Source organism: Luteimonas terrae (genome assembly GCF_031457535.1).
Classification (GTDB): Bacteria; Pseudomonadota; Gammaproteobacteria; order Xanthomonadales; family Xanthomonadaceae; genus Luteimonas; species Luteimonas terrae_A.
In genome coordinates this window covers 1-57,671 of the sequence record NZ_JAVDWO010000017.1, presented here as the reverse complement: position 1 = coordinate 57,671, position 57,671 = coordinate 1, and the positions used below count along the sequence as shown (strand labels likewise).

Annotated in this window: 49 protein-coding genes and 2 pseudogenes (1 of these 51 running past the window's edge); 27 read left to right on the top strand and 24 right to left on the bottom strand. The window is 67.9% G+C overall.

Features of this window, described 5'->3' with window-relative positions:
• Positions 1-551: the 3' portion of a hypothetical protein gene (locus J2W68_RS16725; RefSeq protein ID WP_310238199.1), read on the top strand. 313 nt of this gene lie to the left of the window's left edge; the window shows 551 of its 864 coding nt (coding positions 314-864); its start codon lies off the left edge, out of view; its stop codon occupies positions 549-551.
• Positions 552-574: 23 nt separating this feature from the next.
• Positions 575-1,249 carry a hypothetical protein gene (locus tag J2W68_RS16720; protein WP_310238196.1) on the top strand — a complete coding sequence of 225 codons (675 nt, stop codon included), beginning with the start codon at positions 575-577 and terminating at the stop codon, positions 1,247-1,249.
• A 76-nt stretch (positions 1,250-1,325) separates the two neighbouring features.
• On the opposite strand, the gene J2W68_RS16715 is transcribed toward J2W68_RS16720, so the two are convergent.
• Positions 1,326-3,161 carry a putative bifunctional diguanylate cyclase/phosphodiesterase gene (locus tag J2W68_RS16715; protein WP_310238193.1) on the bottom strand — a complete coding sequence of 612 codons (1,836 nt, stop codon included), beginning with the start codon at positions 3,159-3,161 and terminating at the stop codon, positions 1,326-1,328.
• A gap of 394 nt (positions 3,162-3,555) precedes the next feature.
• A complete protein-coding gene (locus J2W68_RS16710) occupies positions 3,556-6,372 on the bottom strand; it encodes a WG repeat-containing protein (protein ID WP_310238191.1) in 2,817 nt (938 codons plus the stop codon).
• Between the two features lie 214 nt (positions 6,373-6,586).
• Between J2W68_RS16710 and J2W68_RS16705 the strand changes: the two genes are divergently transcribed.
• Positions 6,587-6,958, top strand: coding sequence for a YajD family HNH nuclease (locus J2W68_RS16705; protein ID WP_310238189.1), 372 nt, complete (start codon positions 6,587-6,589; stop codon positions 6,956-6,958).
• A 362-nt stretch (positions 6,959-7,320) separates the two neighbouring features.
• On the top strand, positions 7,321-7,890 hold the full coding sequence (locus J2W68_RS16700) for a hypothetical protein (RefSeq protein ID WP_310238187.1): 570 nt from the start codon (positions 7,321-7,323) through the stop codon (positions 7,888-7,890).
• Between the two features lie 162 nt (positions 7,891-8,052).
• Here the strand turns inward: J2W68_RS16700 and J2W68_RS16695 are convergent, their stop codons facing one another.
• Complete coding sequence (locus J2W68_RS16695; RefSeq protein ID WP_310238184.1) at positions 8,053-9,090, bottom strand: hypothetical protein; 1,038 nt, start codon at positions 9,088-9,090, stop codon at positions 8,053-8,055.
• A gap of 209 nt (positions 9,091-9,299) precedes the next feature.
• Here J2W68_RS16695 and J2W68_RS16690 point away from each other — a divergent pair, with 209 nt between their 5' ends.
• Entirely contained in the window at positions 9,300-10,274 is a 975-nt protein-coding gene (locus tag J2W68_RS16690) for a DUF4344 domain-containing metallopeptidase (RefSeq protein WP_310238181.1), read from the top strand.
• A gap of 222 nt (positions 10,275-10,496) precedes the next feature.
• Entirely contained in the window at positions 10,497-14,264 is a 3,768-nt protein-coding gene (locus tag J2W68_RS16685) for an amino acid adenylation domain-containing protein (protein ID WP_310238179.1), read from the top strand.
• A 125-nt stretch (positions 14,265-14,389) separates the two neighbouring features.
• Here the strand turns inward: J2W68_RS16685 and J2W68_RS18040 are convergent.
• Positions 14,390-14,962: pseudogene (locus tag J2W68_RS18040) on the bottom strand (LysR substrate-binding domain-containing protein); the annotation flags it as partial.
• A gap of 270 nt (positions 14,963-15,232) precedes the next feature.
• Between J2W68_RS18040 and J2W68_RS16680 the strand changes: the two are divergent.
• Positions 15,233-17,365, top strand: a complete 2,133-nt coding sequence (locus tag J2W68_RS16680) for a prolyl oligopeptidase family serine peptidase (protein WP_310238177.1) — start codon at positions 15,233-15,235, stop codon at positions 17,363-17,365.
• A gap of 188 nt (positions 17,366-17,553) precedes the next feature.
• Here J2W68_RS16680 and J2W68_RS16675 read toward each other — a convergent pair whose 3' ends face one another.
• Positions 17,554-18,171 (bottom strand): YiiX family permuted papain-like enzyme, encoded by a 618-nt coding sequence (locus tag J2W68_RS16675; protein WP_310238174.1) that lies wholly within the window; start codon positions 18,169-18,171, stop codon positions 17,554-17,556.
• Positions 18,172-18,405: 234 nt separating this feature from the next.
• On the opposite strand from J2W68_RS16675, the gene J2W68_RS16670 reads away from it, so the two are divergent.
• The 4 genes from J2W68_RS16670 (at position 18,406) to motB (ending at position 21,590) form a co-directional block, all read left to right on the top strand.
• Positions 18,406-18,996, top strand: a complete 591-nt coding sequence (locus J2W68_RS16670) for an NADPH-dependent FMN reductase (RefSeq protein ID WP_310238171.1) — start codon at positions 18,406-18,408, stop codon at positions 18,994-18,996.
• Positions 18,997-19,224: 228 nt separating this feature from the next.
• Positions 19,225-19,668, top strand: coding sequence for a hypothetical protein (locus J2W68_RS16665; protein ID WP_310238168.1), 444 nt, complete (start codon positions 19,225-19,227; stop codon positions 19,666-19,668).
• Between the two features lie 141 nt (positions 19,669-19,809).
• A complete protein-coding gene (gene motA / locus J2W68_RS16660; RefSeq protein ID WP_310238165.1) occupies positions 19,810-20,670 on the top strand; it encodes a flagellar motor stator protein MotA in 861 nt (286 codons plus the stop codon).
• 11 nt (positions 20,671-20,681) lie between these two features.
• Positions 20,682-21,590 (top strand): flagellar motor protein MotB, encoded by a 909-nt coding sequence (gene motB, locus J2W68_RS16655; RefSeq protein WP_310238162.1) that lies wholly within the window; start codon positions 20,682-20,684, stop codon positions 21,588-21,590.
• A gap of 248 nt (positions 21,591-21,838) precedes the next feature.
• On the opposite strand, the gene J2W68_RS16650 is transcribed toward motB, so the two are convergent.
• Positions 21,839-22,264, bottom strand: coding sequence for an FKBP-type peptidyl-prolyl cis-trans isomerase (locus J2W68_RS16650; protein WP_310238159.1), 426 nt, complete (start codon positions 22,262-22,264; stop codon positions 21,839-21,841).
• 104 nt (positions 22,265-22,368) lie between these two features.
• Between J2W68_RS16650 and J2W68_RS16645 the strand changes: the two genes are divergently transcribed.
• The 6 genes from J2W68_RS16645 to J2W68_RS16620 all read left to right on the top strand — a co-directional run bounded on the left by J2W68_RS16645 (position 22,369) and on the right by J2W68_RS16620 (position 31,681).
• A complete protein-coding gene (locus J2W68_RS16645) occupies positions 22,369-23,496 on the top strand; it encodes a Gfo/Idh/MocA family protein (protein WP_310238157.1) in 1,128 nt (375 codons plus the stop codon).
• An 851-nt stretch (positions 23,497-24,347) separates the two neighbouring features.
• Positions 24,348-27,458 (top strand): TonB-dependent receptor, encoded by a 3,111-nt coding sequence (locus J2W68_RS16640; protein ID WP_430539765.1) that lies wholly within the window; start codon positions 24,348-24,350, stop codon positions 27,456-27,458.
• Positions 27,459-27,631: 173 nt separating this feature from the next.
• A complete protein-coding gene (locus J2W68_RS16635; RefSeq protein WP_310238152.1) occupies positions 27,632-28,387 on the top strand; it encodes a SapC family protein in 756 nt (251 codons plus the stop codon).
• A gap of 13 nt (positions 28,388-28,400) precedes the next feature.
• A complete protein-coding gene (locus tag J2W68_RS16630) occupies positions 28,401-29,402 on the top strand; it encodes a cupin-like domain-containing protein (protein WP_310238149.1) in 1,002 nt (333 codons plus the stop codon).
• Positions 29,403-29,422: 20 nt separating this feature from the next.
• Positions 29,423-30,952 carry a tryptophan halogenase family protein gene (locus J2W68_RS16625; protein WP_310238146.1) on the top strand — a complete coding sequence of 510 codons (1,530 nt, stop codon included), beginning with the start codon at positions 29,423-29,425 and terminating at the stop codon, positions 30,950-30,952.
• Between the two features lie 24 nt (positions 30,953-30,976).
• Positions 30,977-31,681, top strand: a complete 705-nt coding sequence (locus tag J2W68_RS16620; RefSeq protein WP_310238143.1) for a DUF6445 family protein — start codon at positions 30,977-30,979, stop codon at positions 31,679-31,681.
• Positions 31,682-31,894: 213 nt separating this feature from the next.
• On the opposite strand, the gene J2W68_RS16615 is transcribed toward J2W68_RS16620, so the two are convergent.
• The gene (locus tag J2W68_RS16615; RefSeq protein ID WP_310238140.1) at positions 31,895-32,209 is read right to left on the bottom strand and encodes an HPF/RaiA family ribosome-associated protein; all 315 of its coding nucleotides are present in this window, start codon (positions 32,207-32,209) and stop codon (positions 31,895-31,897) included.
• 387 nt (positions 32,210-32,596) lie between these two features.
• On the opposite strand from J2W68_RS16615, the gene J2W68_RS16610 reads away from it, so the two are divergent.
• Both J2W68_RS16610 and J2W68_RS16605 read left to right on the top strand, forming a co-directional pair.
• Positions 32,597-33,205, top strand: coding sequence for a LysE family translocator (locus J2W68_RS16610; protein WP_310238138.1), 609 nt, complete (start codon positions 32,597-32,599; stop codon positions 33,203-33,205).
• A 255-nt stretch (positions 33,206-33,460) separates the two neighbouring features.
• On the top strand, positions 33,461-34,279 hold the full coding sequence (locus J2W68_RS16605) for a DUF5694 domain-containing protein (RefSeq protein ID WP_310238134.1): 819 nt from the start codon (positions 33,461-33,463) through the stop codon (positions 34,277-34,279).
• Between the two features lie 7 nt (positions 34,280-34,286).
• Here the strand turns inward: J2W68_RS16605 and J2W68_RS16600 are convergent, their stop codons facing one another.
• Entirely contained in the window at positions 34,287-35,318 is a 1,032-nt protein-coding gene (locus tag J2W68_RS16600; protein WP_310238131.1) for a LysR family transcriptional regulator, read from the bottom strand.
• Positions 35,319-35,418: 100 nt separating this feature from the next.
• Here J2W68_RS16600 and J2W68_RS16595 point away from each other — a divergent pair, with 100 nt between their 5' ends.
• Positions 35,419-36,639, top strand: a complete 1,221-nt coding sequence (locus J2W68_RS16595; RefSeq protein WP_310238129.1) for an MFS transporter — start codon at positions 35,419-35,421, stop codon at positions 36,637-36,639.
• Between the two features lie 57 nt (positions 36,640-36,696).
• Here J2W68_RS16595 and J2W68_RS16590 read toward each other — a convergent pair whose 3' ends face one another.
• Positions 36,697-37,560, bottom strand: a complete 864-nt coding sequence (locus tag J2W68_RS16590; protein ID WP_310238126.1) for a sensor domain-containing diguanylate cyclase — start codon at positions 37,558-37,560, stop codon at positions 36,697-36,699.
• 364 nt (positions 37,561-37,924) lie between these two features.
• On the opposite strand from J2W68_RS16590, the gene J2W68_RS16585 reads away from it, so the two are divergent.
• The gene (locus J2W68_RS16585) at positions 37,925-38,125 is read left to right on the top strand and encodes a hypothetical protein (protein WP_310149051.1); all 201 of its coding nucleotides are present in this window, start codon (positions 37,925-37,927) and stop codon (positions 38,123-38,125) included.
• A gap of 5 nt (positions 38,126-38,130) precedes the next feature.
• Positions 38,131-39,432 carry a PQQ-dependent sugar dehydrogenase gene (locus J2W68_RS16580; RefSeq protein WP_310238123.1) on the top strand — a complete coding sequence of 434 codons (1,302 nt, stop codon included), beginning with the start codon at positions 38,131-38,133 and terminating at the stop codon, positions 39,430-39,432.
• A gap of 168 nt (positions 39,433-39,600) precedes the next feature.
• Here J2W68_RS16580 and J2W68_RS16575 read toward each other — a convergent pair whose 3' ends face one another.
• From J2W68_RS16575 to J2W68_RS16535, 9 genes are all read right to left on the bottom strand, one after another.
• Positions 39,601-40,449: an ion transporter gene (locus J2W68_RS16575; protein WP_310238120.1), complete on the bottom strand. Its 849-nt coding sequence runs from the start codon at positions 40,447-40,449 to the stop codon at positions 39,601-39,603.
• A 251-nt stretch (positions 40,450-40,700) separates the two neighbouring features.
• Positions 40,701-41,591: a CHAD domain-containing protein gene (locus J2W68_RS16570; protein ID WP_310238118.1), complete on the bottom strand. Its 891-nt coding sequence runs from the start codon at positions 41,589-41,591 to the stop codon at positions 40,701-40,703.
• A gap of 81 nt (positions 41,592-41,672) precedes the next feature.
• Positions 41,673-41,957, bottom strand: a complete 285-nt coding sequence (locus J2W68_RS16565; protein ID WP_310238115.1) for a hypothetical protein — start codon at positions 41,955-41,957, stop codon at positions 41,673-41,675.
• Positions 41,954-43,270 carry a TFIIB-type zinc ribbon-containing protein gene (locus J2W68_RS16560; RefSeq protein WP_310238112.1) on the bottom strand — a complete coding sequence of 439 codons (1,317 nt, stop codon included), beginning with the start codon at positions 43,268-43,270 and terminating at the stop codon, positions 41,954-41,956. Before J2W68_RS16560 ends, J2W68_RS16565 begins: the two co-directional genes overlap by 4 nt.
• A 16-nt stretch (positions 43,271-43,286) precedes the next feature.
• Positions 43,287-44,438: an SPFH domain-containing protein gene (locus J2W68_RS16555; protein ID WP_310238109.1), complete on the bottom strand. Its 1,152-nt coding sequence runs from the start codon at positions 44,436-44,438 to the stop codon at positions 43,287-43,289.
• Positions 44,439-44,589: 151 nt separating this feature from the next.
• A complete protein-coding gene (locus tag J2W68_RS16550; RefSeq protein ID WP_310149072.1) occupies positions 44,590-44,937 on the bottom strand; it encodes a DUF3325 domain-containing protein in 348 nt (115 codons plus the stop codon).
• Positions 44,930-46,618, bottom strand: coding sequence for a PepSY-associated TM helix domain-containing protein (locus tag J2W68_RS16545; protein WP_310238107.1), 1,689 nt, complete (start codon positions 46,616-46,618; stop codon positions 44,930-44,932). The genes J2W68_RS16550 and J2W68_RS16545 overlap by 8 nt, the downstream gene beginning before the upstream one ends.
• Positions 46,618-46,929: an iron uptake protein gene (locus J2W68_RS16540; RefSeq protein ID WP_310238104.1), complete on the bottom strand. Its 312-nt coding sequence runs from the start codon at positions 46,927-46,929 to the stop codon at positions 46,618-46,620. Before J2W68_RS16540 ends, J2W68_RS16545 begins: the two co-directional genes overlap by 1 nt.
• A gap of 38 nt (positions 46,930-46,967) precedes the next feature.
• Positions 46,968-49,130, bottom strand: a complete 2,163-nt coding sequence (locus J2W68_RS16535) for a TonB-dependent siderophore receptor (protein WP_310238101.1) — start codon at positions 49,128-49,130, stop codon at positions 46,968-46,970.
• A 541-nt stretch (positions 49,131-49,671) separates the two neighbouring features.
• On the opposite strand from J2W68_RS16535, the gene J2W68_RS16530 reads away from it, so the two are divergent.
• Entirely contained in the window at positions 49,672-50,232 is a 561-nt protein-coding gene (locus J2W68_RS16530; protein ID WP_310238099.1) for a lipocalin family protein, read from the top strand.
• Between the two features lie 173 nt (positions 50,233-50,405).
• On the opposite strand, the gene J2W68_RS16525 is transcribed toward J2W68_RS16530, so the two are convergent.
• On the bottom strand, positions 50,406-50,747 hold the full coding sequence (locus J2W68_RS16525) for a nuclear transport factor 2 family protein (protein WP_310238096.1): 342 nt from the start codon (positions 50,745-50,747) through the stop codon (positions 50,406-50,408).
• A gap of 188 nt (positions 50,748-50,935) precedes the next feature.
• Positions 50,936-51,658, bottom strand: coding sequence for an rRNA pseudouridine synthase (locus J2W68_RS16520; RefSeq protein ID WP_310238093.1), 723 nt, complete (start codon positions 51,656-51,658; stop codon positions 50,936-50,938).
• 196 nt (positions 51,659-51,854) lie between these two features.
• On the opposite strand from J2W68_RS16520, the gene J2W68_RS16515 reads away from it, so the two are divergent.
• From J2W68_RS16515 to J2W68_RS16500, 4 genes and pseudogenes are all read left to right on the top strand, one after another.
• Positions 51,855-52,325, top strand: a complete 471-nt coding sequence (locus J2W68_RS16515) for a DUF1456 family protein (RefSeq protein ID WP_310238090.1) — start codon at positions 51,855-51,857, stop codon at positions 52,323-52,325.
• Positions 52,326-52,701: 376 nt separating this feature from the next.
• Positions 52,702-53,474, top strand: a pseudogene (locus tag J2W68_RS16510) (SDR family oxidoreductase).
• Between the two features lie 7 nt (positions 53,475-53,481).
• A complete protein-coding gene (locus J2W68_RS16505) occupies positions 53,482-53,730 on the top strand; it encodes a hypothetical protein (protein WP_310238089.1) in 249 nt (82 codons plus the stop codon).
• 96 nt (positions 53,731-53,826) lie between these two features.
• Entirely contained in the window at positions 53,827-54,741 is a 915-nt protein-coding gene (locus tag J2W68_RS16500) for a LysR family transcriptional regulator (RefSeq protein ID WP_310238087.1), read from the top strand.
• A gap of 71 nt (positions 54,742-54,812) precedes the next feature.
• On the opposite strand, the gene trmY is transcribed toward J2W68_RS16500, so the two are convergent.
• The 4 genes from trmY to J2W68_RS16480 all read right to left on the bottom strand — a co-directional run bounded on the left by trmY (position 54,813) and on the right by J2W68_RS16480 (position 57,361).
• Positions 54,813-55,406 carry a tRNA (pseudouridine(54)-N(1))-methyltransferase TrmY gene (trmY, locus tag J2W68_RS16495; RefSeq protein WP_310238084.1) on the bottom strand — a complete coding sequence of 198 codons (594 nt, stop codon included), beginning with the start codon at positions 55,404-55,406 and terminating at the stop codon, positions 54,813-54,815.
• Between the two features lie 191 nt (positions 55,407-55,597).
• Positions 55,598-55,750, bottom strand: a complete 153-nt coding sequence (locus J2W68_RS16490) for a hypothetical protein (RefSeq protein WP_310238082.1) — start codon at positions 55,748-55,750, stop codon at positions 55,598-55,600.
• A 131-nt stretch (positions 55,751-55,881) separates the two neighbouring features.
• Positions 55,882-56,709 (bottom strand): plasmid replication/partition related protein, encoded by an 828-nt coding sequence (locus J2W68_RS16485; RefSeq protein ID WP_310238079.1) that lies wholly within the window; start codon positions 56,707-56,709, stop codon positions 55,882-55,884.
• 169 nt (positions 56,710-56,878) lie between these two features.
• Positions 56,879-57,361: a DUF4126 family protein gene (locus J2W68_RS16480; RefSeq protein WP_310238076.1), complete on the bottom strand. Its 483-nt coding sequence runs from the start codon at positions 57,359-57,361 to the stop codon at positions 56,879-56,881.
• Positions 57,362-57,671: the final 310 nt, after the last annotated feature.

Sequence of the window (57,671 nt, the reverse complement as noted above, 5' to 3'; positions counted from 1 at the left end):
AGCGGGACGTCCGGCTCGAGCGCGTGACCCGGTTCTCCAGTGACGCGCGTGATGCGTATGACGGCGAGCTCCTACAGGGCAACGCCGACAAGCGCTTCTATTTCCGGGTGCACGCGCGCAAGCCGCAGGGCGAGCACAGCGGCCGGGTGGGCACGATCACCGTGCTCGACCGCGACAGCGGCGCGCCGGTGCAGGTGCTGGATGGACTGGATCTGTTTTTCTACGGCACCGATACCCTGGAGCTGGTCGACTTCAACGGAGACGGCACCCTCGACTTCTCGGTGATGCCGCGGCGTGCCGACGACCCGTCGCGTGCCGCCGAGCACCGGCACTACTACCGCTATCGGGAGGAGGCCGGTGGCTACGGCCGCGAGCCGCAGCTCGAAGTGCTGGCCGCGCAAGGCTTCCTGAAGTTCGGCTCCGGCGGCAGCGTGAGCCTACGACCGCAGGACAGCATCGATTACCGCGCCGGCACCATCCAGTGGCAGCACTACCGGTTCGTCACGCCCGATACGCTCGAGCTCGTGAGCCATAGCGAGGAGCGGTTCTGATGGGACGTTTGCGCAGATGGCATATGTGGCTGGCCGGCCTGGTGCTGCTGGCCGCGTCGCCCCTCTCGCTGGCCGGGCATTCGGTGTACACCGGCCGGATCGGCGGCAACCCCATCACCTTCGTGGTCGAAAGCCGCAATTCGGTGAAGCGGGCGATCTATTTCTACGACCGCCATCGCACGCCGATCCAGCTGAAACCGGCCTTCCTGTACCGCCCGTACGAGTTCGGCATGGACGAGCTGGACACGGTTGGGCTGCCGTCGGCGCGTCTGCGCTTCGACTACGCGATTTTCACTCGCTGGACGCCACGGCTCACCGGCACCTGGATCGACTACCGCAGCGGCAGGTCGCTGCCGTTCGAACTGGAACTGCTGGTCTACCTCGATTCCGACGGCGCCTGGCCCGCGGGCACGCACCCGCTGCTGCAGGCGGCATCGAGCGACCGTTTCTACTTCCAGGTTCCGATCGACCGCGACGGGGCGGCGGTGCGCACCATCGAGGTGATGGACAAGTCCAACGGCGCACGCTGGCAGACGCTGGAGCTGGCGGAGCCGGGCTGCAATCGCGGCACGGCAACGGTGCAGGTGGTGGTCGAGCGCGGGCTCACCCAGCTTCGGACAGCGCAATCGGCCTACTGCAACGCGGCGGTGTTTCAGTGGAACGCGGCGGAAGAACGCTTCGAGGATGTGCTGCGGTAGACGACGCCACACGCCACCTCTGGATCCGCCTTGTGGCGAGGGCGCGCCACGGTCGCCGGATATCCGGCGCGCGGACCTAAGCCGAGACGGTCTGCAGCAGCGCTGCCGCGCTCATCGGGCGGCCGGTGAAATAGCCCTGCACCTCGTCGCACTCCCAGGCGCGCAGGAGATCGAGGGTGGCCTGGGTCTCCACGCCTTCCGCCACCACGCGCAGGCCGAGGTCGTGCGCGATCCCGATCATCGCGCGGGCCAGCGGGCGTGCGTCGACGTCGCTGTCGGAACCGAGATCGCCGATGAAGCTGCGGTCCAGTTTCACCGCACGCGCCGGCAGTTTGCGCAGGTAGTCGAAATTGCTGTAACCGGTGCCGAAGTCGTCGATGGCGACGGTCACGCCCATGTCGCGCAGGCCTTCGAGCTGCGCCAGCACGTGCTCGACGTTGCGCATCAGTGCGGTCTCGGTGAGCTCAAGCTCGAGCCCGTCGGCCGGCAGCCCGCGTCGCGCGAGATGCGCTGCCAGCCGCGGCAGGAAGTCGGTCTCCTCGAGGTTACGCGCCGACACGTTGATCGACACCGCGATCGACGCGCCTTGCGCCCGCCAGGCCACCTGCTGGTCGAGGGCCGCGCCGAGCACCCATTCCGTCATGGGTCGTGCCAGCGCGGTCTGCTCGACCAGCGGGACGAATTCCGCGGGCGAGACATCTCCGAGTGCGGGATGACGCCAGCGCAACAGCGCCTCGGCGCCGGTGCAGCGGCCGGCGCGCAGGTCGATGCGCGGCTGGTAGACCAGCGACAGGGCGCCGGGCTGCGCCAGCGCGTTGGCGAAATCCGCCAGCAGGGTGAGCCTGCGGCGGTTGGCGGCGTCGCTGGCCGGGCTGTAGACCGCGGAGTCGAGGCCCATGGTGCGCGCATCGTTGGCCGCGCTGATCCCGGTGCGCAGCGCATCATCGGCCGCGGCGGCGCCCGCAGTGAAGGGCGACACCCCGAAGACCGGCAGCATCTGTACGGGAATGCCATGGCTGGCCACGGGCACGGCTAGGGCGGCGGACAGAGCTGCCATCACATTGGCCCACGGGCCGGCGTCGGCTTCATCGACCAGCACCGCATAGGACACGACACCGACGTGATAGGCAATGCAGCCGGCGCCCCGCCGGTCCTTCAGAATCCGGCTGCTGGCCTGCACCAGATCGTCGATGCAGTGCATGCCCATCACGCTGACCAGCTCCTGCAGGCGGGCGGGGTCGAGCAGGCTGACCAGGAGCAGGACGCGTGGCACACCAGGCCGGACACGCGCCAGGTCGGCCAGATCGTCGGCGAACTGGTTGCGGTTGGGTAGGCCGCTGAGTGGATCGCGCCGGCCGTAGTCGCGCTCGAGTTCGACTTGCGCCATCACCATGGCGGCGAAATCGCGCAGCGAGGCCAGGTCGTCCGCGCTGGCCTCGCGCGGTGTCCGGTCGAGCACGCACATCGCGCCCAGGGCGTGGCCGTCGCGGGTGATCAGCGGCGCGCCGGCGTAGAAGCGGACGCCCGAGCGTGCCAGCACGCCGTCGCGGAACCGCGGGTCCAGCTGCAGGTCGGGGACGACCAGCACCTGGGCGCTCGCGGTGACTTCGGCGCACGGGGCCTTGTCGCGCGGGATCTCGCGTCCCGCGGTGCCGACATGCGATTTGAACCACTGGCGGTGCGCATCGGTCAGCGACACCGCGGCGATCGGCGTGTCGAACAGCCTGCTGGCCATGCGCGTAATGCGGTCGAAGCTGTCGCTCTCGGGCGTGTCCAGCAGGGCCAGGTCGCGCAGGGCGGCCAGGCGCGTCACTTCCGCCGCCTCGCCGACAGCGTCTCTCAAACAGGGCGGTGCGTCAGCGGCCGGCACGAGACCGGCAGCGAAGGGCTGGAGCACGAGGCAGGTATCCATGTCGGCCCCACCCACCGTGGGCGGCGAGCGGGACGTGCGGGAGGTGTACTTCGCTATCGGCCGGCGGGCGACCAGCTTGACCGGGGAAACTGGCGAGGGGAGGCGGGTGTTCATCCGCCGGACTGACAAGCTGTAGCGCACCGATTTCGAGGCCGAGCGCCTGCTTGTGGCGCTTCCAGAAACGTCCGGCTCTCCAGAGTAGACGGCGCCCTTCGTCGGCGGCGCCAAGGCGCGCACGCGGCCACAGCCGATCCGCCGACGGCAGCACGGGCGGACCGTCCCGTCAGCGTGCGCGGAGCCACCGGATTGCCGGGGCGCCACACGCCCTCCGCCTGCCGGCGACGTCCTCTAGCGCTGACGTCACCGGTCCCCGGTGCGGACCCGCGTGACGGACTTACTGCGCTGGATGCTCGATCACCTCGTCGCCCCGATGCAGGCGCACTCGCCAGTCCTGGACTTCGACGTGGTCGAAGGTGCCGTCCAGCACGCGGCTGCCCTCCATGTCGAGCACTTCCCACCTGCCGTCGTGATCGGCGCGCGCGGTGGCGAACGGTGCGGCGCCGGGCGTCCGGAAATGCAGGGTCATGTCCGACCATCGGCGGGCGTCCTGCGCAGCCCCGGTGCGGTCGATCACCCGCCACCGGCCGTCCTTGCTCGCGAACATGCGCCCGCCGAAGCTCTGCGACAGCGCGTCCCAGTCGGCCGCCAGAACGCGGGTGCCGGTGGCGTCCCACGCACCCCAGGTGCCGCGCGGTGCCTGCGCGGTGATCAGACCTTCGCGCATGCTGTACACCTGCCGGAACAGCACCGGCAGCACCAGTTCCAGATCCGGCCCCGCCATGCCCATGCGCGGCGGCGTGCCGTCGTCGGCCACGACGGCATAGCCGCCCTCGGTGGGCACGAAGACCGCGTTCAGACCTTCGGGCGTGCGCGGCGCGAGGTCGAGATCGAGGAACGATCTGCGTCCCGCCAGGTCGGTGACGCTGAGCAGGTCTTCCGAGCGGTTGAACCAGACGCGCGCGTACCTTGCTTCGGAGCGCAACGCACCGTCGAGGCCATGCAGGCGATAGCCGCCCTCGGGCGTCTCGCGTACGGCCACCAGGTCAGGCCCGGCCCGACGGATATCGTCTGCAGGGCCGATCAGCATGCGCCCCTGTCCGTCATGCAGCGCATGTCCGGCTGCGCCGCGGGTGAGGAAGCGATCGCGGTCGCGGATGTTGTCGATGCGGTCCACGCCATCCTCCAGCGCCACCAGGAACCTGGCCGCCTCGGGATCGTAGAGCGCATGGGCCTTGTCCCGGCCCAGGCGCAGCAGGCGGCCACCTTCGAACTCGCGGATGAAGTCGAACTGGTGCGGGAGCAGGGCGCGGCCGTCCGTGGTGTACACGCCCCGGCGGCCGTCGCGCTCCGCCACGAGTGTGCCGGCGGCTGCGCGTATCGATTCGAACTCGACCGGCAGGGTTTCGCGGCCCTCCGCGTCGACGTAGCCGTAGCGTTGTCCTTGACGCACGACGAAACCGGGCACGCCGCGCGCGGTATCGACCGACTCGTAGCGCGGCTCCACCAGGATGCGGCCATCCGCGGCCACCATGCCGCGCCCGTCGGGGCCACGCACGCGCAGCGTCTCCGACGACCGGCCCAGGACCTGGGTGTAGGCGGAGAACTGGTCGAGCAGGGCGCGCGGCACCTGCGCGGTGCGCGTGCGCGCCAGATCGAAGCCCGACAGGGCCGCCGCCGCCGTGAGGCAGCGGGCGTAGTCGCTGGTATCGGTCTGTCGCAGGATCAGCGAGAACCGCCGCCCGCGGGCGCCCAGATCGACCGGCATCACCGCGTGCGCGCGGCAGCCTTCGGGGTAGAACGCCAGGCCGGTGCCGGGCTCGAGGGTGCGGTCGACGAAGCGCTCCAGCACGTCGGCAGGCCTGCCTTCCGCGAGGTCGATCGACATGCGCAGCGGAAGCGTGCCGTCGGTCTGCAACGCGAGAGTGGGTGCGCGCCACTCGGTCGTGCTGTCGGCGCGGACGCGACGTGCATCGAGCAGCAGTCGGGGCTCGACCAGTTCCGCCAGCGCCGTGTCCACGGCGGTATCGAAGGCATCGGCCGGGCGCAGGTGTGCAAGTGGGGCAGCGTCCGGAGTCCGCAAGGGCGACAGCCGGTCCACCGGCGCCTCCAGGCTCCGCCACATCGCCAGCACCGTCGGCAGCTGGTCCGGCTTGAGGTCCGCGACCAGCAGATAGCGCTGGCCGTCGCGCACGGTGCTGGCCACTACGTGCGTGCCGCCGAACATGTCGCGGCCAACCTGGATGCCGTCATCCAGCGTCAGTGCGATCGTGGCGCGCGTGTCGAAACGTGCCTGTCTACGTGCCAGCAGCGCCTGGGCACTGGCGTCGTCGTCACCGGCCACGATGTTCACCTCGTCCGGAATGCCCGACACCCAGTAGTCACCGTGGTGGCCGTGGAACCGCGCCTGCGCCGGCAGTGCGAACGACACCTCGCCACCGGGCAACGACTGGCGCACGTCCAGCGTGACGCGCTGACGGGCCGCCGCCTCCAGTTGGGCGCGTGCATCGTCGTGCTGTGCACGCTGCTCCAGACGTGCGCGCTCACGCGCCTGCGCCACCTGCATGAATTCGGCACTGTCGCGCTCGACCCGGCGCCAGGTCAGTCGATGTGTCTGGAACACGGGAATATGCAGGGCGATCCGCGTTGCATCGATCACTTCGACCACCATGGACTCCGCGCTGCTGTCGTCGGGCACGAGGCGACTGAAGTTGGCGGCGAAGGTCGCGGACTGCGGCGCGTCATCGTCTGCGCGAGTGATCGTGGCGGTGCCGGCTTCGGCGTCCACCTCCATCCAGCCGGCCCGAGCCCCGGCCTCGAGCTCCGCCTCGAAGTCGCGGGTGATCATGTGGACGAGGTCACCCAGCACGCCGACTGCGGCTTCGGCGAGCGTGTCAGTGTCGTCGGGTGGCTGCGGTGCCGGCGGCGTATCGGCGCCCATGCGCGCCGCGTCTTCGAGCGTTTCGAACCGATCGAGGATGTAGACGCCGCTGCGCGGCACCGCGGTGGTCTGGGTGACGCCGGGCGCATCGACGGACTGGCTCGAAGGCGATGCGTGCGTGGTCGTGCTGATGGGTGTGGCGCTGGCGATGCCTGCGAGAAGCGGCGCGGTGGCCAGAGTGATCCATGTGGCTGCGAACAAGCGCGTGTGCATGTGACCTCGGCGCGATGAAACCACCCATGGTCGCAAATCGACACCGCTGCACTCAACCCGACGCATCGGCGGCGCCCGTTCTCACACGTCATGTCGCGACGGCCAGTGCATGGATGAACGCCCGACATTGCAAGTCCGACCCGGTCTGGGGAACCTGTTCGTGCGAGTGCTCCCGCGTCCGCAGCGGCTCCGATCTTCCGGCTAGACTTCGACCATGAGCAGCCCCGACCAGACCAAACTCGACCGCATCGTCGCCGAGGCCCGGCGCAGCGCCGAGCAGCGCAACAACGGATATCGCGAGCGTGCACTGAAGATGTACCCGTGGATCTGCGGCCGCTGTGCGCGCGAGTTCACCCGCGTCAACCTGCGGGAACTGACGGTGCATCACCGCAACCACAACCACGACGACAACCCGGCCGACGGCAGCAACTGGGAGTTGCTGTGCGTGTATTGCCATGACAACGAGCACTCCCGCCAGCTCGATCACACCGGCGTCAGCGCGCGGGATGCGGAGGACGCGCCTGCCGCGGCCACGTCCAATCCATTTGCGGATCTGAAGGCGCGGCTCGAGAAAACGCGTGCCTGACTGCAAGCACGCGGATAGGAACTGGCGTTTCAGTCGAGAACCGACCTTGCCAAGGTCTACATCCAAGGCAAGCCGGGGACCTGTGCTGGCTGGCTGAGACAGACTTCGATCCCGCAATGGAAGCGCAAAGGAACATGCACATGACGAACTGGTCTCTACTCGCCCGCACGACGGGCGTCTTCGTTCTCGCCGTTACGTGTGCCGCGTGCAGTGGCGATGCTGCGCCGGACGCATCATCTGGTTCCGGGAACGCGGACTTAGCGGTGACCGACACATCGGCTACGCCGGCGGCGCCGATCGCGCCTGAAGGGCCGCGCGGTCCCGCGTCCTGCGGTGCGCTCTCGCTGGTCGAGGGAACCACCATGTCCGGCAATGATCTGGGCGACTGCATGGTCGACTACCTGGCGTTCGCCGGTTCCGGCGCGAGCCAGATGACCTCTGAGACCGCCTCGTCGCGCATGGTGTGGCGCATGCGGGACGCGTACGAGGCCTACGCCGAGCTCGACAGTGGGGTGCGAATGGCGGTGACCGGCGGTGCGGCATGGGTCGACTTCGGCGATACGGGCTGGGTGAAAGTCGACCGCACGACGCCGGGCATGGAGGTCGGCTTCGGCATCGTCGAGGCGTGGCGTGAGATGACGGCGCCGGAAATGATGCGCGGGATGATCGCGGCAGCACCGGTGTGGGAGGTAGGACCGACGCGTGACGTCGAACTTCCGGACGGCACGTCCCGCAACCTGGCCAAGGTGAGTGCCGCGGCGCCGTTCAACTGGGGCGGTGCGACGCTCTACGCCATGACGTTCTGGATGGAAGAACCCGGCAGGATGATCCTGCAGGAGGCCACGGCCGGCGCTGCCGGATTCACCGCGACCAGCACCACCCACTACACACAGTGGGGCGGCGAGGTCGACATTCCCGATCCGGCTTCGTAGAAGAAGACAGATTTTCCGCGGACCAACCAAGCCACGACGTCTGCGTCGCTGCGCCTGCTTCGATGGTCGAGGTCCGGACTTGATGCCTGCGAAGTCGTGCGTGCGGGTGTTGGCGCGCTGCGCTGTGGAGCAGCGGGCCTGCCCGTGACGGGTCTCGCACCGTCACTCGCCGGACAGACCGTCGTCGGCCGCTTTCAGGCTGCGCCAGATCGCGAGCGCCATCGGAAGCTCCGTCTCCTTGACGCTGGCGGACATCACGAACCGTCGGCCATCGAGCGGGGTGCTGGCCAGGACGCGATAGGTCGCATAGGGATCGCGCTTGATGCGCGCGCCATCGTCGGTGGTGACGGCGTGCGTCGCGCTGGTGTCCATCGCCTCTTCCAGCGATTCCATCTGGACTGGATCGGGATCGACCAGCAACTCGATCCTGCCGAGCGGTCCAACCACGCGGTAGCCGCCGTCCTGCTGGAGCACGCTGGCATCGGCGGGCAGGGCGATCACGACAGGATTTCCCGGCAGCGTTGCACGCGCGGGCAACGTGCGGGTCTGTGCCGCCAGCGCCTCGAGGTGGGCCTGGTGGCGTGCATCAGATTCGCGGATTCTGGTCGCGGCTTCGTCGCGCAGGCGGCGGATCTCCGCGAGCGCCGCGCTGTCGTCCTCCACGCGGCGCCAGGTCAGACGATACGTCGCGAATGCGCGGATCTGCATCGCGAAGCGTCCGCTGTCGACGTTCTCGATGCGCATCGATTCGGTGTCGTCGCCCTCGGGCACCAGGCAGCTGAAGTCCGGGGTGAAGATCGCGCGGCGCCGAGCCGTGTTGGACGTGCCGACGATAGTGGCGGTGCGTGCGTCGGCATCCACATCCACCCAGCTCAGCCGCGCTTCGGCCTCGAGCTGGGCTTCGATGATGCGGGCAATCGGCTGGCCCAGCATGGACAGCGCGGCCTGCCCGAGTGCAGTGGGCTCCAGCGCATCTTCGGGCGCGAGCGGTGCGGGCATCGGCTGCGCGGTTTCGGAATCGAGGATCTCGAAGCGTTCGAGGATGTAGACGCCACTGGCCGGCCGCGTGGCAGCGGGCGCTGCACGCTGGGCGGCAGCGCAGTGTTCGGCGATGTCACGCGGGGACGGCGCCTGGGCATGGGCCGACAGCAGAGCAGCGGGTGCCAGCAGGGCGAACAGCATTGTGCGAGGTGCGGACACGGAATCTCCTTGGACGAAACACGCCATGGTGACGAGTGCGATGCGGCGATCACAAGTCGCGCTGTCGAATCGATGCGATGGTGCCGGATGCGCGAGCCGAAGAGCGGGCTTCGCAGAACGGCCAGCGTCGACGCGCGCGGTTGTTAGACTTGCGCTGGGCCGATTCCCTCGTAATGCGCGGCCCGTCGTAAACACCATGATGAGGCGCGATGCGTTTCGAAGTCTGGATGACGGTCCTGTTGATGGCTTCGCTGGTGACCCTCTCCGGTTGCGCCAGCGTGTCGGCCCCCGCCGCCGGGGCAATGGGGGACGCGGCGCACCGTCCTTCGGCGCAGCCGGTCCCGCGCGCGCTGGTGCGGTATCGACGTACGTCGGCGGCTGCAGCGGCGACCCTCGCGGCCCCGGCGTTCGAATACGCCTACGACGTGCCTGCATCGCCCGATCTGCAGCCGATCTTCCTGCGGGTGCGCGATGCCGATCTGCTGCGCAGCCTGCCCGAAGTGCAGGCGATCGACGGTATGTTCGTGCTGCCACGGCGATTGCGTTTCGTCACCGCCGAATGCGGCGAGTTCGGCGCGTTCTACCGGCCGGGGACAGGCGAGGTGGTGCTGTGCTACGAGACCCTGCGCACGCTCTACGAGCGTGGCCAGACCCTGCAGCGCAGCCTCGGCCTGGGTGACGACTATCCCCTGCGCTACACGCGCGCCAACCTGCGTTTCATCGTGTTGCACGAAACCGGCCATGCGCTGGTGCATCTTCTGGATCTGCCGGTCACCGGCCGCCAGGAGGACGCGGTGGATCAGCTCGCGGCGATCCTGATGCTGCGCTTCGCCGCCCTGAACGAGACGCCGGACGAGGTGATCGGGAACCTGCGCATGGCGGCGAACTGGATGCTGTCCGACAGCACCGGCGCGTACAACCTGAACGCGTATGCCGACGAACACGCGCTCGGCGAGCAGCGCTACTTCAACCTGCAGTGCCTGATCTACGGCACCGATCCGGCAGCATTCGCCGGCATGGTGGACACCGGTGATCTCACCGCCGCGCGCGCCGCGGGCTGCGAGCGCGAGATGCGTCAGACAGCCCGCGCATGGCTGCGCCTGCTGCTGCCCCACCTCGCGCCGGGCTACGAGGCCTACGAGGAAGAAGCGGCGCGCTACATCGGGCGAACACCGGGACGCTGAGCAGCGCGCCGTCGGCGGACGGCGCCTGGACGCGAGGTGCGCTCGAGCAGGCGCCGCGCGCATCGCGTCGACGGATGCGCCGTGACACGTGCCCCGTTTCGTCGCACGCGTCATTGCACGTTCACCGGATCGCGTACCGGGTACCTAGACTGCTGGGCCGTGTCAGTCTTCGAGGAGTGCGCGATGCATCGATCCGAGCGACATCATGCAGCGGAGGATGCGATGCAGGACGCCCTCCGTCCGAACAATGATCAGCCAGCGCTCGACCCGCGCCAGTTGCATCGCATGCTCGTCGAATGGAACGCCACCGCGTCCCCGTACGACCGCTCCGCGACGGTCTGGAGCCTGGTCGAGGCGCAGCTGCTGGCGCATCCACAGCGCATCGCCGTCATCGACGGGCACACCGAGATCGACGCTGGGCGACTGCTCGCAGAGTCGCAGGCGGTGGCCACGACACTCGCGGCGCGCGGCGTGCAGCCCGGCGCGCTGGTCGGCGTGTGCATGGGTCGCAGCTGGCGACTCGTCGCGACAATGCTGGGTGTCATGCGTGCGGGATGTGCCTATGTGCCGCTGGATCCCGCCTATCCGCGGGAGCGGGTGCGCTACATGCTGGATCATGCGCAGGCCGCTGCGGTCGTCGTCGATGGACAGGCGTCCACGGATCTGTGCGCCGGAGTTCCCGTCGTGGTCGATGTCGACGCTCTCGACGCGCTCGACGCGCGCGCCGGCGCGACGCGTCCGCCGCCATCCCCCGACGACCTGGCGTATGTGATCTACACGTCCGGGTCGACCGGCCATCCGAAGGGCGTCGCCGTCGAACACCGCAACGTCGTCGCGATGGTCCACGCGATGCGCCAGTTGCTGGACGACGAGGAACTGTCCGGCGTGCTGGCGGCCGCGTCGATCTGTTTCGACACCTCGGTGATGGAGATCCTCGGCACGCTGTCGCTGGGCGGCACGGTGGTGCTGGCGGACAACGCGCTGGAACTGCCGGCGTTGCCGGCGGCCGGGCGAGTGCGCACGACGATCATGGTGCCCTCGTCGATGCATCAGCTGCTGGCGGTGGGCGGCCTGCCGCGAAGCGTGCGCTGTGTGGTCTGCGGCGGCGATGTGCTGAAACGTTCGCTGGTGACGCAACTGCATGCGCAGCCGCAACGTCCGCGCGTGCTCAATCTCTACGGGCCGACCGAAGACACGGTCTACTCGACGGCCACCGAAGTATCGGCCGACGTGCAGACGATCACGATCGGCAGGCCGGTGGCGAACGCCCGCGCCTACATCCTTGACGAGACAATGCGGCCTGTGGCCGTGGGCGTGCCCGGGGAACTGCACCTGGCCGGCGATCACCTCGCACGCGGCTATCTGCACGACGAGGCCCGCACGCGCGAGCGCTTCGTCGAACCGGACCCGGGCGGGCCGATCGCGGACGTGCGCCTGTACCGCACCGGCGACCGATGTCGCTGGACCGAGGACGGCGAGATCGAATTTCTCGGTCGCATCGACCAGCAGGTCAAGCTGCGCGGCTTCCGGATCGAACTCGAGGAGATCGAGACGGTGCTGGAGTCGATGCCCGGCGTGGACGCCGCGGCCGCGGCGGTCGTCGACGTCGGCGACGGCAGGCGCCTGCTCGCCGCTTACGTGGACAGTGCGGCGGGCACGGTGAGCGAGGCCGCAGTGCGCGACTACGCGGCGCATCGGATGCCGAAGTACATGGTGCCCCAGGTGGTCGTACATCTCGCCGAGATGCCCCGGCTGGCCAACGGCAAGCTCGACCGGAGCCGGCTTCCGGTGCCCGCGTCGCGTCCACTTCCAGCGTTGGCCGGAACGGCGGACCCACACCCCGAGCGGACCGCGTCTGCCGATGCCGCAGGCGAACTTCAAGGCTTGACGGATCGCCCGGGGGAAGCGCGTCACGCCGCGTTGCTGTCGCTGGTGCGGCGCGAGTTCGCGCGGTTTCTCCGTCTGGATGATCCCGGCCAGGTGCACCCGCACCACACGCTGGATGCGCTCGGCCTCGATTCGCTCGACTCGGTCGAGCTCGGCCATCGACTGTCCACGGTGCTGGGCCGGGCGCTCCCCGCGTCGACACTCGTTGAACATCCGACCGCCGATGCAGTCGCCGCGCATCTGGCCGATGTACTCGGCAGCGGCACCGATGACGCGCGCACCAGCGCCGCGCCTGTAACGGCCGCCGACACGCTGGGCAACTTCCAGATGCAGATCCGCGCCGGGCATCCGCCGTTCCTGGCGGCGCGGGCCGCGGCGTGGTCGGCGACCGACAAGGGTGCGCTGATCATGGCGTTCAAGGGCCTGCTCGCGCGCTCGGGCCGGGAGCCCTACAGCAAGCTCGTCCGCACCGGCAGCGGGCACAAGGGCACGGTCGTCGACGTGCACAGCGGCGAGGCGCACGAGGCGATCATCTGGAGCACCAACCTGTATCTCGGGCTGAACCGGGACCGCGACGTCATCGCCCAGGCCCACGCCGCGCTGGAACGCTTCGGCACCGGCATGGGCACCTCACCGACCGCGTCGGGCATGACCGACCTGCACCTGGATTTCGAAAAGGAGTTCGCCGCGCTGGTGGGCAAGCCGGCCGGCTGCCTGTTCTCGACGGGATTCACCGCCAACCTCGGTGTGATCGCGGGCCTGCTCGGCGACAAGGACGTCGTGGTGATGGACCAGCTCTGCCATGCGTCCATCGTCGACGGCGCGCGTCTCAGCGGCGCCAGGATCCGCACGTTCAAGCACAACGACGCGTCCGATCTTCAAGCCGTGCTGGAGGCCGAAGCCTCGCCGCATCGCACGACGCTGGTGGTGCTCGAAGGCGTCTACAGCATGGGCGAGGGCACCGCGCCGGTGCGCGACATCGTGCAGGTGGCCAAGCGCCACGGCGCGCTGGTGCTGGTGGACGAGGCCCATTCGTTCGGCTTCTACGGCCCGCGCGGTGCCGGCATCTGCGCAGAGCAGGGCGTGACCGACCAGGTCGACTTCATCATGACCACGCTGAGCAAGGCGCTCGGCAGCCTCGGCGGCGTGATCGCCGCCAGCGAGGCGCACGTCGCGCTGCTCAAGACCTCGGCGCGTGCCTATGTGTTCCAGGCGACCACCACGCCGGCCGACATCGCGGCGGCGCTGGCCGCGTTGCGGCGGCTGCGCGAAGACGATGCACTGCGCGCGCGGTTGTGGGACACCACCCGTTACATGCGCGCGCGCTTCACCGAGGCGGGCTACGACCTGGGCACCGGCGACGGCCCGATCGTGACCCCGCATTTTTCCGACAGCGACACCCTGTACGCGATCGCGCGCGGCATGCATGCGCGCGGCGTCCACACGACGGCGGTGACCTATCCGATCGTCGAACGTGGCCGCGGCCGCCTGCGCTTCATCTGTTCGGCCGCGCACGCGCGCGAGGACGTGGACCGGACGCTCGCGACCTTGATCGACGTGCAGCGCGAGGTCGAGCAGGCACGGCGCGTGGCTGCGGATGCGAGCGGTGCACTGATGGATCCGTCGATTCCGGGCACCGGACCATCCGGTGATGGCGAGCGGCGGGACGGCCTGCGCCCATTGGACACGCGCGCGGCGCGCGCGGATCTCGATGCGTGGGGCAGCACGTTCGCGCATGCGCTGGGCGAACGCCTGGCCGAGGCCCAGGGGCCGGTGCCGCGTCTCGCGGTGTCGATCGGCTTGGCCGGACACGACGCACGGCTCGCGCTGCGGATCGATGGGCACACCGTGACGACGGACGCGCTGCCGGCCGGCGACGGCATGCCCGCGTGTTCGCTGGTCCTCGCGGACGATGCTGCGGTCGCCGCACTGTGCGCGTTCGATGTGCAGGGCGTGCTGGATGCATGCATCCGGGGCGGCTGCGCGCTGAGCGGACAGATCGAGCCGTTCGTCTGGTTCGTCGCCCGTCTGGCCGAAACGCAAGGCGTTGCCGCGCCGCGTCCAGCCGCCGCGGGCGTGGGAGCGGGGACGGTGCACGCCTGACGACGGCGTTGGCCATGCCTTCGGCACGGTGCGCCGCGTGCCGTCGACGTGGCCGCTTCGCGTCGCGACGCCCGGTGATCCGCGCGTGCAGCCTGCGTGGTTCGCTGGACCTCGGCTGCTTCGCGGACCACGTCGATGAACGCACGCAGCGGTGCCGGCACCTGCCGGTGACTGGCGAAGTAGAGGCACAGGCCGGGCCAGGGCGGGCTCCAGTCCTCCAGCAGCGGCACCATTCGTCCCGCGTCCAGCGCTGCACGCGCGAACGATTCGGGAACGAAGGCGATGCCGAGGCCGTCGATCGCGGCGGCCAACATCAGGTCGTTGTCGTCGAGACTCAGGGGGCCGGCCACGTCGACGGCATGGTGCGCACCGTGTCGTTCGAACTCCCAGCGGTAGCGCTTGCCGCTGGGCAGGCGCTGCCGGATGCAGCGGTGCGCCAGCAGTGCGTCCGGCCTCTGCGGACGACCCGCGGCGGCGACATAGGCCTGGGACGCGACGGCGAGGAAGCGGACATCGGGGCCGAACGGAACCGCGATCATGTCCTTCGGGACCGCTTCGGCGAGGTGGACGCCGGCATCAAACCATCGACGACTGCGCGTCTTCCCGCGATGTATGTCGCGCGATCGCCAGCGGCGCGTTCGACACCAAGGGCGGTGCCGGGCCCACGGCCACAGCGATGATCGAGGTGGCGGGCGCACAACACCCGCCGCGCCGGATCGCGCTCGGCAGCATTGAGCGCGCGCTTACAGCGCGGATGGACGATCCGCACGCGTCGCCGATGACGTGGCCATCCGGGTCATCGACGAGCGCGTCAGACTGGTGAGCCGGTTCGCTCGGACGACTGATCGCATCGCGCGGTTGTGGCAGGGAGAGCTCAGGCTCGCCGCTGTCTGGCCGCTTCCGTGACCGGATGGCGTTCACTGCTGGGGAGCCTCGCCCCGCGCAACCGCGCCTTTGTGGAGATCCCGATGTCCTGCATCCGCCTGTCCGGCGCCGCGCTGTTCGCCGCCCTGATGCCATTCGCCGTTGCTTCGGCGCAGGCACCCGTTGCAAAAGTGGTTCCGGTGGTCGACGACTACTACGGCACCGCGGTCACCGATCCGTATCGCTGGATGGAGAGCGGCGAGGACCCGGACTGGCTGCCGTGGCTCAAGGCGCAGGGCGCGCATGCGCAGGCGGTGTTCGCGGGGCTGCCGCAGCGGGCGGCGCTGCTGGCCGACGTGGCCGCGCGCTCCGGTGAGCTGACCAGCGTGGGCAGTGCCGAGCTCGCGGGAGGGCGCGTGTTCCACGAAATCCGTGCAGCGGGCGAGCAGGACACCAAGCTGATGGTGCGCGACGTCGATGGCCGCAGCCGCGTGCTGTTCGATCCGCGCACGATGCCGGGCGAGGAAGAGCAGGTGCTCGACCGCTGGATGGCCGCGCCGGACGGCCGTCACGTGCTGCTGCAGACCTCGCTGCGCGGTACCGAACATTCGACGATCCGGGTCATGGACGTCGACGCCGGTCGCCTGCTCGACGTGGCGGTGCCGCATGCGCAGGGGCTGAGCTGGACCGGCGACAGCCGCAGCTTCAGCTATCTCAAGTTCGTCGGCGCGCCCGGCACACCGGCGTATTTCGTGGGCAACGAACCGCGGTTGCATCGGCTGGACGGGAACGGACCTGACCTGGTGCTGGCACGTCGCGGCGAAGCGGGCATCGTGGCCACGCCGGAACAGTTTCTGCTGGTGGTGTTCGACCCGAGCAGCGACACCGCGCTGGCCATCGTGCGCGACGGTCGCAGCGAGGCCGCCGTGTACCGGGCCGATGCCGGGCGTGCGCTGACTGCGACCGGAGCGTGGACGCCGGTCGCCGGCTTCGACGACGTGGTGGTGGACGTCGCCCTGCACGGCGACCGGATGTACCTGCTGTCCAGACGGGACGCGTCCGGCGGCCGCGTGCTGACCACGTCGGCCGCGTCGCCCGACCTGGCCACCGCCCGTGAACGCCCACTGCCCGGTGCACCGGTGATCGAGTCGATGCTGGCGACGCCCGGCGATCTGCTGGTACGCACCCTGGAGGGCGCGGCGTCCGGCGTGTGGCGGGTGCCGGACACAGGCGCGCCGGTGCAGCTGGCGTTGCCGTTTGACGGGCAGGTGGCGTGGCTGCAGGGCGATGCGCGCGACGGCGGCGTGTTGCTGGCGATGACCGGCTGGTTCACGCCGCTGACGGTGTACGCGCTGGACGCAGGCAGCGGCCGGCTCGACGATCTGGCGCTGGTGCCACCGCCGCCCTTCGACACCGGCGTCTACACCGCCCGCAGGGGCACGGCTACCGCGCGCGACGGCGTGGACGTGCCCTATACGCTGGTGATGAAAGGCGATACCCAGCCCGACCGCACCACCCCCGTTCTGCTCGAGGCCTACGGGGCCTACGGGTATCCGGCGTCACCGCGCTTCAGTGCGCGCATGCTCGCGTTCCTCGACCGCGGCGGCGTCTACGCGGTGGCCAACGTGCGCGGCGGCGGCGAGTTCGGCCGCGATTGGCACTACGCGGGCAAGGCCGGCACCAAGGCCACGACCTGGCGCGATGCGATCGATGTGGCGGAAGCGCTGGTGGCTGCGGGCATCGGATCGGCGGACACGATGACACTGCTCGGCACGTCGGCTGGTGGCGTGATGCTGGGCGGCGCGATCAACGAGCGGCCTGACCTGTTTAGTGGCGCCATCGCCAACGTGGGTTTCATGAATCCCATCCGCTACGTGTCCGAGCAGAACTACGCCGACATCGAGGAATGGGGCGGACCGATCAGCGATGCGCAGTCGTTCCGGACCATGTACGCCCTCGACCCCTACCAGCACATCCGCGAGGGCGTCGACTATCCGGCCACGCTTGTGGTGTCGGGCCTCAACGATCCGCGTGCGGCCACGTTCCACAGCGCCAAGTACGCCGCGCGCCTCGCGGCGGCCACGACCAGCGCCGAACCGGTGTTGCTGCGAATCGATTTCGACGCCGGGCATGGCATGGGCTCGAGCCGGAGCCAGCTCGACGAGGTCTGGACCGACATCTATGCCTTCGCGCTTTGGCAGGGCGGCCATCCGGAGTTCCAGCCGCCGGCGCAGTGATCGGCCGTGCGAGGTGCGGGCTCTGCCTCGCCCCAGGAAACTGCGAGTCGGAAGCCGCTTCGTGCTGGGACCCCGCACCACGCACGTGGGGCCGGGGCGGCGGGGTGGATCAACTTCCAGACATCCCGGAATGGACCAGATCGAATGGTCGCGAGTGCGCCGCGGCGGCGGTCCACCCCGTGCACATTTCACGGGAGGCTACTTCTCATACACCGTTTCAAGCAGCGCGCTCTCGAACATGGACTTGGGGAGATCACCGGCTCCTGCGGTGACGGCTGGCCCTCCCAGCGGGCACGGATCGTGGCCTGCACGGCAGGGTGGGACAGGTCGAATTCGCTAACGGTCTGCAGCTTGCCGATCTCGATGCCGAGCGCCCGGTTGTAGATTTTCCAGACCAGCTCGGAGCAGTAGACGTACGCGTCGGACCATTCGAAGCGCAGGTCGTAGGGCCGCCCCTCGAACGCCCGGCCTTCCTCCAGCATGCGGTCGAGCGTCGCCGGCGAGAGCAGTCGATCCGCATCCACGAGACGCTTCACGACGAACCGGCCGCCGTCCCCCCGGCGGGTCCAGTCGGCCAGTGGCGTGAACTTCACCGGCTGCACCGCTTCGTACACCATCGGCGCGCCGTCCAGCAGGAAGACGATCCCCATGTGGCTGTAGGGCGAGTTCGTGGCCTTCTGGATCGCCAGACTCTGCGCAGATCGGGAGGTATGGAAGATGACATCACCCGCCCGCGGGTCGTACTCGGCGTGGGCGGCAGCGCATGCCAGCAGCGCGGGCAATGCGAGGACAAGGAAGCGTCGCATGGTCTTCTCCATTGCGCGGACAGTCGCCTGTCGGGTTACGTGCTGGACCGGCAGTCGCTGCCACGTGGTCCGAGGCGTGATTTTACGGCGCCATGCCGGGCGGCACTTGTAACAGTGGGCACCGACATCGTGTCTCGCGGTCGCGCGTCTTGCTGCATACCTCCACGCGATGCTCGGACAGTGGTGCGATGATCCGGTGGCAGACACGCCGTCACCGCTTCTCAGGGCACCGCAATGGCCGAACGCATCCTGGTTTTCTACGGCTCCTATCGCGCCGACCGCATGGGCATCCGCCTGGCGGACTACTGCGTGCGCGCGCTGCAGGCGCGCGGTATCGACGCGGCACTGATCGACGCCAGGGCGGTGGATCTGCCGATGCTCGACCGCATGTACAAGGAGTACCCGGAAGGCCAGGCGCCCGAGGCGATGGCCGCATTGGCCGACAAGATCCGCGGTGCCGATGGCTTCGTGTTCGTCACCGGCGAATACAACTGGGGCGTGCAGCCTGGGCTGAAGAATCTCACCGACCACTTCCTGGAGGAGTGGTTCTGGCGTCCGGCAGGCGTCGTCAGCTATTCGGCCGGGCGTCTGGCCGGTGCGCGCGCGGGTGTCGCCTGGCACGGCACGTTGTCGGAGATGGGCATGGTGGTGATCTCCAGCACCGTCAACGTCGGGCCGATCGCCGACACGCTGGATGCGCAGGGACATCCAACGGGCAAAGCCGGCGAGTCGCTGGAGAAAAGCTTCGCCCGCTTTGCCGATGACCTGACCTGGTGGACCGAGGCCGCGCGGCTGCAGAAGACGCGCCGCGCGCCACCGTACTGAGGCGGAACGTCATGCCGGATGCACATGTCCGGCGCGATCGCCGCCAGAGGGCAGTGCGCGTGCGGCCGGAGGTTCCGCCCGCCGCGACACCGCAGGCTGCCGGCAACGCCATGGTGCGCCCCGGCGCCCTGGCAGTTCGCGCAGAATGGCGGCCCACTCGTGCCTGGCAATGCACCTGCGCACGTCGCGGCATCGGTCGCGCATCTGTACGCACATAGGAATCGCATCATGTCCATCCGGACGACCCGCATCGCCGTTTCGCGCACGTATCGAGGGTCTGCGCTTGCTGCGACAGCGGCGGCCGTTGCTACGGCCGTCCAGGTGATGTGGTCGTCTCCCGTCGCGCTGTCAGCCGCCGAGTGGCGCACCTCGCCGCTGGCCTATGTGTCGCTGCTGAGCCTGATCGCGTGGGTGTCGACGCTCGCCCTGCTGGCGTTGCTCCCGCGTCGCCTGGGCCCGGGGGTACAGGCCGGGTGGGTGGCGCTGACCATGGCCGGCTACTGGCTGTTGCTGAATTACGTCGATTTTGTCTTGCGCGTGGCGGCGTGGAGCACATTCGAGAGGTCTTCGATCCTGCTGCATGTACTGCGGGCCTCCGCGTTGCCGGTCGCGGTATGCGCGGCCGCGCTCGTCGCGCTGCTGCCGCGCCTGCTGACTCGAAGCAGGCGATAGCGGCCGCCGTCGTCACCAAGGATCGATGGGATATCAGGCGCCCGTACGCGGGCGCTTCAGCGCGCTTTGGTACGCGCGCTCAAGCCGGAAGGCAGGGTGCCGATACTGGTTGGACTGTTCCGCTTTCTGGATTCACCGCTCATGTATCTGATCATCGGCGCTTTTGTGGTCATCGCCAGCATGGTCGGCGGCTTCACGATGGTGGGCGGCAACCTGATGACGCTGTGGCACGTCAACGAGATCGTCGTGATCTGCGGCTGCGCGCTGGGTGCCTATGTGATCGCCACGCCGCCCAAAGTGATGAAGGGCGCGATGCAGACCATGCTCGCGCTGTTCAAGGGCCCCAAGTACAAGCGCGCCGATTATGTCGACCTGCTGAAGCTGATCTACGAAATGCTGATGAAGATGCGCCGCGACGGCACGATGTCGATCGAGGAGCACATCGAAAATCCCGAGAACAGCACGATCTTCCAGAAGTACCCGAAGATCGCCGCCGACCATCACGTGCTGACCTTCATTACCGACTGCATGCGCCTGATGGTGGGCGGCAGCATGAGCCCGCACGAGCTGGAATCGCTGCTCGAGTACGAGCTTGAAACGCACCACCAGGAGGCGCTGGAACCCGCGCATTCTGTGCAGAAAGTTGCCGATGCACTGCCGGGCTTCGGCATCGTCGCGGCCGTGCTTGGCATCATTCTGACGATGTCCATCGTCGGCAGCGCGCCGCCGGCGGAGATCGGCGCGAAGGTCGCGTCCGCACTGGTGGGCACCTTCCTCGGTATTTTCCTGGCCTACGGCTTCGTCGGGCCCATGGCCAGTGCGATGGAGAACCGCGCCCATGAGGAGGGCAAGGCGTTCGAGGTGGTCAAGATGGCGCTGGTGGCCTCGCTGCGCGGCTATCCACCGTCGGTGGCGATCGAGTTCGCGCGCAAGCTGCTGTTCTCCGATGTACGCCCGAGCTTCCAGGACCTGGAAGCCGACCTCAAGACCGCCAAGGGCTGACGGGCCGCACCATGAGCGAGACCCTGCAACCGATCATCATCGTGCGCAAGAAGAGGCGCGCCTCTGGTGGGCATCATGGTGGCGCCTGGAAAGTGGCGTATGCCGACTTCGTCACCGCGATGATGGCGTTCTTCATGGTGATGTGGCTGGTGGCGACGATGCCGCAGGAACAGCTGGGCGGCGTCTCCGAATACTTCAAGAATCCGAGCGCGGTCGCGGGCCGATCCGCGGTGATGACGCCCGGCGCCAATGGCCCCGGCGGCGCGGGCAATGTGCCGATCAAGATGTTCGACCACTTGCGCAATCCGCCCGGCGCCGGACCCGATACCAAGGTGGGCGAGCGCAGCGATGCAGCCGAGCGCGCGCGTGATGCGGCGGACCAGGAGCGGTTGGAGGCACTGCAGCGCGCGCTGGAGAAGGCCGTGGCCAGCAGCCAGGCGCTCGCCCCGTTCAAGGACCAGCTGCTGATCGACATCACGCCCGAAGGCCTGCGGATCCAGATTGTGGACACGCTCAACCGGCCGATGTTCGACCTGGGCTCGCAGAATCTGAAGGACTACACCACCCGCATCCTGATCGAGCTGGCGACCTACCTCAACCAGGTCGAAAACCGCGTGGCGATTTCCGGACATACGGACAACACGCCGTACTCAGGCGCGAGCGACATCAGCAACTGGGAACTGTCCTCCCAGCGCGCCAATGCAGCGCGCCGTGCATTGGTGGCAGGTGGGCTCGAAGAGGCCAAGCTGTCGCGCGTGGTGGGCCTGGCATCCTCCGTCCCGTTCGACAAGACCGATGAAGCCAACCCCATCAACCGCCGCATCAGCATCGTGGTGTTGAACAACGCCGCCGAGCGCAGCGCGGCGCGCAGTGACGACGCGCTGACACCGGTGGCGGATGCCCCGGCGGACGAGCCCTGAGGCCATCACAGCACCTGTCGGCACATGGCGGCGACGCGATGCGATGATCGCCGTCGCGCGCCTGCCGACAGGCACGCGCCGATCGGATCGAAGATGCGCGCGCGGATCCGGTGAAACGGCGATGGCGCGCGGGAGCAGAATCCGGCGCGCGACGCCCACCGCCGGAATGAGGGGCAGGGCGTTGTCACGCGTCGCGGCACGCTGCGGATCGGGACGTCGAGTCCGCAGCGCGCCGCGGGATGCGCGGCTTACTTCCGGATGTCGAGCAACTCCACCTCGAAGACCAGAGAGGCGCCCGGCGGAATCGCATTGCCGGCGCCGTTGGTGCCGTAGCCGAGCCATGCGGGGATGTGCAGTTCCCGCGTGCCACCCGGACGCATGCCGGCCACGCCCTCGTCCCAGCCGCGGATGACACGGCCAGCGCCCAGCTCGAATACGAACGGCTGCCCGCGATCGCGGGAGCTGTCGAACTTCTCGCCACGTTTGTCCGGCGCGTTCTGGTCGTAGAGCCAGCCGGTGTAGTGCACGCTGACCTCGTCACCCGCGCTTGCCGGCGTGCCCGCTCCTGTGGATACGTCGACGCGCTCCAGTTGCGCCACGTCGCCGCCGGTATAGGGCGGTGGACTGCCGCATGCGGCAAGCAGCAGAACGGACAATAGGACAATTTTGCGCAATGGGCGGTGCGTCATGGGCGGGAGCACTTTGGACGGAGCAGACAGGATAGCCCCGGGCAGACACGCTGCTAGGATCAGGCGCTCACCTATTCGACGGAGGCGCCATGGATCCCAACCGCTGGTCGAACGGCATCTCCCGCCGCCGGGTCCTGCAGTCTCTGGCGCTGGTCGGTGCCGCAGTTGCGCTGCCAAAAGCCTTCGCTGCAACGCCGCCTGCACGCCGCCTCGGCGTCGCGCTCGTCGGGTTGGGCGGCTACAGCCGCGATCTGCTCGCGCCCGCGCTGCAGCTCACCCGACACTGCCGGCTTGCCGGGCTGGTCACCGGCTCGCCGGAGAAGGTCCCGGCGTGGCAGGAGAAGTACGGCATCCGTGATGCCAACGTCTACAGCTACGACGACTTCCACCGGATCGCGGACAACCCGGAGATCGACGTCGTTTACGTCGTCACGCCAAACCATCTGCACATGCCGCAGACCCTGATCGCCGCCAATGCAGGCAAGCACGTCTGGTGCGAGAAGCCGATGGCGATGGACGCGCGCGAAGGCGGGGCGATGATCAAGGCCTGCCGCGACAACCGGGTGCAACTCGCCATCGGTTACCGAATACAGCACGAACCCAACACACGACGCTTCATCGACATGGCAGCGGAGCGGCCCTTCGGGCGCATCGTGCAGCTGCGCGCCGATGCCGGCTGGTTCGGCTGGCGACAGGGCGCCGACGATGCCTGGCGGCTCGACCCCGCACGCGGTGGCGGTGCGATGTACGACATGGGCGTCTACTGCGTGAACGCCGCGCGCTACAGCACCGGCCTCGAACCTGTGGCGGTGCGGGCCTGGGACGAGACCGCGCGCCGCGAGATCTTCCGCGGCGTCGATGAAACCACGCGCTTCACGCTCGAATTTCCCGGCGATATCGTCGCCGAGTGCGTAACCAGCTTCGGTCGCAATCTCAACACGCTGCACATCGACTGCGAGCGCGGCTGGTACGAGCTGTCGCCGTTCCAGTCCTACGATGGCAACGTCGGACGCGCCAGCGACGGCACCCGCTTTAGCGCGCAGCTCGGCGAGAAACCGCGCATGCAGGCCGAGCAGATGGACCAGGACGCGCTCGCCATCCTTGAAGGCCGACCGCCGCGCGCACCGGGTGAGGAAGGCCTGCGTGACATGCACGTGCTCGATGCGGTCTTCGCGTCGGTGCGCAGCGGCAACCAACCCGTGCGGATTGCCGGATAGGACGCCAGCGGCGCCGGGTTCACATGCCTGGCGTCGAGGGGTGGCGCGCCCGTTATGGCTGCAAACCGCTGATATAGAGAACGCGGCAGCATCTGTCGAAGGTGCCAGTCCAGCGCGGCATACCCGGAGCAGGGCGACTCCCGGCGTCAGCGGCAGTGCCTGTTCGAAGCGCGATCCGAAGACCTTCAACGCAATGCCGGGCGACGCAAGGCCGCACGCGTTTGAAACAAGCGGCGTTTTTTTCACGCGCGTGCGCGGACGCGGATGATCACGCCCGGTCTTGCTGCGGTGCACAGATTGTCCGCATTCGGAAAACGCGCGCGTGTGGCCCGACTGCGGCGTCTGAAATTGCTGCGGAAACGTGAATTGGGTATCCGAGCGCAGCTGCAGCACGCGCGATGTGTGGCGGGCCAATTTCAGGCACCTGCTTTTGCTGCGCTGCATGGTGACAAACCCCTGACAGCGCTATACACCTGCAGCCGTGGGGTGTTAGCGCTATCACGGAGTGGCAGCAGATGGGGGCGAGCAGACGGTTCGAGACGTGACACGGCATGGGTCATATGCCGGGACGCGATGCGATACGGACCCATTGCTTGATGCGGCCGACGCCAGTGCGCGGGGGAAGGGACGAGGGCGTGACGCATCCCTCCCGTTGCGGACGACGATCCAGTGAGTTCAAGAGAAACACTCTGAGGACATGTGCCTGGCGTGCACCGCGTGGATACGCGGAACGATGCCCGGGCGCTGGTGAGTGAGGTGAGTGCCGTGGGCAACCTGCCGGCGGTCGTTCGAATCTCGGTGCTGAGGACGGGCCAATGAACCAGAAGTTCAAGCGTTTCAAGTCGACCGCAATGTTCACCTTCGTGGGCGGCGTGCTGATCATCAACCCCGCCTTCGCGCAGGAGGCGCAGCAAACGCCGGTCGGCCAGAGCGCGCCCGCCGACCGGACCAGCGGCCAGGACGATGCCACGGAGCTCGATGCGGTCGTCGTCACCGGGCTGCGCAGCAGCCTCAATCAGGCGATGGAAACCAAGCGCGAGGCGGCCGGCGTGGTCGACGCGATCAGCGCGGAGGACATCGGCAAGTTCCCCGATACCAACCTCGCCGAATCGCTGCAGCGCATCACCGGTATCTCGATCGAGCGCCGCGACGGCGAAGGCGCCCAGGTCACGGCGCGCGGCTTCGGCCCGCAGTTCAATATGGTGACGCTCAATGGCCGCCAGGTGCCGGGCGCGGATGCGTTCGGCGCCGCCGGGCAGGTGGCGATCGGTGGTGTCGACGGTGGTACGCGCGCCTTCAACTTCGCGCAGCTGGCGGCCGAGGCGATCAGCGGCATCGAGGTCTACAAGACCAGCCAGGCGCACGTGCCCAGTGGCGGTATCGGCGCGACGATCAATATCCTCACCGACCGCCCGTTCAATCACACGGGCGTGGTCGCCAGTGCCGGCGCCAAGGTCGTGTCCGATCGCAGCCAGGTCTTCGACAACGACCTGACGCCTGAGCTATCCGGCATTTTCAGTTACACCAATCCCGACAAGACCTTCGGTGTCGGCCTGAGCACGAGCTACCAGAAGCGCAAGGGCGGTTCGGTGCAGGCCACCGAAAACTACTGGAACGTCCAGCCATGGACGGGCACGATGCCTGGCGACCCGGACGTCATCAACGCGCCTGGCGTCGGCGAGCTCTACGCGCGTCCCAACGATCTGCGCTATGCGTTCTCCGAGTTCGAGCGTGAACGCCTCAATGGCCAGGCGGTCGTGCAGTTCGCGCCGACCGACAGCGTCACCCTGACGCTGGACTACACCTATTCCACCAACGAGATCACCGAGAACCGCGGCGAGCAGGCGATGTGGCTGCAGAACAGCGCCTACACCGACATCGAGTTCGACACCTCGGGCGCGGTGGCGACGCCGATCTACATCCGCGAGATCGCCGGCACCAAGGATTTCGGTCTCGAGCAGCAGCGCAGCATGCAGGAGTACAAGCTCGGCTCGCTGGGGTTCAACGCCGTGTGGGACGTCAACAGCGATCTGCGTTTCAGCTTCGACGCGCACAACTCGAAGACCGAGAGCAGGCCCAACGACCCGCAGACGGGTGGCGGCTCGACCTTCATGAGCATCGCCGGCACCAACAACTGCACCACCGGCCCCCATTGCGGCGGCTCGTGGGTGCAGGAACTGGTCTTCAACAATGGCCTGCCGATCGGCACGCAGACCTGGTATCCGACGACCGCGGATGCGATCGCCGGCACCAACGGTGTCGTCAATCCCGGCTTCGTCGAAGGCGAGATCGGCTCCCAGGTCTTCCGTGTCAACGCGCAGACCCAGGTCAGCGAGATCAAGCAGGCGCGGATCGACGGTGAGTGGAGCTTCGACGAAGGCCGCTTCCAGTTCGGCGTGGACACCAACAAGGCCACGACGCATCGCCTGCAGGCCGCAGAGGCCTACTCGACGCTCGGCGACTGGGGCGTGGCCAACGTCGACGCCGACGTGGCCGGGGGCCTGATGGATCTGCTGCAGCCGGTCAACCTGGTCGGGCTGTTCGACGACTACAACATCAACAGCTGGACGGCCTGGCGCGGCGATACCGGCGCGTTGGCGCAGTGGGCGGCGGCGCAGTACGGCATCGGCCTGGGCGTCAGCCCGCAGAACGCGGCCGACAACCGGATCGAAGAGAAAACCAATGCCGCGTACATGCAGCTCAGTCTGGAAGGTGAGCTGGGCGGCATGCGCACCAATACCCGCATCGGCGTGCGTTATGAAACGACCGACATCATCTCGACCTCGGTCATCGCGATTCCCGAGGCGATCGAATGGCAGGCCAACAATGATTTCCGGATCGTGCTGTCCGACGAACTGGAGCCTTTCAGCGAGAGCGCCAGCTACAGCTACATCCTGCCCAATCTCGATTTCAGCATCGACTTCACCGACCAGCTGAAGGGACGTGCGTCGTTCGGGCGCAGCATCGCCCGTGCGCCTTACGGCAATCTCTACGCAGGGCCGGGCGCGCAGCAACCCTTCGGCTCGGTGCTGCTGGATCCCTCGACGCGTGCCAGCGGCAACTCGCAGAACCCCAGCCTGAAACCACTCGAGTCCGACAACCTCGACTTCGCAGTCGAGTGGTATTTCGCCGAAGCCAGCTACCTGTCGCTGACCTACTGGAACAAGTCGGTCAGCAATTTCATCGGCAACACGATCACCCAGGAACCGTTGTACGGACTCACAGATCCGACCTCCGGCCCCGATGCCCAGGCCGCGTTGGCCTTCCTGCAGAGCGCGGCTTGCGTGGCGCAGGTGGGTGCGGCCAATGCGGCGGCGTGTTCGGGCAACGACACGGCGTTATTCACCGCTCTCGCACTGCTGCGCAATGATCCGGCGGGACTGGCGGCCTACAACGGAACCGACGCGCAGGTGCTCGCCACCGAGGCTGCCTATGATCTTTACGGCACGGCGGCCGATCCGCTGTACCAGTTCAACGTCAACCGGCCGGTCAACCAGAACCAGTCCAAGCTGCACGGCTGGGAGATGGGCGGCCAGTACTTCTTCGGCGAGAGCGGGTTCGGCATCTACGCGAACTACACGATCGTGCAGGGCGACGTGGGCTACGACAACAGCGGCGATCCGTCGATCGACCAGTTCGCGCTGACGGGACTGAGCGACACCGCGAATGCCATGCTGATGTACGAGAAATACGGATTCTCGGTACGCCTGGCCTGGAACTGGCGCGACGAGTATCTGATCCTCGCCAACCAGGGCGCCAGCCGGAATCCCTACTACGTCGAAGCCTACGACCAGTGGGACCTCAGCGTGAACTACGCCCTCAACGACCACTGGTCGTTCGGCTTCGAGGCGATCAACCTGACCGGTGAGGACGTGCGCTGGCATGCGCGCACCGACCAGCAGATCATGAAGCTGGCTGATCAGAGCCCGCGTTACACGCTGGGCGTGCGCTACAAGTTCTAATCGCGACGACGCCTCCCCCAGGGACGTTGCCCGACGGGGCCGCTGCAGGCGCAGCGGTCCCGTTCGATGTGGCGCTACACGAACAATCAAACCGATGATCCGGCTGGATGTGGCCGGTAGTATCTGGCCAGCGCTCGCCTGCACCTGCGGCGACGCTGCAGCCTGGAGAGGTGATGGCCCGCTACGAACTGCTCAACAACGTGGCGCACAAGGATCTGCGCGTCGCCACTGGTTTTGGCCCCCGCTTCGGCGACGACGTGGGCATGGTGCCGGCCTTTCCCAGTGAATATGCCGAGCTGCAGCGCGAGTATCCGATTTTCTTCCGCAAGGACGGCGACGGCCGCTGGAGTTCGGTGGCACTGCTTGGCTTCGAACAGCGCGAGAACCTCTACCTGCAGGACGGCCGCTGGAATGCCAGTTATCTGCCGGGTGCCGCGGCGAAGGGGCCGTTCCTGATCGGGTTCCAGGAACAGCGCATCGACGGCGAACTGCGGCAGGAGCCGGTGATCCATGTCGATCTCGAGCATCCGCGTGTCAACGACGTCGAGGGCGAGCCGGTGTTCCTGCCGCAGGGCGGCAACAGCCCCTATCTCGATCACATCGCCGGCATCCTGCGGGGCATCCGCGACGGCACGACGTTCGGCGCGGCGATGTTCGCGGCCTTCGATGCGCTGGGCCTGATCCAGCCGGTGCAGCTGGCGGTGGCGCTGGACGAGCGCCATCGGGTCGATGTCAGCGGCCTGCACAGCATCGACCGCGATGCATTGGCGGCGTTGGACGGTCCGGCGCTGGAACGCTTGAACCGCGCCGGTTATCTGGAAGGCGCTTATCTGGTGCTGGCGTCGCTGCACAACGTGAAGCGGTTGATGGCGGAGAAGCAGCGCCGCCTGCGTGCGCAGGACGCGACGTTGTCCGACGGTCGGAGCTGATCGCGTGGAAGGAATGCGCAGTATCGATGTCCGCAATGCGGCCGACGTGCCGCTCGACGCACTGCTGGCCGACGGCATGCCTGCGCTGCTCAAGGGCGTCGCGTCCGGCTGGGGACTGGTGCATGCGGGGCGCGCGTCGACCGCGGATGCCATGGCGTATCTGCGTGGGTTCGATGCGGGCCGTCCGGTGCCGTATTCGTATGGCGCGCCTTCGATCCGCGGGCGGCCTTTCTACAACGACGACTTCACCGCGTTGAACGTCGAAGTCCGGCGCGGTGGTCTGGGAGAGGTGCTCGACGCGATCGCGCAGCATCTCGACGACGCGTCGCCGCCGACGTATTACCTCGCGTCGTTGCCGGTCGCGGGCGCACTGCCGGGTTTCGTCGCCGACAACGATCTGGGGTTGGCCGCGCGCGGTATCGAGGCGCCGCCGAGTATCTGGATCGGCAACCGGGTGGTCGCGTCGTGCCATTTCGATGCGCCCGAAAACTTGGCCGTCTGCGCCGTGGGCAAGCGTAAATTCACGTTGTTTCCGCCGGAGCAGATCGACAACCTCTATCCCGGCCCGCTGGACCCGACCCCGGGCGGGCAGGTCGTCAGCCTGGTCGATTTCGCCGCGCCGGATTTCGCGCGCTATCCGCGCTTCCGCGACGCGCTGGCGACGGCGCAGACCGCGACGCTGGAACCGGGGGATGCGATCTTCATTCCCAGCATGTGGTGGCACCACGTGCGCAGCGTCGAACCTTTCAATGTGCTGGTCAATTACTGGTGGCGCCGCTCGCCGGCATTCCTGTCGTCACCACTGCCTGCGCTGTACCACGCGCTGTGGACGGTGCGGGACCTGCCCGAGCGCGAGAAGCAGGCGTGGGCCAAAGTGTTCGAGTACTACGTGTTCGGGCCGAAGACACGCGCCGGTGCGCATCTGCCGGAAGCGGCGCGTGACGTGCTCGGTCCCATCGACGACACATTGGCGCGACGCATCCGCGCCATGCTCATCGGCCGCTTGAACCGCTGAGCGCCCAGGAGAAAGACGACATGGAACACGCAGACCAGGCGGCGGGCCGGATTCGCAAGGTGGTGATCGCCGGCGGCGGCACGGCGGGCTGGTTGGCCGCATGCGCGCTTGCGCACCAGTTCCGCGAGCGGCTGGACATCACCCTGGTGGAATCGGAGCAGATCGGCACCGTCGGTGTCGGCGAATCCACGGTCCCGCCGATCCGCACCTTCCACCGCTTCCTGCAGATCGACGAGCAGGAATTCCTGCGCGCTGTCGCCGGCACGTTCAAGCTGTCGATCTCGTTCGAGAACTGGCTCCGGCCTGGCGACCGCTACATCCATCCCTTCGGCATCACCGGGCAGGGCACCTGGGCGGCCGCGTTCCATCATTTCTGGCTCGACAGCCAGCGCCGTGGCATGACGTCGGCACTTGGCGATTTCTGCCTGGAAACCTTGGCATCCCGCGAGGACCGGTTCGCGCTCGGCACCGATCCGCAGGTCAATTACGCCTACCACCTCGACGCCGGCCTGTATGCGAAGTTCCTGCGCCGGATCGCCGAGCGGCACGGGCTCAAGCGTGTCGAAGGCAAGATCCGCGAGGTCAGCCGGCATGCGCACAGCGGCGATGTCGACGCACTGGTGCTGGAAGACGGGCAGCGGCTGGAGGGCGACCTGTTCATCGATTGCACCGGCTTTCGCGGCCTGCTGATCGAGCAGACGCTGCAGACCGGCTACGAGGACTGGAGCGATTGGCTGCCGAGCGATCGCGCGGTCGCCGTGCAGACAGAATCGGATGGCGCGCCGGTGCCGTACACGCGCGCGATCGCGCACGAGGCGGGCTGGCGCTGGCACATCCCGCTGCAGCATCGGGTAGGCAACGGCCTGGTGTTTTCGAGTCGCTACATGTCCGACGACGAGGCGCATGCGAAGTTGCTGCGCGATGTCGGCGCGCGGCCCTTGAAGGACCCATGGCTGGTGCCGTTCCGCACCGGGCGCCGGCGCAAGGCGTGGAACCGCAACGTGGTGTCGCTGGGTCTGGCGAGCGGCTTCATCGAGCCGCTGGAATCGACCAGCCTGCATCTGACCATCAGCGCCGTGGTGCGCCTGATCCAGTTGTTTCCGTTCGACGGCATCTCGCCTGCGCTGGTGGATCGCTTCAACGACGTCAGCCGCGAAGAGATGGAGCATGTGCGGGATTTCATCGTCCTGCACTATCACGCGACGCGGCGCGACGAGCCGATGTGGGTGGCATGTCGCGAGATGGCGCTGCCGCCCTCGCTGCAGATCCGCCTGCGCGCGTGGCGCGAGCGCGCGCATGCCTGGCAGAACGCCGACGAACTGTTCCGGGTCGACTCGTGGACGCACGTACTGCTGGGACAGGGCATCGCCCCGGGCCCGCCGCATCCGCTGGCGCAGGCCTTGGCCGACGAGGATCTGCGCCGGCTGCTGTACGGCATCCGCGAACCGATCGGACGCGCGGTCGCGCAGATGCCGTCGCAGCAGGCCTTCATCGCGCGCTATTGCCAGGCCGGGCCCGAGGTCTGGGGTGCGCGGGCGTCGACGCCGTAACCGACGCCGCGACCGGCCGCCCGCATGCTGCTGACACCCCATCCGGAATTTCGCGTCACCCGGCGCACGATCGGCGCCGAGGGCGCGCCGCTGCTGATCGTGGACCAGCTGGTGTCCGATCCCGATCGCTTGGTGCGCAAGGCGGCGAGCAGTCATTTCGCGATGCCGTCTTCGATGTTCCCGGGTTTGCGGGCGCCTGCGCCGGCGTCGTACCGCCTGTTCCTGGAGGCCGCGCTCAATCCGCTGCTCGAAGCCAGCTTCGGCATCGCGCCCGGGCGGTTCGCGTTTCCGATGTGCCACTACTCGCTGGTGACGACGCCGCCTGCAAAGCTCGCGTTTCTGCAGCGGGTGCCGCATATCGACTCGGCGCACCGGGACGGGCTCGCGACCGTGCACTACCTGTTCCGCGGCGACTGGGGTGGCACCGCGTTCTACCGGCATCGCCGCAGCGGGTTCGAGACCATCGACGAGAGCCGTCACGCAGCGTACTTCGCCTGCCTGGCGGAAGAGCAGCGCCGCGAAGACGATACCGCCGCCGGCGCCGGCTACATCGGTGACGACACCGCGCTGTTCCAGCGCATCGCCGATGTCGGCGCGGTCTTCAATCGCCTGATCGTCTACCGCCGCAATTCACTGCATTCGGGATGCATCGACAATGCACGCGTACCGCCGCCGGATGTGGTCCACGGCCGACTGTCGATCAATACGTTTATTGATATCGCGCGTTGAATCCGATTCGGAGTTCCAGTGCGTCGTCACTGGATCACTTCGCCTGCCGGGCTTGCGAGCCGCGAACCAGACGCCGTGTGGTTTCTTTTCTGCAAGCCGGATGCAAAGAAGCCCCGCACATGCGGGGCCTCCGTGACTGCAGATGCGATGCGGGTGCAGCGATGCGAACCATCGCCTGACAGCGCGCCAGCGCGACGATCAGACGCGCATGCCTCAATACCCGCGTTGCTTCTCGATACGCGCGTCCAGCATCACCTTGAGCTTGTCGCATGCACCGCGGATCGCTTTTTCCGTGTCCTCGGCATCGTGGCTCGCGCCGACCGGATCGTCGTTCTCCAGCCGCGCTTCCAGTGCGCAGCGCCGATCGTTCGGGCCACCCTTGACGGAATTGTGGTCGGAGAGGAACACCTCGATCCGGCTCAGTCGTGACGAGAACCGGCCCAGGTACTGCTCGATCATCGCGTTCACCCGCGCCTCGAGGGCTTCGGTGCCGTCGACGTGGTTGTCGGTGTTCAACTGGATCTTCAAAGCAAAACTCCTGCATTGCGAAACATGTGCGTGGTACCAGCCTAACGGCGTACACCCCGGTGGCTGCGTGAAGCGCCCGGGTTCCGTACGACAGACCCTGCGTTGCATGCGCACGCTGGACGATCGCTGGAAGATGGGTAGGCGCAGCGCATGCACGAACGTGTTCCGGAGAATCGCCAGTGGACCGCACACAGCGCGCCAGGCGCGCGGATCACGGGGCGAGCGGGATGCCTCGTGTGGCGCGTGTCGAGGCGGTCCACATCGATCTGCGCAGTCGTCGAAGCGCCTGGCCGGGACCGAGCCGGATGCTGTAGACGCCGCAGAACAGAGTGCGGACCGGGTAGTCTGAGTCCGCCGTATCAGCGCGGCCCCCGGGGGATGCGGAACGTGGACTGGCTGGGCTTTGCGCTTGCCGTGTTGCTGGTGGAAATTACGCCCGGGCCCAACATGGCCTGGCTGGTTTCGCTGACGCTGGCCGACGGACGGCGCGCGGGACTGCTGGCGACGGCCGGCGTGGCCATCGGCTTGGCGCTCAACGCTGCGCTGTCCAGCCTGGGGCTCAGCGCACTGCTGGTGAATTTCCCCGCGATCGGCACCTGGGTTGGCGTCGGCGCAGGTCTGATGATGCTCTGGCTGGCCTGGCGCGGCTGGCAGGCGACGACCGATTCGTCCTCTGCCGTCGTGGCGGGACGCGCAACGCATCGCGTCCTGTGGGCGGGTGTGGTGATCAATCTGCTCAACGTCAAGGCTGCGTTGTTCTTTCTTACTGTCGTGCCGCGTTTCCTGTCCGGGCCGGACCCGCCATTGCGCGAGATCCTGCTGCTGGGCCTGATCAGCGTGGGCGTGGCGACGCTGGTGCACCTGTCGCTGGTGCTCGGCGCCGGACGCCTGCGGGACGTGCTCACCCGACCGGATCGAGTGGGCCCGGTGAGGCGCGTGCTGGCGCTGGGCATGGTCGTTGTTGCCTGCTGGTTCTTCTATTCGGCGCTCGGATGATCCGAACCCGATCAATGGACGCGCTGCGCGGTTGTGCGCGCCGTGGTCATTGAATCTGTGCGCCGCCCGGCCGCGACGGGGCAGTCAGCCTGACCCACAACGCAGTACACCTGCGGGACGCGAGCACCTCGTGCAGCGAAATCCCGGTCTGCCACATCGCCCCGGTCCCGCCGCAAGTCCCTGCGACTTCCGGCATGCGCGCCCGGGGCGATGCCATCGGTAGTTTGAAGGCCGGTCCTTCGAATGGAGTTCCCCATGTGCCGCAAGCCGCTCTACGCCGCGCTTCTATGCTGCGCCGCCGCTTTCGTCAGTGATGCCGGCGCTGTTGAACCTGCGTCCGCGCGGGCGCAGGTGATGCTGATCGGCGTCTTTCACTTCGCGAATCCCGGGCTGGACGTGGTGAAGTCGGACGTCATCGACGTCACGACCGACGAGAACCAGGACTATTTGTCGGGTCTGGCGACGCGCCTGGCGGGGTTTGCCCCCACCGATGTGCTGGTGGAATGCCTGCCGCGGGCACAGGCCAAACAGGACGCCGCATACGCCGCCTGGCGCGGCGGGACCGCAGCGTTGGACGTCGACGAGACGCAGCAGATCGGATTCCGCGTGGCGCAGGCGGCTGGCCTCGCTGGCGTGACGTGCTTCGACGAAGGCGACGTGCACTGGAACGGCGGACCGTTGTTCGAGTACGTCGCTGCGCACGAGCCCGAGCGCAAGGCCGCGATGGATGCGGTCTTCGCCTCGCTGTCGGCGCGCGCGACCCGCGAGCAGACCACGCTGCCGCTGCCGGAACTGTTACGACTGAGCAACGACCCCGAGCGCGATCGCGAGAACAAGGATCTCTACATCGTGACCAATGCAGTCGATGCGGGCAGCGGGTTCGTCGGCGCCGATGCATCGGCGAGCTGGTGGCATCGCAACTTCCGCATGTACGCCAATGTGCAGAAGGCCGCCGCGCCCGGCCGTCGCGTGCTGGTGATCGCCGGCGCCGGACACACGGCGATCCTCCGCGATCTGCTCGAGATCGATGGGCAGCGCGATGCGGAAGACGTCAACGCGTACCTGTTGCCCTGAGACCGGTTTACCGTCGCTTCTTCGCAGGCGCGGGGCGCTGCCGGGATGACGGTGCAGCCGCGCGTTTCAAGGTCGCGGCGCCGGACGGCGTTGCCGCCGCGGCGGGTTCCGGCGTCCCCGCTTGCGCGCGCTCCCACACCGGCGGATCGCCCAGTCGCGCGACCAGGAAATCCACCAGTGCGCGTACGCGCGGCGGCACCATGCGGCGTTGGGGCATGACGGCGTAGATCGCGCTGGTGGGCAGGGTGTAGTCGGGCAGGACCACCACCAGCCGCCCCACGCGCAGGTCCTCGTGGACGTGCCACAGCGAATGCAGCGAAATGCCCAGGCCGGCCACGGTGGCGTCGCGCAGCGCCTCGCCCAGGTTGCTTTCGAAGCGTGCCTGCATGCGGACCGGATGGGTCACGCCATCCGCCGCGACGAGCTGCCACACGTCCTGCAGCCCGTGGGTGCCGAACAGCAGCACGCCGTCGTGTGCGGCGAGATCGGCGGGCGTCCGCGGCGTACCGCGCCTGGCGAGATAGTCAGGCGATGCGCAGAGCACGCGCAGGTTGCGCGCGATGGGACGCGCGATCAGCGACGAGTCGGCGAGTTCGCCAATGCGGATCGCCAGGTCGTAGCCGCGGCCGACGGGATCCGTCACCCGGTCGTCCAGGTCGAGGCTGACGCGCAGCTGCGGATGCTGCGCCAGGAATTCCGGCAGCAGCGGCGAGATGTACTGGCGCCCGAACGAGGCCGATGTGGTCAGCCGCAGGGTGCCGGCGACGCCGCTGCCACCGCCAGTCTCGCGCAGGTTGGCGGTGAGGCTGTCGAGTTCGTCGAGCAGGGGCCGGCCCTGTTCGGCCAGCAGCAGGCCTTCGGGCGTGGGATGCAGACGCCGCGTGGTCCGGTGCAGCAGGCGCACGCCGAGTTCTGCTTCCAGGCGCTTGAGACGCTGGCTGGCGGTGGCGACCGAGAGGTCCAGGGTGCGGGCGGCGGCGCTGATCGAGCCCAGATCGATGACCCGCAGGAACAGTGCCACGTCGCTGATGCGATCCATGGATTATCAATATTCGGTTGAGAGTGATTGCGGATCTTAACGCTGTGCCGGCAATCCTCGCGGCCGCAGACTGCGCGCCATCCCTCCACCGGCGACGTCCATGTCCTCTGCACCTTCCACATCGCCGCGCATGCCGCTCGCGCTGTACGCACTCACGGCCGGCGCGTTCGGTATCGGTACGACCGAGTTCGTGATCATGGGGCTGCTGACCCAGGTGGCAGCCGATCTGCAGGTGAGCCTCGCGGCCGCGGGCCTGCTGATTTCCGGCTACGCGCTCGGCGTGTTCGTGGGCGCGCCATTGCTGACCATCGCGACCGGCCGCTTACCGCGCAAGGCGGTGCTCGTCGGTCTGATGGTGGTGTTCACGCTGGGCAATCTGGCCTGCGCGCTGGCGCCGGACTACGGTTGGCTGATGGCGGCGCGGGTGGTGACATCGCTGGCGCACGGCACCTTCTTTGGCGTCGGCGCGGTCGTAGCGACCGGGTTGGTGCCCGAAGACCGCAAGGCCTCGGCGATCTCGGTGATGTTCACCGGGCTCACCGTGGCAACGCTGCTCGGCGTGCCGGCCGGTGCGTGGCTGGGCCTGGAATACGGCTGGCGCTCGACGTTCTGGGCGGTCACCGTGATCGGCGTGCTGGCGACGGTGATCATTGCGACCCTGGTGCCGAAGGATTCCGGAATCCGCACGCCGATTCCATTGAAGCGGGAGGTCGCGGCGGTGCTGCAGCCGCAGGTGCTGCTCGGCCTGTTGATGACTGTGCTGGGCTTCGCCGGTGTGTTCACCGTCTACACCTACATCCAGCCGATCCTGCTGCAGGTCACCGGCCTGGCGGAGACCGCGGTGTCCGGTGTTTTGCTGGTGTTCGGCGTCGGCATGATCGTCGGCAACCTGCTGGGTGGGCGCCTGGCGGATCGCCGTCCTGCTGGATCACTGGTGGTCACGCTGGGCGTGCTGGCGCTGCTGCTCGCGGCGATCGGTCTGGTGATGCGCTCGCCGGTCGCGATGGTCGCGTTCACGGGTCTGCTCGGCGTCGCGGCCTTCGCAACCGTGGCGCCGATGCAGCTGTGGGTGCTGCAGAAGGCGGGGGCGGCCGGGCGCACCCTCGCCTCGAGCCTCAACATCGGCGCGTTCAATCTCGGCAATGCGCTCGGCGCATGGCTCGGCGGCCTCGTGCTTGTGCACGCCGGTGGGCTGACGCGTGTGAGCTGGGCGGCGGCCCTCGTGACGTTGACCGGCGTCGGCGTCGCGGTGATCGCGATCCGGCTCGCGCGACCGCTGCGCGCGGCGCCACCTGGCGCAGCGTTGTGTCCGGAGGCCTGAGCGGCGTCTGCAGCGCTGCGTACGCCCGGCTCGCGAGACGCGCGGGACGAGCCTCGATCAGGCCGCGTTGCCGCGCGTCACACGGCGCTTGACGGCATACATCTCGCGGTCGGCATGGGCGAGCAGGGTCGCGGCGTCGCTGCCATCGCCGGGGAAACATGCAATGCCGATGCTCGCGTCGAGCTGGAAGGGCCGGTCCGACAGCCGGTAGACCAGGCGCAGTTGGCCGCGCAGGGTGTCGGCGACCTGTCGGGCGGCGGCTGCGTCGCGGCAGGCAGGCAGCAGGATCACGAATTCGTCGCCGCCGACCCGCGCGGCCACGTCGCCGTGCCGCAGCGACTGGGTCAGACGTGTCGCGACGTCCTGCAGGAGGCGGTCGCCCGCATCGTGCCCGCCCAGGTCGTTGGCGGTCTTGAAGCCGTCCAGATCGACGTAGAGCAGGGCGAGGCCGTCACCGGACGCGCGGGCCTGCGCGAGTGCCTGTTCCAGCGTCTGCTGCAGGCGGTAACGGTTGGGCAGTCCGGTCAGCACATCGTGGGCGGCAAGGTGTTCCAACTCGCGTTCGACCCGCCGCAACTCGGTCACCTCGCGTCCCACGCCAATACGCACGCCATGCGCCGGATGCCAGTTGGCTGACCATTGCATGTCCACCGCATGGCCCTCGCTGTGCAGGTAACGATTGCGGAAATGCCGCTGGGCCATGCCCTCCATCACCTGTGCGGCCTGCTGCCTGGTGTCGCTGCGATCGTCGGGATGGATGAAGTCGAAGGCCTGTCGGCCCAGCACATCCGCGGGCCGATAGCCGAGGATCCGCTCGAAGCCGGCGCTCACGAACAGATAGCGACCCTCCTGGTCGACCACGCAGACGGCATCGGGCAGCAGGTCGAGGATGTCGGCGGGAATCGGCAGTTTCGGAGTCATCGCGGACGGGCAGCGAGGCGGGTGAGCAACGGCTGTCAGAGTGCCAGAGTACGCGCGGCAATGGGACGCATCGCACATTTCTCGACTGCTGCTGGTCAGTCAGACGCGAGTGTGTGACGTATCGAGCACGCGGCTGGACAGCCGTCCCGGTCGTCCAGCGCGCCGCGCGTACGGGATCGGGCCGCCCGTTGGCGAAGGCGTCTTTGCACTGTGGTAGGCGTCGCAGGGCGTCGAAGATCACCTGGCGCGGAATCGCACGTTCGGGCTCGTGCGTGGCGTTCCGGCACCGGTCGATCGCGGGCCGCGTATCCTGTGCGCCGCGCGCGCTGCAGGCATGCGCGGAACAGAACCGAGGATGCGGAACATGGCCCGAATGAAGCGCGACCCGACCCGGGAGCGGAACCTGACACACGATTACGCCAAGTGGCTGCTGACCGAGAAGCGCGAGCGGAACGATGCCAACGGCAAGCTGTTCGCGCGCACGCACACCACACGCGGTCGCCGCTTCCACGGCTACAACGAGGAAGAGGTCTGCAAGATCATCGGCGTGGATTACTACGGCTGATGACCATGCGTCTGCGTGTCGGCCTGCTGGCCTGTCTGATGCTGCTGCCCGTCGCGCTCAGCGCGGCGCGCGAGCGCCACGCTGTGGCGGGTGCGTCGTGCGGCGGCTATCCGCGCCTTTCCATCGACACGATGCGTGGCATGTGCGTGGGGCTGGTGGTCGGGCCGACGACGGCAGATCCGACGCGCGCGCTCCGGCTGCCGCGCTCGCTGTTGCAGCTCGACGCCGGCACCTGGTTGGTCACCGATCTGGGCGCCTGGGACGGCACCCGCGGCGCGGTCTGGCGGTTGCGCACCGCCGAAGACGGCGCGGTCGACGTGCAGCGTGTGCTCGACGACCTGCATCTGCCGCACGCGATCGCGCGTGGCCCGGACGGACGCGTGTATGTCGGCGAGATGAGCCGCATCTTCCGCTTTGACCCCGACGCGCAAACGCCTGCTGACACGGTGGAGGCGGTGGTCGACAACCTGCCCGACAACCGCCTGCACGCGCATCGCCATCCGCTGTCGAAGTTCGTGTTTCTCCCGAGCGGCGACCTGCTGGTCAACGTCGGCGCGCCGAGCGACCAGTGCACGGGTGCAGATGCGCGCACCGAATCGGGCCTGTGCGCAGAGAGCGAAGGCGCCGAGGATGCAGCAAGCCTGCGCCGATACCGCTACGACGGCGAGGGCCGCTGGGCGGCGGACCACGACGTCTTCGCCCGCGGACTGCGCAACTCGCTGGCACTGGCGGTGCATCCATCGGGCACCGTGCTGCAGGGCGAGAACAGCTACGACTTCGATAGCCGCTGGTCGCCGTTCGAGGAACTCAACATCATCGAGGCCGGCGCTCACTACGGCTGGCCGTATTGCGCCGACGCCGCGCAGGCCACGCCGGGCTGGCGCGACAAGGCCGACTGGTGCCGCAGCGATGCACATACCGCGCCCGCGCTGTTGCTGCCGCCGCATGCCGCGCCGCTGGACATGCTGTGGTATGACGGCGCGATGTTTCCCGCGCTGCAGGGCCGCCTGCTGATGACCTGGCATGGACACCGCTCGGTCGGTGGCCGCATCGCGAGCTTCGCGGTCGACGCGCGCGGCGTGCCGCTGGCGGATCCGAATCCGCGGTTCCCGGTCTACGGCCAGGGCATGCGTGCCTATGGCGCCGGCCCCGCGGCGACGCCGGTGATGCTGACGCCTGGCTGGGGCCTGCAGCGCGGTGTGCGACCGCAAGGCTCGCCGGTCGGTCTGGCGGTCGCGGACGATGGCGCCATCTGGGCCACCGACGATCGCGCAGGTCTGGTGATTCGGTTCGCCAAGGACGACTGAGCGAGGCGGGCGACGGATGCTCGATGCGGTTCCGCGACGCCACGGGCCGGGACGCCCGCGATGCCGGCCTCGCGCTGACCTGACTGCCAGGGTTTTGTCGGAACCGGTCGCTCTGCACCGGGCGCAGCGCACGGCGCGCGTCGGCTGGCCGATGACAGCGACACGAGGCTACACGCCAGCGCGCGATTCCAGCAGGCTGCGCAGGCTCCGGATCTCGTCGCGCAGTGCGCGCACTTCGGCGTGCACATCGGCCTCGATGTGGACCTGGGTGCGGTCCAGCGCGTCCAGCGTGTCGGCATGCTCCGCTTGGGACACCGTCTGCATCGCATCGACGATCACGCCGATGAAGAGATTGAGCATGGTGAACGTGGCAAGCAGAATGAACGGAATGAAGAACGCCCAGGCATAGGGGAACTCTTCCATGACCGGTCGCGAGATGCCCATCGACCAGCTTTCCAGCGTCATGATCTGGAACAGCGAGTAGAACGAACGCCCGAGATTGCCGAACCAGTCCGGGAACGCAGCGCCGAACAGATTGGTCGCGATCACCGCGCAGACGTAGTAGATCAGCACCAGCACCATGCCGATCGACAGCAGGCCAGGCACCGCACCGAGCAGCGCACCCACCACCCGGCGCATCGACGGCACGATGGTCAGCACGCGCAGGACACGCAACACCCGCAGCGCACGCAGCACCGAGAACGGCCCGGACGCCGGCACCAGCGCAATCGTGACCACCGCGAAGTCGAACAGGCTCCAGGGGTCGCGAAAGAAGCGCGCACGGTGCACGAAGAGTCGGACCAGGATTTCCGCGACGAAGATCGACAGGATCGCGCGGTCTGCAAGGCGGATCAGATCGCCGTATGCGGCCACGATGCGGGGCGATGTTTCCATGCCGAGCAGGACGGCATTGATGACGATCAGCGTCAGGATGACCGTCTGCACCCGGGGGTGCGCAATGAAGGCGTGCAGATGAGCGCGCAGGCCTCGGTGTTCGGAAACAATGGTGTCGCGCATGGAAACTCCGGGGAGGGGGCGTCACGCGACCCGGCGTAGCCGGTCGAGCTGGGCTGCGCAAAGGGGACGCGAAACCCGGAATGCTATCTGCCGGCAGCTGTCCGCGCAGCAACTGGATGCGCCGCCTCCGCTCGCCCCGCATGGCGCCGGGACTGGCGGGTGAAGCGCTGCAGCCTGGAAGGTCGCGATCGCCCGTCGTTCGCAGACGCGCGCCTGCGGCGGATGGAGTCGCCTCTTACGCCAGGAGCGTCTCAGTCGGCGCTTTGCCACGCGATGTAACGCCTGCGCCAGCTCTTCACCAGCGCACGGGCCGGATCCGCGTAGAGCGGCGCGCCCAACGCACCTGCGCGTGTCGCCAGTGTGCGCTGCCGTGATCCGATGGCGGTCTCCAGCGCGTCGGCCGCGTCGGACGGGACATCGGCCATCGCGCGAACGTGCGCGGCCAGGACGGCGAGGTCGTGATGCTGGCCGAGCACCTCGCCGAGTCCCGCGGCGCAGACCTGCGTCGCGCGCATCGGTCCGGGCCAGATCGGCTGCAGCAGCCGCAGATGCAAACTGTGGTCCTTGTTGCGCTTGCGCCAGCCATGGAAAGCATCGTCGTCGCCGTGCTTGCACGCCGCGCGCATCGCCTTGCGGGCGCGTCGGTAACTCGACTTCAGCCCGGTCTCGAACGCGTCGAAGCCGTCTTCCGCAACTCGCCATGTGTCGATCCGCACCAACGCGTCGCGCAGCGCACCGCGCGTCGCGTGCAGCAGACCTTCGGGATCGTGGGCCGCGGCGATCGCCTGTCGCTGCCGCACGAGTGCCTGCCGCACGGTCGCCCAGTCGTTGGATCGGTTGCCGGTCGTTGCGGCGACATCGTCGAAGGTTTCAAGGCGCACGCCGGCATCGCGCTGCGGCCCGAGCGGTGACGCGATTCCGCGGAATGCGGCGTTCTCCGCGCGGTAATCATCGAAGCCGGGCCGCACCAGGCGCAGCAGGCCGCGGATCTTCTTGATGCGCTTGCGGACGTCGTGGATGGCCTCCGCGTGATCGATGGCAGTCGCGTCGATACTGCGGATCGCAGCCTGCACCTGCTCGCGCGCAATGCGACGCAATGAAGCCTGCGCTTTGGAATCCTTGCGTCTGATGCGATACGCCATGCTGTCCTCCCGCCGAGTAGGACGGAGGTCTAACACCTTCCGCGTGAGCGCACTGGAACGCGGCGATGCGCATGACCTCCGCTACGACGCACCGCCGTCCGCGTCGTCGGGTGTCGGGCTCGCCACCCGCTGCACGCGCGCACGGTAGGCGCGGACGTTGTCGCCCTGGATGCGCGTCGCCTGCGTTCCGGTGATCTTGCGGACCTTCACGTCGCTGCCGGTCACCGGCTTGGCGTCGATATCCGTCTCGCGCTCGAACGCGTGCGACTTGTCGGTGTTGCGATAGAAACGGTACAGCGCCCAGTACAGCGCAGTCGCGCCGGACGGGCCGACGAGCAGCAGCCAGAGTCCACTTTCGTCGCTCATGACATGCCCACCAGAATCATGATTGCAATGCCCTCGAGAACGGTGCCCACGGTCAGCGCGGCCAGCAGCAGTTTCCACTGCTGCACCGGCACGCTGCCCATGGTTTCGCCGGTCCGGCCGTTGACCGCGATGTAATGCAGCAGGCCGCCGTTCTTGCCTGGCTGGTGATACGAATACAGCCACACCGGCAGATACATCGAGACCCAGCGCGTGCCATGGACGTCGAGTCGTTCCTGTTCCCAGCGCACGCCGCGGTCGTAGCGGCGCGTCGAGGCTTCGACCTGCGCACGGGCGATCGACAGTAGCTGGTCTTCCAGGCGCGGCCGAAGGTGCTCCACGTTGCTGTTGCGCTTTTCGGACGTGAAACCGTGGAGATACGACGCGTTCCACTTCACCGCGTTCTTGGTGTCGAACGGCAGGATCGTGTTGATGATGTTGTTGGTGTTGACGTTGACGTCCAGGTTGCCGCGCGCGTTGGACGACTCCAGCGGCAGATCGTCGACGGTGAACTCGACATGGCGTTCGACCTGGTACACATCGGCGTCGTAATAGGTCTTCCTGTTGTTCTTGGTGCCGCGCGTGTACTGGCGCGTCTTGATCTCGCCCTTGCCGGTCACCGACGCGCTCGCGCTGCCGTCGACGATCATGTAGGGCAGGTACACGCCGACCACGTTCTCGGGCGTGAACTCGTCCTTGAACGCCTTGAGCGCGAATAGCCGTCGCTTGTCGACGAACTGGCGGATGCGCGCAACCGCGTCGTCCTTGCGGATGTGGAAGGGCAGCACCGCATCGGGCACTGCGCCGTTGGCGATCTGCTCGTTGACGCCGAACACGTGGCGGCACCAGTGGCAGCGCGCCGTCATCGTGCTTTCGGTGTTGACCGTGACGTCCGCGCCGCAGCCGGCGCAATGGAAGGTCATCAGGTTGGCGGCATCGGCCTCGATGTCACGCGCGCCGGACGCGATGACGGTGCCGCGCAGATCGGTAATGCCGTCGCCGAAGCCGAACGCTTCCTCGACGCGTTCGCCGTGCCATTCGTTGCGGCAGTACAGGCAGACCAGGATGTCGGTGCCGGCGCGCTGGCGGATATCGGTCGCGCCGCATTTCGGGCAGCGGTTGAGGCCGTTTTTCAGTGCCTCGGCAGAGGTGTCGATGGCCAGCGGGTTGGGCGCTTCGAGCTCGTCGCGAATCGGGTCGGGCAACGTGGCCGGATCGACCGGCACGGTGCCCGGCAGCGGCGGCACATCACGCGGCGAACCCGGGCCGTCGACGGGGCGAACCGGCAACGGCGGCGGCAACTTGGTGTCGGACATGGTCGTGCGGTGCGGCTTAGAGGCCGAGCGCCTTGGCCTTGGCGGCGTCGTAGTCGTCCTGGGTGATCAGGCCGAGATCAAGCATTTCCTTGGCTTTCTTGAGCTTGGCCACCGCGTCGTCCGCCGCGGGTGCGGCCGGGGTTGCCGGCTGCTGCAGGCTGCCGATGCCGCCAGCCATGCCCGAGGCCATGCCCAGCCCCACGAGACCCGCAGCGCCGCTGTGTTCGCCGGCCGACTGCATACCCTGGGCGACGCTTGCCTGCAGGTTGGAGTTGCCGCGCGAGCCGGCGAGGGCATCGGCGCGCTGCACGGTCTTGAGCAGTTCGCGCGTGTTGGCGTCGTACTCGATCGAAACGATGGCGGTCTTGACGATGGCCAGGCCACGGTCGGACTTCCACTGGTAGCCCTGTTCGACAGCCGCCGACAGGCTCTGCGCGAAGCCCAGCGAATCCTGCTGCAGCTTGGTGATGCGATTGCCCTTGCCGGGATCGTTCGTGTACAGGCTGAAGGCCGGTGCGAGCGAACCCACGACTTCGTTGAACAACTGGCTGGCCGCCGCGTTGTCGATGTCGGTGAAGTCGAACACCTGGCCCGGCGCGAGGTAGCGCGCCGGTACGAAGTTCTTCACGAACAGGATCGGGTCGACGATCTTCAGCGTGTAGGAGCCGCGCGTCAGCGCGCCGACCTGGGTGCCGAGGAAGCCGTCGTCCCAGTAGATTTCCGACTGCGTGCCGAAGCGGTTGTCCGGCAATTCCTTGAGCGAGACGAAGAACGCCGCCTGCTGGCCGCCCGGCTGGCCGCCGAACTTGAAACGTTCCCAGCTCTGCCTGATCAACGGGCTGACGATACCGTCGCCGGCAAAGATCGACTGCGAATTGAGGTCGTCCGAGCGCCACTCGTAACCGCCGGGCTCGGCGACGAAGCCGGTGATCGCGCCGTCCTGGAACAGCAGCAGGCCGTAACCTTCAGGCACGACGATCTTCGAGCCGTTGCTGATGATGTTGGACGAGCCGCGCGTGTTCGAACCACGGCCGGCGTTCGTGCCCTGCGGCACGGCCGCGAACAGCGCCGCCGTCGACGGCAGCCCGGTCGGCACCGTCAGGAAGTCCTTCCACTGGTCGGCCAGCACGCCACCGACTGCACCCTTCACCGCCTGTACCAGACCCATGACAATTCCTTTCAGTTCGTTATCGGGCGCGGCGCCCGCAGGAGGGCCGGACTATACCGTCGCGCCCGTAAACGACCGCCAGTGCAGGTCGTCATGCGGCGCCGCCTGGAGGGTGTAGCCACGTGCCCTTGAACCAGCGTTCTAGGCGCGCTCAGCGGGTCGCGCGCGTGTCTGCGCGGCCGGCCCAAGGTGCCAATCGCGCCAGCCAGCGTGGGTGCCAGGCCAGCGTCATCGCGACCAGGAATGCGGCAGCGGCCAGCGACATGATCCAGACCAGCGCCGCCATCGAGGCATGATCGCTGGCGAGGCACAGCGCCAGCGACACGGCGAGTGCGACGCTGCCCAGTCCCCGCAGCACGCGTGCGCGTTCCGGCGACACTGGCGCGCCCCAGACCTGCTGGCCGTGCGCGGGCATGGCCAGCGCCAGCCAGGCCATGCCGAGGACGCTGGCGAGCAGGGCCGCTGTCAGCAGCCAGGCGGCGTGGGACGCGTCATGCATGGGCGTGCTCACGGCGGGGGTGTTCTGCGGCTGCCGTTGCTACCGCGCGACGGCGTAGATGCAGACCGGTCGCGCCGGCGACGGTAGCGGTCACCAGCAGGACGAGATCGACGCCCGCCACCGGCCAGTAGCCGGCACTGATCGTGCGCAGCAGATGGTCGCCCGTGGTGATCCAGTTGAGTACGACGGCCGCGAGTGCCAGCACAGCGATCGCGCCGCACTGTTCGCGCCAGGCCGGGTTCGCCAGGCCGCGTGCGACCGGTGCGCTGCGCAGGCCCGCATGCAGCAGCGCGAGCGCCCAGGTGCCCCAGAACGCGTAGCGTTCCCAGTCGCCACGCGCGGGGAGATCGTCCGGCAGCAGGCGGTTGGCGACGAGGATGCCGAGCGTTGCCGCAACCATGCCGGTGATCATCGTCACCGCGAGTGCGTCGACGATGCGTGCGCCCTGGCTGACCTGTTTCGCATGCTGGCGCTTGCGCTTCTCGACGAAGAACACGAAGCCGGTGGCGATGCACACCGCACCGAGCAGACCGCCCAGCACATACAGCCAGCGCAGCAGCCAGTGGCGGAAATGCTGCAGGTGCAGGCCGGTCAGGAATTCGGCGACCTTGCCGACCGGCGTAGAGACGGGATCCTCGCGGATCAGCGCGCCGGTCGAGGCCTTGAAGTGGATGCCCTGGCCGACCAGCGCGATGCGATCGGTGCCGGCGCGGTACACGCTGACGTAGCCGTTGGCATCGCCGACGTGCTGCAGGACGAGGAAACCGACATCGCCGGCCATGTCGCGCGCCTCCCAGCGGCGCTGCGCCTCGGCGACCATCGCGTCCACATTCGCCAGTCCGCCGGGCACGCCGGCGCGCCGATGCGGCAAGCCGAGTTCACTCGCTTCGGTCGCGGCATGCAGATCGTGCAGGTCATGCAGTTGCGTGTGGCCGACCGGAAAGAAATACGTCGCCGAAAAAATCACCAAGCCGGTGAACGCGAAGAAAAAGTGGAACGGCAGCGCGACCACGCCGGTGAGGTTGTGCAGGTCCAGCACGCTGCGCAGGCCGCCCTTGCCGGGGCGGAAGGTGAAGAGTTCGCGGAAGAACTTGCGGTGCATCACCACGCCGCTGACCAGCGCCGCCAGCATCACCAGCGCCGAGAAGCCGACGATCCAGAAGCCCAGGTTCTTCCAGTCCAGCGTCAGGCTGTAGTGCATCGGGTAGAAGAAGCCGCTGCCGATCTTGAGCCGCTCGTCGGGCAGGGCCGCGCCGTCGCGCGGATCGATGGTGCCGAGCGCGAAGATCGCCTCGTCGGGATCTTTCGCGCCGGGCACCTGGAAGCCGGCGAACACGGCGACGACCGGATCGCGGTGGGTGGTGTAGGCACTCCAGTTGGCGACGGTGTCGAAGTGCGCGGGCATCGGGCCATCGACGCGCGAGCGCATCGCATCGACCGCCTGCGGCGTGGGCTGCATGCGTTCGAACGCCGGCCGCAGGATCTGCTCGAACGACGGCATCGGTTGCGGTTCGAAACGCGTGGACGGAATCGCCCAGCGGTCGATCTCGCGGTCGAATACCGACAGCGCGCCGAAGAAGAACGCCGCCATCAGCACGAAGCCGAGCACCAGCCCGAACCACGTGTGCAGCCATGCCATCGCCTGGCGGAAACTCTGTGCCGCCATGCCGTGGGCGGCCATCAGACGATGCTCGCCTGGACCAGCGACGCGACGCCCGCCAGCAGCGCGCCGCCGCCCGCCAGCAACACCCAGGCAAGCAGCAGCCGGCGCGTGGCGAAGGTCCACAAGAACACCGTCAGGAACACCAGCAGGCCGACTGCGCTCGCCAGGAACTCGGCATCGTGGAAATCCATGCCGGCCTTGAACAGCAGCGCGGCACCAGCGGCGATGACGCCCCAGGTGAAGGCATAGCCGCCGAACACGGCCGCGCCGATGCGCACGGCGAGCCGCAGGCGTGGGGTGGGGGAAGGCAATTTGGCGGCGTAGGACATGGCGGCGGCGGTGTCGGTATCAGTCGAAGAAAAATGGATCAGAAGCGGTAGTTCAGGCTCAGCGTGTAGTTGCGCGGCGCGCCGTAATAGCCGCTGTAGCGCAGCGTGTTGATGTAGGTCTCGTCGCCGACGTTGTTGACGTTGAGGCGCAGCGTGGCGTTGGGCTGGAAGTCCCAGCCGACGAAGCCGTTGAACACCGCATAGCTGTCCTGGCGCACGGTGAAGCCGCTGGTCTCGACATTCGAGATGTCGCTCTGCCAGCGCCCGCCGATGCCGAACGACAGCGCGGTGTAGCTGGGTAGCCGCGCGCTGAGCACGAGATTGGCAGTGCGGCGCGGCACCCAGCGGTAGGTGTCGTCGCCGTCCTGGCCGGTGAGCTTGAGCGCGGTGTAGCCGACGACGAGATCCACGTGCTCGCTCAGCCGGCCGGTCGCTTCGAGCTCGACGCCCTTGGATTCGACGTCCACGCCCTCGTAGTAGAACTGGCCGTTGTCGTTGTAGCCGGCGCCGGTCGCCAGACCGTTCTGCTCGGCGCGGAACACTGCCAGCGTGGTCAGCAGGCGCTGGTCGAGCCAGTCGGCCTTGACGCCCACCTCGTAGTTCGCGCCCTTGGTCGGGTCGAGGTACCGGCCATCGGCATCCGACTGGCTTTGCGGCTGGTAGATGTCGGAATAGCTGACGTAGCCCAGCACGTTCGGGCTGAAATCCCAGGTCAGGCCGGCGTAGGGACTGGTCTCGCTTTCGGTCTGGTCGAAGGTCACGCCGTAGTTGATGCCGTCGCGGTGGTACTCGGCGTAGTTGAAGCCGACGACGGCCTTGAGGCGATCGGTGAACGACAGGCGGGTGGCGCCGTAGGCGCGCTTGAGGCGCTCGTCGAGGGTGCTGTAGACCGAGCTTGCGCCCCAGACCGGCTCCGGCACCACGTCGCCGCCCCAGGGGAAGCCCGGCATCGGGATGTAGCTGCAGGGCGCGCCACTGCACAGCGCACCCGCGTATTCGGAGTTGATGTTTTCGCTGCGCGACCAGCCGACGCCGAACATCAGTTCCTGGTCGCGTCCGAACATCTGGAAATGACCGTTGGCCGTTGCCGACACCAGATCGGCGGTGAGCTCGTCCTCGCCGCCCCACGGGTAGCCGTACAGGCCTAGATTGGTGCCGGGCTCGAGACCGGTGCCGTTGAAGTCGGTCGCGTAGAACAGGCGATCGTCGTTGCGGATATCGCGGCGGTTGTAGGCAAGCTTCAGCTGCCAGTCCGCGCCCAGCTGGTGCACGTATTCGGCGAACGCGGTCTGGCTGGTGGTGTCCCAGAAGGTCCAGTCCTGCGTGGTCGACGCGCCGCGGTCCCAACGCGCCTGGGTGCCGTCGCTGTACATGAAACCGAGCGCGCCCCACATGTTGCCGTCGGTGCGCGCGTCCTGCCACGCGTAGCCGAGCGTCAGCGTGCCGTTGTCGCCGATCTGGCCATCGACGACGCCGTAGACGAAGTCGCGGCGGTCGTCCTTGCCGCGCAGCCAGGAGTCGCCTTCCTCGTGCGCGGCGACGATGCGGCCGGCCCAGCGGCCGTCGTCGGTGAACGGCGTCGAGTAGTCCACTTCGGCGCGCGTCGTGCCCCAGGAACCGACACTGATACCAGCGCTGCCTTCGGCGTGGTTGGTCGGACGCTTGCGCACGTAGTTGATCGTGCCGGCCGCATTGCCCACGCCTGTCAGCAGGCCGTTGGCGCCGCGGATCACCTCGAGCTTCTCGTAGCCGAAGGTGTCCATCGCACCGGTGACGATGCCCCAGCCGTTGGGCAGGCCGACGCCGTCGATCTGGGTGTTGGCGATGTCGAAGCCGCGCGCGGTGTAGTTGCTGCGGTTGGTCTCCCATTCCTCGACCTGGATGCCCGTCGCCAGGCGCAGCGCCTCGTTGAGGCTGTCGGCGCCGAACTGCTGCATCTGTTCGCTGCTGACGACGCTGATCGACTGCGGCGTGTCCTTGATGTCGAGATCGAGATTGGTCGCGCCGTTGCTGACGCGGCCTGCGCGCTGGGAGACGACGAGGATCGTGTCCAGTTCGGTGGCGTCGGTCCCGCTGCCGGCGGCGTCCTGCGGCGCGGCGAAGGCGGGCAGCGTGCCGGTCGACAGGGCGAGGCCGATGGCGAGCGAAAGAACGGCGTTGGCGGGCGTGCGGAACGGAGCGACGGACTGCGGACGAAGCATGGACGTGGGGACCTTGCGGGACGCGGGCGGGGAGGGAAACGATCGGGTTCGGCGGGGCGCGCAATTCCGGCGCGGTGTCCGCACGTGCAGTCCCGCTGCCGAAGGCAGCATTGGGTGATCGGTTCGCGCGTCCTCGAACAGCCGCGTGGGCCTTGCGATGGCGGCGTCGGTTGCCTGCCCGCTCCGCGGGCGTATGAAACTGCCCGCGCATTAAATGCGAATGGATGTCATTACGCAAGGTGTTTGTCGCGTCACCGCGTGTGCCGGGCGTGTTGGATGGGGCGAGCCTGCGAGCCGATCTCGCGTCCCATCGGAACAGGGCGGCGCTTGAGACTTGTCGGGGCCGCGTCTGGCCGTCAATGCCTGATTGCGGGACATGCAGCGTGATCGTTCTTCGGTGTCCCGTCAGTGTCCAGCGCGTGCGGTGCGCACGCCCAATCCGGAGACGCGTCCCGACACGCCTTCGGCCGCGACTCCCCCTGTCTCACATCGCCAGAACGCGGTGCGGCGGGAGAATCGTGTTTTCAATCTGGAGTGGCTGATGCGCCTTGCCCCTTTATTGCTCGCCGCCGGCCTGTCCGTGCCCGCGGTGGGCGCCACTGCGCTGCCGAACGAGCCGGTTGCCGCCGTGGATCTCGCGCGCTACGCCGGTACCTGGTACGAACAGGCGCACCTGCCGATGTTCTTCCAGCGCAAGTGCGTCGCCGACACCACCGCGCACTACAGCCCCAACGCCGACGGCACGCTCAAAGTGGTGAACCGCTGTCGGACCCGGGACGGCAGCTTCACCGAGGCGCGCGGTGTCGCCCGTATGGTCGATGGCCGCAGCTCGACGCTGGAAGTGCGGTTCGCGCCGCAATGGCTTTCGTGGCTGCCGATGGTCTGGGGCGATTACTGGGTAATCGCGCTCGACGACGCCGAATATCGCTGGGCAATGGTGGGCGCGCCGGGTCGGGACTATCTGTGGATCCTCTCGCGTGACCCGCAGCTCGATCCCGAGGTGCGTGCCCGCCTGATCGAGCAGGCGCGGGCCATGGGCTATCCGGTCGAGAAGCTGATCGACACGCCGCAGGGTTCACAGGAGGCGGCGGAGGCGCGGTGAGCGGGGCAGCACTCGGCGTGCATGCCCTCCCACTGACAACGGCGTCTGCGACGCGCTGCAGCAGCCGGCCACGGAGGCCGGGCCGGTCCCCGGTTGTCGCGTGGGCCGGGCCTATTGGAGCGATGGCGACTGCGTGTCACACGGATCCGCGCACCCGCTCCGGCCCATGCGCCTCAGATCACGAAAGCGCGCAACTCCGCCATCTTGCCGTCGTGGAAGCGCCAGACATCCGAGTACGCATGGCGCGTCTCGCTGCCATCGGCCGCGGTGGCGGTGATGCTGCCGAGCGCGATCACGAAGTCCTCTTCGGCGATGAGATGGTCAACCGTGAACACCGGCGGCTCGGCGTAGGCATCGGCCATCCACTGACGTACGGCGTCCTTGCCGTCGAGTGTCGACACGCCCACCGTCGTCCACTGGATATCGTCGGTGCAATACGCCAGAAACCCTTCGATGTCCCCACGGCTGATCGCCGCATTGGCCTGCCGAAGAGCGCTTTTGTGCTGGTTGGACATGGCGGCGCTTCGGTCGACGTGGAGCGCAGACGATACCGGCACCAGGCCACCCGTGGTTGAAGCGCGGCAGGTCGCATGGGCCGTGCATTCAGGCGAAGCCCGCGACATTGCGCACGCCCTTGGTGCAGCGTTCCCGGCGTCTCGGCCAAAGCGAGGGTGACGCGGGATCGCGCGGCGCCACCTTGCGATCAGAACCGGTCTTCGACCGGCAGATAGCGCCACGCACCGACCGGCATCTTCGCCAGCGACACGCGCCCGATGCGCAGGCGTCGGATCCAGACCACGCCAAGCCCGACCTGCGCGCACATGTCGCGCAGCTGGCCGGGGCGCACGCCCTTGATCGCGAAGCGCAGGCGCACTTCGTTCTGCCAGCTGACCTTGCACGGCGGGAGCGTGTGGCCGTCGTACTGCAGGCCGTGCTTGAGGCGCTGCATGCCGTAGAACGGCATCTCACCGCTGACCTCGACAACGAACTCCTGCTCGATCCCGTCGAGATCTTCGGTCAGGCGCCGCCACACGCGACCGTCCTGGCTTAGCACTATCAGTCCGCTGGCCTCGGGCTCCAGCGGCGCGAGTGGCGTCAAGCGGTGGAAATGCCGTTGCAGCAGGCGCACCTCGGTCGGGTCCTCGTTCCAGCGCGTGGCCGCATCGACGTAGGGCAGGGCGGCGTCGGACATGGAGAACGCATCGAGACCGGCGGGCTTGTGGAACAGGATCGTCGCCGGTTCGGCCACCGCGAGCCGCGCGGCCGCGTCGAGTTCGACCGCTTCGCTGGTCACCATGTGCTGCGGCATGTCCACGACGCGACCGTCGACCGACACCCAGCCGCCTTCGATGTACTGCTCGGCTTCACTGCGCGAGCAGCGGGCGAGTTCGGAGACGCGTTTGGCCAGTCGGACGGGGGCGGACATCGGGCACAGCCGGCAATCGGGGCGGGCAGTGTAGCGGGGGGGCTGGTCCACGCGTTCGTCGCGCGTCGCTGATGCGCGCAGTGGCTCCGAAACAGGCGTTCTCGGCCTGGATGTACCGGCCCGTTGCACACCGGTGCCGGGAGTCTGTTTCAGCAACTGTAGAATTGCGCCTCTTCCGAACCGCCCTGTTGGATCGATGATCACCAACGACGTCCTGCGCAGCATCCGTTACATGCTCGACCTGAGCGACCAGAAGGTCGTCGATCTCGCCAAGCTGGTGGATCCCGACTTCGCCCTCGACAAGGACGACGTGCGTCCGCTGTTGTTGAAGGAAGACGAACCCGGCCATGTGGCCTGCAGCGACAGCGTGCTCGCGCATGTGCTCGACGGCCTGATCGTGCACCGCCGTGGCCGTGACGAGCGCCAGGCGGCGCGCCCGGTCGAGTCGCGCATCAGCAACAACGTGGTGCTGAAGAAACTGCGCGTCGCGTTCGAACTGACCGATGTCGACATGCACCAGATCTTCGCAGACGCGGGCTTCCCGATCTCCAAGCCCGAGATGTCGGCGCTGTTCCGCCAGGCAGGGCATCGCAACTTCCGCCCCTGCGGCGATCAGCTGCTGCGCAACTTCCTCAAGGGGCTGACGCTGCGCGTGCGCGGCGGCTAGAGGCCGCCCGGTTCACGCGGGCATCAGCGCGTTGGAGACCTGTGCCATCGATCCAGGCGACCGATCGCCGGCCCAGGCGAACCGGCTGCTGTCACGGATGGTCCGGTGACGGTCGCTGCGCGACCCGGGACGCGATGTCGCCGGCCGTCCAGCCGCGCTGCGATGGCGCGCCGCAGCGGGTGCGCTTCGCATCGATATGCGCAGCCGGCCCTCCCGCACTCCGTGACGACAGAATCCACCGGTCCATGAGCGCGTCCGCCAGCGTCCCGATTGGGTGGGAATCCTGGATGATCCATCCAGTGCTGACCGCTTTATTGCCAGAGCCGCGCTGGTCTAGCCTCGGCAATCGAATCTTGGATCAAGGGAAGACGGACGCATGGCAGACCATTCCATCCAGGGCAAGGTCGTCCTGATCGCGGGCGGCGCGAAGAACCTCGGCGGCCTGATCGCACGCGATCTCGCCGCACACGGCGCCAGCGCGGTGGCGATCCACTACAACAGCGATGCCTCGAAAGCCGACGCCGACGCCACGGTCGCGGCCATCGAGGCCGGCGGTGCCAAGGCCGTGGCCCTGCAGGGCGATCTGACGACGGCCGATGCCGTCGAGCCCTGTTCGCGGACGCGGTCGCGGCAGTGGGCCGTCCCGACATCGCGATCAACACCGTCGGCAAGGTGCTGAAGAAGCCGTTTGCGGAGGTATCGGAGGCCGAGTACGACGAGATGTCCGCGGTCAACTCGAAAACCGCGTTCTTCTTCCTCAAGGAGGCCGGCAGGCACGTCAACGACAACGGCAAGATCTGCACCCTGGTGACGTCCTTGCTGGGGGCCTACACGCCCTTCTATGCGACCTACGCCGGTACCAAGGCACCGGTCGAACACTACACGCGGGCGGCCTCCAAGGAGTTCGGCGCCCGTGGCATTTCGGTGACCGCTGTGGGGCCGGGCCCGATGGACACGCCGTTCTTTTATCCGGCCGAAGGCGAGGACGCGGTGGCGTACCACAAGTCGGCCGCAGCGCTGTCGCCCTTCAGCAGGACGGGCCTGACCGATATCGAGGACGTGGTGCCCTTCATCCGCCACCTGGTCAGCGATGGCTGGTGGATCACCGGGCAGACCATCCTGATCAACGGCGGATACACGACCAAGTAGGCCTCGCATGCGCACGGCAATCATCATCGCGCTGGGCCTGCTGACGGCAAGTCTGCTGTTGCGTCTGGCACCGGCGGGGCAGCGCACGCTGGCCGCAGGTGCGTTCACGCTGGTCTGGCTGGGAGTCTCGGCGTGGAACCTGCGCACCGGCATGTCGCATGGCTACACCTTCGCCCAGGAGCTGCCGATCCATCTGGCGCTGTTCGGCATCCCGGTCGCACTGGCGTGGGTGCTGTGGTGGCGGTCCAGCCACTGAGGCATCGGGCGACGCACGCCTCGACATGCGCATGGGGTATCGCCACTCCACCGGGTTTGGCAGGCTTGATGTCCGCAACGTGGACGGAACAGGCGCATGGATCGGTTCGACCAGTATCGCGTGTTCCTCCGGGTGGCGGAGATGGGCAGTTTCATCAGGGCGGCGCATGCGCTGAGCCTGCCACGGGCGAGCGTGTCCGCGGCGATCCAGCGGCTCGAAGCCCAGCTCGGCGTGCGCGTACTGCACCGCACGACGCGACACGTCACGTTGACCGCAGACGGCGCGCAGTTGCTGGAGCGGGTGCGCCCGTTGCTGGCGGAAGTGGAAGACATCGATGCCGCGTTCCAGATCAGCCAGCGGCAGGTGACGGGACGGCTGGTGGTGGATGTGCCGAGCCGCATCGCACGCCGCGTGATCGCACCGGCGCTGCCGGGCCTGCTGCGGCGGCATCCGCGCCTGCAGCTCGTGCTGGGGTCGAGCGACCGGATGATCGACCTGGTACAGGACGGCGTGGATTGCGCCGTGCGCGTGGGCACGCTGCGCGACAGTGGGCTGGTCGCCCGCCCGCTGGGCCATGTCGCGCTGGTCAACTGCGCCAGCCCGGCCTACCTGCGCGAATACGGCACGCCATCGGATGTCGAGGCGCTTGCTGCCGCGCACTGGGCGATCGGCTACGCAGCGTCGGGAACGGGTCGGGACGTGCCGTGGGAATGCGTGGACGCTGCGGGCCTGGAACGTGTCGTCGAGCTGCGCAGCCGCGTGGCGGTGAACAACGCCGAGAGCTATATCGCCTGCTGTCTCGCAGGCCTCGGGCTGATCCAGATCCCGCGCTTCGATGTCCAGCACCTGCTGGATGCAGGCGAACTGGTCGAGGTCATCCCCCACTGCCGCGCGGCTGCGATGCCTGTTTCGTTGCTGTATCCACATCGCCGTTCGCGATCACGTCGCCTGGTCGCGTTTCAGGACTGGTTCGAAGGGCTGATGCGGCCACACTGGGCGCTACCGTCGTGAGGCTGCACGCCGCCGGCTGATGCGCGGGAAGGATACCCGCCAACCGGCCCGCTCGATCCCGATCCCGAAGGTCAGCCCTGATCCAGCTCGTAGTGGATCAGCACCACGCACTGCGAGGCGAACAGCATCTTCGGACCGAGTGCGATCTTCTTCGCGCCCATGCGTTCGAGGCCGGGAATCGTCTTCTTCGGCATCGGAATGTGGTCGGTCAGCAGGAAGCAGGGATTGTCCGCGAACGTCTGCTCGCGGATCGGCGTGCCCTTGCGGTCCATCAGGAACAGCTGATGGTCTTCGGCCAGCGTCTGCACCAGCCGCTCGAAACTCGTGGTGCGGACCTCGACGCCCGATTCCACCGGTCGCGTCTCGTCCTTGCCCATGCCGCGCGAGACGTCCAGCGCCTTGGCGATCTTGCCCAGCAATGCGCGCTCGTCGAAGCCACCGATGTCGTGCATGGCGTTGACCTCGAAGCGGATCGTGCGCGAGAAATCCCGCGTGCTTTCCAGCACCAGGTAGACCGTGACATCGGGGCGGTGCGACTGCGCGACGAACATCGCGTTCATCAGCGTGTGCGCGAGAATTTCGGTATGCGCGTCCTGACCAACGGATGCCAACAGGGCGTGGCTGTCGGTGGGCGCGGCGCGCGCGCGGAGTACGAAAGTTCGCATGCGTGTCGAAGATGTCCGTCGTCGAATCCGATCCCGGCGATTCACCGCACATCGCCGATGCAAGCCTGGCTCAAGCGAAGCCGAGGGCGCACGGACGCAAACGGATCGTCAGGTCAGCGACCGGATGCCGTCGCGCGGATCGACATGGCCGGAACGCCATGCCGGGCGGCATGTGCCGCCCGGCGCTGCGATCAGGCCGACTCTGAACCGGAATTCTGTTCCGGCTCTGCGGTGCCCTTGGCAGCGTCGCGTTCGGCGCGCTTCTTCGCGTCCTTCTCGCCCTGCTTCTTCTTCTTGGCGAGTTCGCGCTGACGCTTTTCGAACGAATAGTTGGGCTTGGCCACGGAAACTCCCTTGGATTGAGCGGGCTAGTGTCTCATCTGGGAGGTGTTCGCATCCAGTTTCGCCATTCAGGCTCGAAAACCGGCTCGCCGGCGCGACGCCCCACAGGCCGGAATCGGAGGCTGGACGATGCTCAGCCGCGCAGGCGCACGATCTGGTTCTGCAGCGTTTCGATCTGGCCGCGAAGATCCGCGTTCTCGCGCTCCAGTTCGGTGACGCGGCGCTGCAGCGCCTTTGCGTCGGGCGCCGGCGCCGCGCCCTCGGGAGTCGCCCCGTCCTCGCTGCCGGGCTTCGGACGCTTCTTGGCATCGCGTGCGCGCTTGGCGGCCTGCTTGAGTTCGTCCTTGCCGGCCTGGGCGGCGCTGCGCTGCTCGTCTTCGGGCAGGCTGGCGACCGCGGCGGCCGCGCTCATCGAGATCGCACCTGACTTCAGGGCTTCGACGAGTTCGGGCGTGGCGTGGGCGTGGATGCGCTCGATCATCGCCACCTGGTTGCTGCTGAGTTTGGCTTCGCGCGCGAGCTCGGCGCGGCTGCCCTGCGACGGCGCGTCGTCCCACGGCGGGCGGTCCTCGGTGTCCTCGACCGGCGCGTCCTTGGCGGGCGCAGTCTCCAGTGCGGCGATGCGCTGTGCCTGCTGTCGCGCGGCGACGATGTCGCGCTTGCGCAACGCGAGCACGCCGCGCTGGTAATCCGACAGGCTGCGACGGCCGAGATGCTGCTCGATCATCCACAGATGCACGTCCTCCATCGACTGGAAGCGCGTGTTCTGGACCGTGTTGAACGGAATGTCGTGCTTCCGGCAAATGCCGTAGCGGTTGTGGCCATCGACGAGCACATCGCCCCAGAGCACCAGCGCGTCGCGACAGCCTTCGGCGAGCAGGCTGCGCTCTAGCGCCTCGTACTCGTCCGGGGTCAGCGGATCGATGTAGGCCTTGAGTTCTTCGAGAACGACGATGTGCATGCAGGGCGACCGCGACGAGGGGCGCGCATTGTAGGGGCGTCCGTTCGCGGATGTTGAGACTTGCGTGGGGTCGCCCTACGTGCGCACGCCGTCGACTGGGCACGGCATCCGAAGACGCCGCGCCGCCACGCGCACGGCGTTCGAAGCGCGTGGTGGCGCGCCGTGTGGCTCAGCGGCGCAGCAGGCGCCGTCGCCTGGGCGCGGCGCTGCGTGCGATCAGGGTGGCGCTGCCGACCGCGATTGCATCCTCGACCGCGCCGGTCGCGTTCTGTCCGAAGCGGCGCATCGCGCGCACGCGCAGGTTGAACGTGACATAGGCCATGCCGACAGCGGCACCGGCGCCGAGCACGGCCGCCAGCGGGCGCTGCTCGCGCGGCGCCAGCGCCATCCCGACGATCGCGCCGGTGACGACGCGCGCCAGCATGCCGGCCGGCACGATGCGGTCGGGGGCGTCTTCCATCTTGTCGCCCGCCAGTTCGCCGGCGGCGAGCAGCTTGGCGCCGGTCGAGGCCAGACGGTTCGACAGCAGCCGCGGTGCGCCGTTGCCGCGGGGCAGGGTGCCGTTGCAGGCGGCATTGGCCACGGTGGCGAGCGGCGTCATCGCGCGTATGCCCGCAACGGCGCCCATGAGAATCGAGTGGATCAGTGCCATCGGGAGTGTCCGTTCTGTGCCCGCGGATGCAGGCCGAAACGGATCATCGCCGGGGCGGTGGTGAATCCAGTGTCGTGAGGCACGCGCGCTCGACCGAACCCCGGACGTTCACCGCATCCGCGCGCCACGACGCAGCGCCTGTCTGACTCGCATGCGGAGAGGCGGCACGAATAGCCGGCGCGCTGAAGACGCGCGCGCTACAGGGTGGAAACGTCCCTGACGCTGAGGTTTCCCCACGTTTTCACCAGTCAGATCAAACGCTTGGCGTGATCGGGGTGGAAACAAGTGCGCGCATGGCGCAGCCTTCGAG

Coding starts and splice junctions, on each gene's coding strand:
- J2W68_RS16550 (WP_310149072.1), bottom strand. CDS start 44,937: ATGCATGACGCGTCCCACGCCGCCTGGCTGCTGACAGCGGCCCTGCTC.
- J2W68_RS16505 (WP_310238089.1), top strand. CDS start 53,482: ATGCGCACGGCAATCATCATCGCGCTGGGCCTGCTGACGGCAAGTCTG.
- J2W68_RS16525 (WP_310238096.1), bottom strand. CDS start 50,747: ATGTCCAACCAGCACAAAAGCGCTCTTCGGCAGGCCAATGCGGCGATC.
- J2W68_RS16645 (WP_310238157.1), top strand. CDS start 22,369: ATGGATCCCAACCGCTGGTCGAACGGCATCTCCCGCCGCCGGGTCCTG.
- J2W68_RS16520 (WP_310238093.1), bottom strand. CDS start 51,658: ATGTCCGCCCCCGTCCGACTGGCCAAACGCGTCTCCGAACTCGCCCGC.
- motA (WP_310238165.1), top strand. CDS start 19,810: ATGTATCTGATCATCGGCGCTTTTGTGGTCATCGCCAGCATGGTCGGC.
- J2W68_RS16535 (WP_310238101.1), bottom strand. CDS start 49,130: ATGCTTCGTCCGCAGTCCGTCGCTCCGTTCCGCACGCCCGCCAACGCC.
- J2W68_RS16600 (WP_310238131.1), bottom strand. CDS start 35,318: ATGGATCGCATCAGCGACGTGGCACTGTTCCTGCGGGTCATCGATCTG.
- J2W68_RS16680 (WP_310238177.1), top strand. CDS start 15,233: ATGTCCTGCATCCGCCTGTCCGGCGCCGCGCTGTTCGCCGCCCTGATG.
- motB (WP_310238162.1), top strand. CDS start 20,682: ATGAGCGAGACCCTGCAACCGATCATCATCGTGCGCAAGAAGAGGCGC.
- J2W68_RS16530 (WP_310238099.1), top strand. CDS start 49,672: ATGCGCCTTGCCCCTTTATTGCTCGCCGCCGGCCTGTCCGTGCCCGCG.
- J2W68_RS16665 (WP_310238168.1), top strand. CDS start 19,225: ATGTCCATCCGGACGACCCGCATCGCCGTTTCGCGCACGTATCGAGGG.
- J2W68_RS16710 (WP_310238191.1), bottom strand. CDS start 6,372: ATGCACACGCGCTTGTTCGCAGCCACATGGATCACTCTGGCCACCGCG.
- J2W68_RS16515 (WP_310238090.1), top strand. CDS start 51,855: ATGATCACCAACGACGTCCTGCGCAGCATCCGTTACATGCTCGACCTG.
- J2W68_RS16570 (WP_310238118.1), bottom strand. CDS start 41,591: ATGGCGTATCGCATCAGACGCAAGGATTCCAAAGCGCAGGCTTCATTG.
- J2W68_RS16585 (WP_310149051.1), top strand. CDS start 37,925: ATGGCCCGAATGAAGCGCGACCCGACCCGGGAGCGGAACCTGACACAC.
- J2W68_RS16575 (WP_310238120.1), bottom strand. CDS start 40,449: ATGCGCGACACCATTGTTTCCGAACACCGAGGCCTGCGCGCTCATCTG.
- trmY (WP_310238084.1), bottom strand. CDS start 55,406: ATGCGAACTTTCGTACTCCGCGCGCGCGCCGCGCCCACCGACAGCCAC.
- J2W68_RS16540 (WP_310238104.1), bottom strand. CDS start 46,929: ATGTCCTACGCCGCCAAATTGCCTTCCCCCACCCCACGCCTGCGGCTC.
- J2W68_RS16590 (WP_310238126.1), bottom strand. CDS start 37,560: ATGACTCCGAAACTGCCGATTCCCGCCGACATCCTCGACCTGCTGCCC.
- J2W68_RS16700 (WP_310238187.1), top strand. CDS start 7,321: ATGTCCGGCAATGATCTGGGCGACTGCATGGTCGACTACCTGGCGTTC.
- J2W68_RS16605 (WP_310238134.1), top strand. CDS start 33,461: ATGTGCCGCAAGCCGCTCTACGCCGCGCTTCTATGCTGCGCCGCCGCT.
- J2W68_RS16630 (WP_310238149.1), top strand. CDS start 28,401: ATGCGCAGTATCGATGTCCGCAATGCGGCCGACGTGCCGCTCGACGCA.
- J2W68_RS16620 (WP_310238143.1), top strand. CDS start 30,977: ATGCTGCTGACACCCCATCCGGAATTTCGCGTCACCCGGCGCACGATC.
- J2W68_RS16565 (WP_310238115.1), bottom strand. CDS start 41,957: ATGAGCGACGAAAGTGGACTCTGGCTGCTGCTCGTCGGCCCGTCCGGC.
- J2W68_RS16685 (WP_310238179.1), top strand. CDS start 10,497: ATGCAGGACGCCCTCCGTCCGAACAATGATCAGCCAGCGCTCGACCCG.
- J2W68_RS16675 (WP_310238174.1), bottom strand. CDS start 18,171: ATGCGACGCTTCCTTGTCCTCGCATTGCCCGCGCTGCTGGCATGCGCT.
- J2W68_RS16555 (WP_310238109.1), bottom strand. CDS start 44,438: ATGGGTCTGGTACAGGCGGTGAAGGGTGCAGTCGGTGGCGTGCTGGCC.
- J2W68_RS16635 (WP_310238152.1), top strand. CDS start 27,632: ATGGCCCGCTACGAACTGCTCAACAACGTGGCGCACAAGGATCTGCGC.
- J2W68_RS16545 (WP_310238107.1), bottom strand. CDS start 46,618: ATGGCCGCCCACGGCATGGCGGCACAGAGTTTCCGCCAGGCGATGGCA.
- J2W68_RS16560 (WP_310238112.1), bottom strand. CDS start 43,270: ATGTCCGACACCAAGTTGCCGCCGCCGTTGCCGGTTCGCCCCGTCGAC.
- J2W68_RS16715 (WP_310238193.1), bottom strand. CDS start 3,161: ATGGATACCTGCCTCGTGCTCCAGCCCTTCGCTGCCGGTCTCGTGCCG.
- J2W68_RS16720 (WP_310238196.1), top strand. CDS start 575: ATGTGGCTGGCCGGCCTGGTGCTGCTGGCCGCGTCGCCCCTCTCGCTG.
- J2W68_RS16705 (WP_310238189.1), top strand. CDS start 6,587: ATGAGCAGCCCCGACCAGACCAAACTCGACCGCATCGTCGCCGAGGCC.
- J2W68_RS16580 (WP_310238123.1), top strand. CDS start 38,131: ATGCGTCTGCGTGTCGGCCTGCTGGCCTGTCTGATGCTGCTGCCCGTC.
- J2W68_RS16625 (WP_310238146.1), top strand. CDS start 29,423: ATGGAACACGCAGACCAGGCGGCGGGCCGGATTCGCAAGGTGGTGATC.
- J2W68_RS16640 (WP_430539765.1), top strand. CDS start 24,348: ATGTTCACCTTCGTGGGCGGCGTGCTGATCATCAACCCCGCCTTCGCG.
- J2W68_RS16595 (WP_310238129.1), top strand. CDS start 35,419: ATGTCCTCTGCACCTTCCACATCGCCGCGCATGCCGCTCGCGCTGTAC.
- J2W68_RS16480 (WP_310238076.1), bottom strand. CDS start 57,361: ATGGCACTGATCCACTCGATTCTCATGGGCGCCGTTGCGGGCATACGC.
- J2W68_RS16485 (WP_310238079.1), bottom strand. CDS start 56,709: ATGCACATCGTCGTTCTCGAAGAACTCAAGGCCTACATCGATCCGCTG.
- J2W68_RS16690 (WP_310238181.1), top strand. CDS start 9,300: ATGCGTTTCGAAGTCTGGATGACGGTCCTGTTGATGGCTTCGCTGGTG.
- J2W68_RS16500 (WP_310238087.1), top strand. CDS start 53,827: ATGGATCGGTTCGACCAGTATCGCGTGTTCCTCCGGGTGGCGGAGATG.
- J2W68_RS16670 (WP_310238171.1), top strand. CDS start 18,406: ATGGCCGAACGCATCCTGGTTTTCTACGGCTCCTATCGCGCCGACCGC.